The organism is Photorhabdus sp. P32 (assembly GCF_038085095.1).
GTDB classification, from domain to species: Bacteria; Pseudomonadota; Gammaproteobacteria; order Enterobacterales; family Enterobacteriaceae; genus Photorhabdus; species Photorhabdus luminescens.
The window spans coordinates 115,344-156,479 of record NZ_JAZGJN010000293.1; the positions used below are offsets into that span (position 1 = coordinate 115,344).

Annotated in this window: 33 protein-coding genes and 3 pseudogenes (1 of these 36 cut by a window edge); 15 read left to right on the plus strand and 21 right to left on the minus strand. The window is 39.6% G+C overall.

Annotated elements, in window-relative coordinates:
- Both V2H77_RS22700 and bioH read right to left on the minus strand, forming a co-directional pair.
- On the minus strand, positions 1-580 hold the beginning of the coding sequence (locus tag V2H77_RS22700) for an MFS transporter (protein ID WP_341500579.1). Its footprint begins 599 nt before the window's first position; the window shows 580 of its 1,179 coding nt (coding positions 1-580); it begins with the start codon at positions 578-580; its stop codon lies off the left edge, out of view.
- A gap of 264 nt (positions 581-844) precedes the next feature.
- Positions 845-1,621, minus strand: coding sequence for a pimeloyl-ACP methyl ester esterase BioH (gene bioH, locus V2H77_RS22705; protein WP_341500580.1), 777 nt, complete (start codon positions 1,619-1,621; stop codon positions 845-847).
- Positions 1,622-1,660: 39 nt separating this feature from the next.
- Between bioH and gntX the strand changes: the two genes are divergently transcribed.
- From gntX to V2H77_RS22740, 7 genes are all read left to right on the plus strand, one after another.
- Complete coding sequence (gntX, locus tag V2H77_RS22710; protein WP_265377740.1) at positions 1,661-2,344, plus strand: DNA utilization protein GntX; 684 nt, start codon at positions 1,661-1,663, stop codon at positions 2,342-2,344.
- Positions 2,345-2,403: 59 nt separating this feature from the next.
- Positions 2,404-2,979 (plus strand): Fe-S biogenesis protein NfuA, encoded by a 576-nt coding sequence (gene nfuA, locus V2H77_RS22715; protein WP_065390949.1) that lies wholly within the window; start codon positions 2,404-2,406, stop codon positions 2,977-2,979.
- Between the two features lie 127 nt (positions 2,980-3,106).
- Positions 3,107-3,442: a thiosulfate sulfurtransferase GlpE gene (glpE, locus tag V2H77_RS22720; protein ID WP_341500581.1), complete on the plus strand. Its 336-nt coding sequence runs from the start codon at positions 3,107-3,109 to the stop codon at positions 3,440-3,442.
- A gap of 8 nt (positions 3,443-3,450) precedes the next feature.
- On the plus strand, positions 3,451-4,299 hold the full coding sequence (gene glpG / locus V2H77_RS22725) for a rhomboid family intramembrane serine protease GlpG (protein WP_341500582.1): 849 nt from the start codon (positions 3,451-3,453) through the stop codon (positions 4,297-4,299).
- Positions 4,300-4,316: 17 nt separating this feature from the next.
- Positions 4,317-5,075, plus strand: coding sequence for a DeoR/GlpR family transcriptional regulator (locus V2H77_RS22730; RefSeq protein WP_341500583.1), 759 nt, complete (start codon positions 4,317-4,319; stop codon positions 5,073-5,075).
- A 242-nt stretch (positions 5,076-5,317) separates the two neighbouring features.
- Positions 5,318-6,820 (plus strand): glycerol-3-phosphate dehydrogenase, encoded by a 1,503-nt coding sequence (gene glpD, locus V2H77_RS22735; RefSeq protein WP_341500584.1) that lies wholly within the window; start codon positions 5,318-5,320, stop codon positions 6,818-6,820.
- A gap of 331 nt (positions 6,821-7,151) precedes the next feature.
- Positions 7,152-7,631 (plus strand): Hcp family type VI secretion system effector, encoded by a 480-nt coding sequence (locus V2H77_RS22740; RefSeq protein ID WP_112878447.1) that lies wholly within the window; start codon positions 7,152-7,154, stop codon positions 7,629-7,631.
- Between the two features lie 244 nt (positions 7,632-7,875).
- Here the strand turns inward: V2H77_RS22740 and V2H77_RS22745 are convergent, their stop codons facing one another.
- Positions 7,876-8,571 carry a hypothetical protein gene (locus V2H77_RS22745; protein ID WP_341500585.1) on the minus strand — a complete coding sequence of 232 codons (696 nt, stop codon included), beginning with the start codon at positions 8,569-8,571 and terminating at the stop codon, positions 7,876-7,878.
- Between the two features lie 273 nt (positions 8,572-8,844).
- Complete coding sequence (locus V2H77_RS22750; protein ID WP_112878480.1) at positions 8,845-9,069, minus strand: ribbon-helix-helix protein, CopG family; 225 nt, start codon at positions 9,067-9,069, stop codon at positions 8,845-8,847.
- Between the two features lie 377 nt (positions 9,070-9,446).
- Between V2H77_RS22750 and V2H77_RS22755 the strand changes: the two genes are divergently transcribed.
- The 3 genes from V2H77_RS22755 (at position 9,447) to V2H77_RS22765 (ending at position 11,363) form a co-directional block, all read left to right on the plus strand.
- Entirely contained in the window at positions 9,447-10,322 is an 876-nt protein-coding gene (locus tag V2H77_RS22755) for a hypothetical protein (RefSeq protein WP_341500586.1), read from the plus strand.
- Between the two features lie 289 nt (positions 10,323-10,611).
- Complete coding sequence (locus tag V2H77_RS22760) at positions 10,612-10,884, plus strand: type II toxin-antitoxin system TacA family antitoxin (RefSeq protein ID WP_046396352.1); 273 nt, start codon at positions 10,612-10,614, stop codon at positions 10,882-10,884.
- Positions 10,875-11,363 carry a GNAT family N-acetyltransferase gene (locus tag V2H77_RS22765; protein ID WP_036815118.1) on the plus strand — a complete coding sequence of 163 codons (489 nt, stop codon included), beginning with the start codon at positions 10,875-10,877 and terminating at the stop codon, positions 11,361-11,363. Before V2H77_RS22760 ends, V2H77_RS22765 begins: the two co-directional genes overlap by 10 nt.
- 215 nt (positions 11,364-11,578) lie before the next feature.
- On the opposite strand, the gene V2H77_RS22770 is transcribed toward V2H77_RS22765, so the two are convergent.
- From V2H77_RS22770 to V2H77_RS22795, 6 genes are read right to left on the minus strand one after another with little or no spacing between them, the layout of a single operon-like run.
- Positions 11,579-12,208, minus strand: a complete 630-nt coding sequence (locus V2H77_RS22770; RefSeq protein WP_341500587.1) for a bifunctional 4-hydroxy-2-oxoglutarate aldolase/2-dehydro-3-deoxy-phosphogluconate aldolase — start codon at positions 12,206-12,208, stop codon at positions 11,579-11,581.
- A gap of 17 nt (positions 12,209-12,225) precedes the next feature.
- Positions 12,226-13,170 (minus strand): sugar kinase, encoded by a 945-nt coding sequence (locus tag V2H77_RS22775; RefSeq protein WP_341500588.1) that lies wholly within the window; start codon positions 13,168-13,170, stop codon positions 12,226-12,228.
- Positions 13,167-14,591, minus strand: coding sequence for a glucuronate isomerase (uxaC, locus tag V2H77_RS22780; protein ID WP_341500589.1), 1,425 nt, complete (start codon positions 14,589-14,591; stop codon positions 13,167-13,169). Before uxaC ends, V2H77_RS22775 begins: the two co-directional genes overlap by 4 nt.
- A gap of 22 nt (positions 14,592-14,613) precedes the next feature.
- Positions 14,614-16,071: a fructuronate reductase gene (locus V2H77_RS22785; RefSeq protein ID WP_341500590.1), complete on the minus strand. Its 1,458-nt coding sequence runs from the start codon at positions 16,069-16,071 to the stop codon at positions 14,614-14,616.
- 39 nt (positions 16,072-16,110) lie between these two features.
- Positions 16,111-17,412, minus strand: coding sequence for a TRAP transporter large permease (locus V2H77_RS22790; protein WP_341500591.1), 1,302 nt, complete (start codon positions 17,410-17,412; stop codon positions 16,111-16,113).
- Between the two features lie 27 nt (positions 17,413-17,439).
- Positions 17,440-17,946: a TRAP transporter small permease gene (locus V2H77_RS22795; RefSeq protein WP_341500592.1), complete on the minus strand. Its 507-nt coding sequence runs from the start codon at positions 17,944-17,946 to the stop codon at positions 17,440-17,442.
- A 298-nt stretch (positions 17,947-18,244) separates the two neighbouring features.
- Between V2H77_RS22795 and V2H77_RS22800 the strand changes: the two are divergent.
- The 3 genes and pseudogenes from V2H77_RS22800 (at position 18,245) to uxuA (ending at position 21,408) form a co-directional block, all read left to right on the plus strand.
- A pseudogene (locus V2H77_RS22800) lies at positions 18,245-19,224 on the plus strand (TRAP transporter substrate-binding protein).
- A gap of 116 nt (positions 19,225-19,340) precedes the next feature.
- Positions 19,341-20,102: an FCD domain-containing protein gene (locus tag V2H77_RS22805; protein WP_341500593.1), complete on the plus strand. Its 762-nt coding sequence runs from the start codon at positions 19,341-19,343 to the stop codon at positions 20,100-20,102.
- A gap of 118 nt (positions 20,103-20,220) precedes the next feature.
- Complete coding sequence (gene uxuA / locus V2H77_RS22810) at positions 20,221-21,408, plus strand: mannonate dehydratase (protein WP_341500594.1); 1,188 nt, start codon at positions 20,221-20,223, stop codon at positions 21,406-21,408.
- Positions 21,409-21,746: 338 nt separating this feature from the next.
- Here the strand turns inward: uxuA and V2H77_RS22815 are convergent, their stop codons facing one another.
- From V2H77_RS22815 to V2H77_RS22850, 8 genes are all read right to left on the minus strand, one after another.
- A complete protein-coding gene (locus V2H77_RS22815; protein ID WP_341500595.1) occupies positions 21,747-21,929 on the minus strand; it encodes a hypothetical protein in 183 nt (60 codons plus the stop codon).
- A complete protein-coding gene (locus V2H77_RS22820) occupies positions 21,926-23,425 on the minus strand; it encodes an anti-phage dCTP deaminase (RefSeq protein WP_341500596.1) in 1,500 nt (499 codons plus the stop codon). Before V2H77_RS22820 ends, V2H77_RS22815 begins: the two co-directional genes overlap by 4 nt.
- A gap of 487 nt (positions 23,426-23,912) precedes the next feature.
- Positions 23,913-25,502, minus strand: coding sequence for a serine hydrolase domain-containing protein (locus V2H77_RS22825; protein ID WP_341500597.1), 1,590 nt, complete (start codon positions 25,500-25,502; stop codon positions 23,913-23,915).
- A gap of 306 nt (positions 25,503-25,808) precedes the next feature.
- On the minus strand, positions 25,809-27,401 hold the full coding sequence (locus tag V2H77_RS22830) for a serine hydrolase domain-containing protein (RefSeq protein WP_341500598.1): 1,593 nt from the start codon (positions 27,399-27,401) through the stop codon (positions 25,809-25,811).
- A gap of 185 nt (positions 27,402-27,586) precedes the next feature.
- A complete protein-coding gene (locus V2H77_RS22835) occupies positions 27,587-29,179 on the minus strand; it encodes a serine hydrolase domain-containing protein (RefSeq protein ID WP_341500599.1) in 1,593 nt (530 codons plus the stop codon).
- Positions 29,180-29,467: 288 nt separating this feature from the next.
- Positions 29,468-31,060, minus strand: a complete 1,593-nt coding sequence (locus V2H77_RS22840) for a serine hydrolase domain-containing protein (RefSeq protein ID WP_341500600.1) — start codon at positions 31,058-31,060, stop codon at positions 29,468-29,470.
- A 13-nt stretch (positions 31,061-31,073) separates the two neighbouring features.
- On the minus strand, positions 31,074-32,669 hold the full coding sequence (locus tag V2H77_RS22845) for a serine hydrolase domain-containing protein (RefSeq protein ID WP_341500601.1): 1,596 nt from the start codon (positions 32,667-32,669) through the stop codon (positions 31,074-31,076).
- 370 nt (positions 32,670-33,039) lie between these two features.
- Positions 33,040-34,632 (minus strand): serine hydrolase domain-containing protein, encoded by a 1,593-nt coding sequence (locus V2H77_RS22850; protein WP_341500602.1) that lies wholly within the window; start codon positions 34,630-34,632, stop codon positions 33,040-33,042.
- Positions 34,633-34,766: 134 nt separating this feature from the next.
- On the opposite strand from V2H77_RS22850, the pseudogene V2H77_RS22855 reads away from it, so the two are divergent.
- Positions 34,767-35,310 (plus strand): annotated as a pseudogene (locus tag V2H77_RS22855) (transposase); the annotation flags it as partial.
- Positions 35,311-35,428: 118 nt separating this feature from the next.
- A pseudogene (locus V2H77_RS22860) lies at positions 35,429-35,604 on the plus strand (IS982 family transposase); the annotation flags it as partial.
- Positions 35,605-35,740: 136 nt separating this feature from the next.
- Here V2H77_RS22860 and V2H77_RS22865 read toward each other — a convergent pair.
- The 3 genes from V2H77_RS22865 to V2H77_RS22875 form a co-directional block, all read right to left on the minus strand.
- Positions 35,741-37,333 carry a serine hydrolase domain-containing protein gene (locus V2H77_RS22865; protein WP_341500603.1) on the minus strand — a complete coding sequence of 531 codons (1,593 nt, stop codon included), beginning with the start codon at positions 37,331-37,333 and terminating at the stop codon, positions 35,741-35,743.
- Positions 37,334-37,699: 366 nt separating this feature from the next.
- Entirely contained in the window at positions 37,700-39,292 is a 1,593-nt protein-coding gene (locus tag V2H77_RS22870) for a serine hydrolase domain-containing protein (protein WP_341500604.1), read from the minus strand.
- Positions 39,293-39,848: 556 nt separating this feature from the next.
- Positions 39,849-40,949, minus strand: coding sequence for an amidinotransferase (locus tag V2H77_RS22875; RefSeq protein ID WP_341500605.1), 1,101 nt, complete (start codon positions 40,947-40,949; stop codon positions 39,849-39,851).
- Between the last annotated feature and the right edge of the window lie 187 nt (positions 40,950-41,136).

The window sequence follows — 41,136 nt, forward strand, 5'->3', positions numbered from 1 at the left end:
GCTGTACGAATGAGAAACGTTCTACAACAGTAACATTTATACTTTTATTTACATCAAGCCGAGAAGTATTATCAAAGTACGATGTCAACATGCCGACCAGATTAAATGCCATTGATAATAACAGGACAAACCATAACCCATAGTTTGTGTTTAGATATACAACAAGCAAGGGAATAACTATTCTGCTAAAGTTGGTAATATATCCATAAATCTCATAAAATCTTTGAGATTCATTATCATCTACATTCAATTTTGTGCTTGATATTCCAAGCCCACACCGACAGGCTGTCTTGATTAATGTAATGACATAAAGAAATATAATTGGATCAGCTACAGATAGAAAAGGCATGGTAATGCCATTAATAAAGAACAGCAATGTCCTCCAATTTAATACATTTCCGTTGTCAAACAGCTTGCCGAATAATCCACTTGCCGCCAGAAATGGAGCAGCAAAGCAAGCACCCAATATCCCCATTTCGGATGGAGTAGCATGCAAGCTATATATAGCTATGATGCTTAAAATAGCGTAATCAAGATAAGTATCAAGTTCGTGGACACCTATACTAATGTACTTTTTCATCAGTTATCACCCAAGTGAGGATAGGTATAAATAAATATTTATACCCGTCATCTTTCAAGTTGCCTCTTTGTTGGCTGCACTCACTCACCCCGGTCACATAGTTCTCTATGCTCCCGGGGATTCGCTCCCTTGCCGTCGCGATGCATCTTGAAATCCATTGGGTATATATTTATTTGACTATGAATTAATTGAGCCGCCGCATTCACGCGGCGGACGCTTTACTTTTCCAAACCACGCCAATAAAAATCTGTTATCTCATCGACCTTACAATCCTTCTCTACTAACAAATTCAATCAACAATCCAACAAACTCATCTGGATGAGAAATAAAAGGCGCATGAGCGGCATGACGCATCATGGCTGAAACTGAACTCGGCCATTTTTCATCAAGAATGTTAATAATTTTCCTTGGCGCCAACCCATCAAGATAACCGTAAATCCGCAGGAATGGGATGGTAAGCTCAGCCAAAGGCTCCCTTAAATCTTCGGTACGCAAAATTTCCAGACCAACATGCAGCACTTCAACAGAAGGCATCGGCTGCGCCAGCACAACAGATTTCAACAATCGCGCATCTTGACGGGCGCTGTCAGTGCCTAATGTCTGTAAAGCAAGAAAACGTTCAACTGTGCGCTGGAAATCTTCACTAAGCTGATGTTCGAAATCGCGCAAAACTTCCGGCTTAATCCCCGGCCAGTCACTTTCTGCGCTGAAATGCGGTGAAGATGCCACGGTAATTAATCCGGCAACCTTATCCTGATGGTCAAGCGCAATCCGGCTGGCAACTAATCCTCCCAACGACCAACCTAGCCATAGCGCATTCTCAGGCGCATATCGCCAAACTTCATCCGCCATGTCGGCAAGATTCATCGGACCATATTTCTGGCTACGGCCATAACCCGGTAAATCCACCAGATGTAAACGAAAATGCGGAGCGCATCGCATTTCAATGGAACGCCAAACTTCTGCATTCAGCCCCCATCCGTGCAGCAACACAAGATCACGCGAATCTCCCGCAGAAGTCTGCCAAAATAGATCAGCCATTGTTATTCTCAACTTTATTTGCCATCAAGGAAGAAGTCTATGCTAACAATGGTTGGGTACTGTTGGCTATGCCATCAGCCTCTTTGGTTGCCACATCATGGAATATGCAGCTTTTGCAACAAACGGTTGAAACGTTTGACAAACATGTGCCCGTGCTGCGCTCTCCCCTCAGAACTTCCTTCACTGCCTTGTGGACGCTGCCTCAAAAAACCGCCTCTATGGGAGAATATGATAGCGATTACCGACTATTGCCCGCCCTTGAGCGGCTTGATTCGTCGCTATAAATATCACAGCACCCCACAACTTGCGTCAGTTCTGGCGCGTCTGTTTCTGCTGCACTGGCAACAGGGCTATCGTGATGGACGATGGTATAAACCCAACATTCTGCTCAGTGTGCCGCTGCATCGACACCGGCGTTGGAAACGGGGATTTGATCAAAGTGTATTAATGGCAAAGCAGTTATCAGAATGGCTACAATGCGATTACCAGCAAAGCTTTCTACAGCGGACGCATGCTACACTACCACAAAGAAATTTATCGGCAGCACGGCGTAAGATTAATCTCAGGAAAGCATTTCAGCTTTGCGGCCCAGTCGCGGGACAACATGTCGCCATACTTGATGATGTGATTACCACCGGTTCGACCATGACTGAAATTTCCCGTTTGTTAATTCGTGCTGGCGCCCGTTCAGTGCAGGTCTGGGCGATTTGTCGAACCTTGTAGTCAATACGAAAATGGGCGTATTATAACCAACTATAGCAGTCAACTATTGAGCAAATGATATGATTAATATTACTGAAGCAGCGCAAGCTCATTTTGCCAAATTACTGGCAAACCAAGAACCAGGTACACAAATTCGCGTATTTGTCATCAATCCAGGCACCCCTACCGCTGAGTGCGGCGTATCTTACTGCCCGCCTGATGCTGTTGAAGCGACAGATACTGAACTGAAATTTGATCAACTGTCAGCCTACGTCGACGAACTGAGCGCTCCTTTCCTTGAAGAAGCTGAAATTGATTTTGTCACCGATCAGTTAGGTTCTCAGCTAACATTAAAAGCCCCTAACGCCAAAATGCGTAAAGTTTCTGACGACGCCCCACTTGTCGAACGTGTGGAATACGTTTTGCAGTCACAAATTAATCCACAATTGGCCGGTCACGGCGGCCGTGTCAGCCTAATGGAAATCACTAATGATGGTTTTGCTATCCTGCAATTCGGCGGCGGTTGTAATGGCTGTTCAATGGTTGATGTCACTCTGAAAGAAGGGATTGAAAAAGAGTTGCTGAACATGTTCCCAGAACTAAAAGGAGTAAAAGACTTAACTGAACACCAACGCGGTGAACACTCTTATTACTGAGAATGTATTACTAATAACGTATTACTGATAACAAATTTTCCCGTTCGGGTAATCGTCGGGAAAACATTATTACAATAATAACCTAACGAGATAATCTCTAAGTCTTTAAGAGCAAGTCAAAATATATATGGAACATTTTCAAACCATCAGCCCTGAGCAGGCTTATCAATACTGGCAGGATAAATCCGCCATCATGGTGGATATCCGCGATCCGCAGAGTTTCCGGGCAGGTCATGCATGCGACGCTTTTCATTTAACCAATGACACACTGAATGAATTTATGTTACAGGCCAATTTCGATCAGCCGGTTATGGTCATGTGTTATCACGGCCATAGCAGCCAGAACGCCGCTCAGTATTTATTAAACATCGGTTTTGAAACTGTCTACAGCATTAATGGCGGCTTTGAAGCCTGGCGCAGAGACTATCCTCACGCTGTTGACTCCTTACATAATCCGGCATAACACACCAAATGATCCGCGTAATCGCTATTTCAAACCCGCGTCTAGCGCAAGCCTTTATCGATTATATGGCAACCCATCAGGTCCATCTCACTATGCGTCCCGGTCACGATGGGCAACACGTCGAACTGTGGCTAGAAGATGACACGAAACTTACTATGGTTCAGCAAGAACTGGAGCAATTTACCCGCGATCCGCTAAATGAACGTTATCAAGCAGCTAGTTGGCAATCTGGTGATGTGAATCACCCATTGAAGTACCACAATAGTCTGAATTGGCAATATTTAAGTCGTCAGGCCGGCCCATTGACCATTACGGTTTTACTCCTAAATATCGCCGTTTATCTCTGGATGCAATTTGCCGGGGATTATCAGGTGATGTCTTGGCTGGCCTGGCCTGACGATAGCCAACATATGGAGCTATGGCGTTGGATCTCCCACGGCTTACTTCACTTCTCACTACTGCATATCATCTTTAATCTCATGTGGTGGTGGTATCTTGGCGGGCAAACAGAAAAGCATCTCGGTACAGGAAAACTGTTTGTGATTATGATTGTTTCCGCTGTTTTTAGCGGCTGGGGACAATCATTATTCAGTGGTTCTCATTTTGGCGGTCTTTCTGGGGTTGTTTACGCTTTAATTGGCTATGTCTGGCTAACCGGTGAACGCGCACCCGAACGTAATATTGGCGTTCCCCGTGGTTTGATGGCTTTTTCGATCTTCTGGTTGATTGTTGGACACTTCGATGCATTTGGGCTATCCATTGCCAACGCCGCCCATTTCTCTGGTTTAACTATCGGCTTACTGATGGCGTTATGGGATAACCGTCACACATTTAAAAATAATAACCGGCATTTTTAGAAACTTAGAGGACTATCGTGAAGCAAACTCAACGGCATGATGCAATAGTTGAGCTGGTGCGCCTTCAGGGCTACGTCAGCACTGAAGAGTTGGTTGCACACTTTGATGTCAGCCCCCAGACTATCCGCCGTGATTTGAACGATTTGGCAGATAAAAACAAAATACAGCGGCATCACGGCGGCGCCGCATTGCCATCAAGTTCAGTTAATACTGCTTATCACGACCGCAAGATCATGTGGTCGGAAGAGAAAGCACGTATTGCGCAACGTGTTGCCAGCCATATCCCGGATGGCGCAACCCTGTTTATTGATATTGGCACGACACCAGAAGCTGTCGCCCACGCATTGTTAAATCATAAAGGTCTGCGAATTGTCACTAACAACCTCAACGTCGCTACTCTGTTGATGACAAAAGAGGACTTCCGTTTAATCTTGGCGGGAGGGGAGATTCGTTCCCGTGATGGCGGGATTATCGGTGAAGCCACACTGGATTTTATTTCTCAGTTTCGGCTTGATTACGGCATTCTCGGCATCAGTGGCATTGACATGGATGGCTCATTACTGGAATTTGATTACCATGAAGTACGCATTAAACGCGCAATTATCGAAAACTCCCGTTGCGTTATGCTAGTTACTGACCATTCTAAATTTGGCCGCAATGCTATGGTTAATCTGGGTAATATGAACCTCATTGATCACCTATTTACTGACCAACTTCCCCCGCCAAGCATCCAGCAAGTGATTGAACAATATAACGTGCAGCTCGAACTCTGCTGACAGTTTTCTCTACATTTGGGGATAGCGCTATCCCCTATCTTCCCTTGTCGCTCCACCGTTAAGCCATCTTTTAACTTCTCTAATTAATTCCATGTAAATTATATGGATATGACAATATTTGTTATCTATATCACGTGAACATGTTTTTTCTTAACAAATAGTTGGCTATTGATCGATTTGTGATTACAATCATGAGCGAAAACGAGCATTAAAGAACTGTTTCGAACATTTTAGGGGGATGCATGGAAACTAAAGACTTGATTGTAATCGGTGGCGGGATCAACGGCGCCGGGATTGCGGCAGATGCTGCTGGCCGGGGGCTCTCTGTTCTGTTGCTGGAAGCACAAGATTTAGCCAAAGCCACGTCATCCGCCAGTTCAAAACTTATCCACGGTGGTTTACGCTATCTGGAACATTACGAATTCCGTCTAGTCGGCGAAGCGCTGGCAGAACGTGAAGTTTTACTGAATCTTGCACCACATATCGCTTTTCCGATGCGTTTCCGCCTGCCGCACCAGCCACACCTGCGCCCAGCATGGATGATCCGTATCGGCCTGTTCCTTTATGACAATTTAGGCAAACGTGTCAGCCTGCCTCGCAGTAAAGGATTGAAATTCAGCGCCAATTCTGTTCTGAAACCAGAATTGATCCGCGGTTTTGAATATTCTGACTGCTGGGTTGATGATGCTCGTTTAGTTGTCCTTAACGCTCAGGAAGTTAAAAAACATGGCGGGGAAGTCCGTACCCGAACAAAAGTGACCCGTGCATGGCGCGAACAAGAAGGTTGGATGGTTGAAGCTGAAGATCTGCGTACAGGTAAGACCTACACTTGGCGTGCAAAAGGTCTGGTTAATGCTACCGGCCCTTGGGTTAAAGAATTCTTTGACGATGGTCTGAAATTGAAATCACCTTATGGTATTCGCTTGATCAAAGGCAGCCATATTGTGGTGCCAAGAGTGCATGATGAGCCGCAAGCTTATATTCTACAAAACGAAGATCATCGTATCGTATTTGTTATTCCTTGGATGGATGAATTCTCCATTATCGGAACCACCGATGTGGAATATCAAGGTGATCCAAAAGAGGCGAAGATTGACGATCAGGAGATTAATTATCTGCTGAGAGTTTATAACGACCACTTTAAGAAACAACTTAGCCGTGACGATATCGTCTGGACCTATTCTGGCGTCCGTCCACTATGCGATGATGAATCCGATTCGCCTCAGGCCATTACACGCGACTATACCCTTGATATTCATGATGAACACGGCAAAGCACCATTACTATCTGTGTTTGGTGGTAAGTTAACCACTTACCGTAAGCTGGCAGAGCACGCAACCGAGAAGCTCATGCAATACTATCCCAATGCCGGAAAAGCCTGGACCAAAAATGGTCAGTTACCGGGGGGTAATCTGGAAGGATGCGATCGTGATGGTTATGCCCGTTTACTACGTAAACGCTACAACTGGTTACCGGAAGGTGTTGCTGTACGTTATGCACGTACTTACGGCAGTCACAGCGAACTGATTCTACAAAATGCTAATAATCTGGCAGAACTGGGGGAATCCTTCGGTCACGGACTGTATGAAGCAGAGCTTCGTTATCTGGTTGATAATGAGTGGGTTGTTGAGCTGGATGACGCAATTTGGCGCCGTACCAAACTGGGTATGTGGCTGAATGAAGAACAGAAGCAGCGCGTTGCAGCATGGTTGGCGGAGAATGCTAAACCTCGTAGCGAGATTTGATTTTTCTTCACAGAAAATCATTGATCTTCCAGTTTAGGAAACTCAATTACCGCGAGAATGTTAAAAACTTTCTCGCGGTTTTTATTACGTTGAACTTATGCCCTATTTTTCTTTTGAACGTTATATCAATCTTTCCAATTCCGGATTGATACATAAATTGGCCAAATATTATATATAATCAGTGTAAAATACTGTCCTCTGCTCCATGTTGGAGCAATTAACAACGAATATTTTAAGATTCTTATATAAATAATACTTTTGATTCTTTTATATTATGGAGATAATATAGACACTTCTATTAACTGTTATGGGATTAATATAGGATGTTTATATGAGCTTTTCTATTTACTTAAAACTAACTGGCCGCAAACAAGGGTTAATATCATCAGGGTGTTCAACATCTGACTCCATAGGAAATAGATATCAAATTGGACATGAAGATGAAATTCAAGTTTTATCTTTCGTTCATAGTCTAACTAGAGAACAAAATTCTGATCATCACCCAGTAGATTTCATAAAAATAATAGATAAATCATCTCCTCTACTTGGCATAGCTATTTCTAATAATGAAGTTTTAAATGCTTTTTTTGATTTTTACAGAATTAATTCTTTTGGTGTTATGGAAAAGTTCTACACCGTTGAGTTAAGAGATGCTTCTATTGTTGATATATGTGCTAATTATCCTCACAGTATAGATAGTTCAAATGCAATACCATTTGAAACTATTTCTCTAGCATATAAAAGCATAACATGGAAACACCACATAGCTGGAACTTCAGGCTATAGCATCTGGGATGATAGAGTGTACTAACACGTTATTAATCAATGCTATACCTTATTGTTGAAGTTATTTTAACTTCAACAGTTTTTTCTTTACTTTTATTGTAACAAAATACGACGCTATAAGAATAATTATCCCTCCAATTATACCAAATCCTTCTGGGGTAATTACAAACCATGCTAAACAAAGAGCAAATGTTATGAAAATTCCAACAAGATCTATTACAAAAGATTTAATCAAGTCCATTTTTCTTCACCAATTATCTCATGTTAAGTTAAAGGTAAATTAGTCTTTCTATTTCATCTAAAAGTAATTTTTCATCTTCTAAGGTCATGATATTTTTTCTATAAATATTTATTAATTTCGCCATGTATGGTTCAACCAAAAAATAAAGCATTTCTAACCCCTTTTTCTTTAAGGCTAAATATGTCACAGGGGATTCTATTTTTAATTTCCGTGCAGATCTAGCTGCTTTTTCAAAGATTCCATAAATAGCAAGGGAGTTTATTGATATGTTTAAAAATGTTGCTATTTTTGCTTTTACAGATGGAACTGCATTTATCTTAACCGATATTAAACTTGTTATTGCAGTAGCTACACTAATCTTTGTTGCTGTTTGAACGCCATATGTTGCTACTACTAAATTAAATTTCTCAGATATAATTCTTTGTGTTCTCTCAGGAATAAAATCATACATTGTATTTATGATTGTAAACACAATATCATAAATGACATCTCCTTTTTTAAAAATCGTCTTAATAGCTGCATCAATCATTCTCTGGTCTTCATTGGATATCTGCTTACCATAAATATCTTTATACAAAAAAGCTTGAGAGTTTCTTAATCTAACTAAACCTAAATAAATATCCTCCATAGTTGAATATACAATTGGTGCAGATTTTCTTGTTACATTATCTATGTTTTTTGCTATAACATGATCAGCCTGTTTTTTGTATGACAGATAATCCATAATAGAACTCCTTAGCCACCTATAGAATAGTCATTACGACATAGACATTTTCATTAATATAACTAATATGTCAATAGAAAAAGATAATAGATGTCACAGTTTCTCATAGATAGTAAGTGCAACATAATTACGCTACGAGCAAATAGGCCCGTATTCCTTTAAGCCATTCATAATCTCATTGGCATGATCTTTAAACCTTATGTTATGCAATACTTGCAATCATACCGTCAATATCCTATAAATATTTAGTATCAAATAACGACTTCATAGCAATCATTGCCATTCCTTACGTAAATTATTTTGATATTCCAATCCATCTGATTTTTTGTCCCCCCACAAACCGAAAGCACTATTATTCTGTTCTGAAATATTAGCATCAAGATAAGCATCTATTGCTTTTCGGATCTGTGCAGCACGTGACTTATCAGGAGAGCGTTCCTTCAAAATCTCAAGCTTCCTAATCGTTTCTTCCGGTAAATCTATATTAATTCTTACCATAGCAACCACATTTATTTCCTCTTATCAGATATCAGGTGTATGTATCATATACCTCATTAGTTCGACTGTCTATTTTTTGGTCAAGAAAATTATTTTGATAACTAATCAACAAATTTTACTCTGAAAATAGCGATTGATCATGTAAACAAAACATTTAAAACATGCGACTTTTCCATTTGCAATAATACCTAAAATAGCTTATAAATAAAGCTATTACATACATATCGATACGGCTTTTTTAATTCTATCTTTGATTAACTAAAAATTCAAATAAAAACAAATTCTTAATCTATTTTTAGGGAATAAAATTAACAAACGACTTGGTAGCAATAAATACCCCCAAATTATAACTAGCGAGATATTACATGATTATAGATATGAATATTAATGAATTATTGACAGCCGAAGCCTCATTTATGCTGGGAACCCTGACGTTAGAATCTAACATTATCGGGGTTATGAAATACGAAGATGGCGCCATTTTGATAACCCAAGATAGTCCATTCTACCCGAAGAACTATAAGTGGCCAGACCAACTACATGATCATGGAATAATCTCAATAGACGATAAAGAACTCGCTGTAACAAAAGTTTATACCGCTGGCCTTATCAATGGTCATTTGTATATAGATCAGGAAATAACGAAACAATCAATGTCGCCAGGTAAAATTATGCCAGCACATTACTTACCTGATTTACAGGGAATTTCAGAAAGAGATCTCATAGGGAAAACAGTAACTCTATCTGTGAACGACGAAACAAGATATAGGGTAAGCGCCGCACACTCGATGGCTCACTTTATGTCTCTTGCTTTAAATAAAGCAACTAATCATATATGGTCTAAAGTATACGACACCGACGATTTAGGAAATTATAATTTAGATAAAGCCGCCATTTACCAATCTTCTATCACAGAACTTCAATCCGTTGATATTTATCGTTTTGGTAAATCGATCAAAAAGAAAGGATTTGATAAAAATATATTAATTGAAAATCTAGATAAAATTAATAGAGAAGTTAATAACACACTCAATAATTGGCTAACCCAAGGAGCAGAAATCACTGTCGAATATAAATCGAAAGAGATCAGTGATACCAGATTATGGAAATCGACTATTGACTCCACAGTAGTCACTATCCCATGTGGAGGCACTCATATAAATAATATTAATGAGGTTAAAAGCGTAAATGTTGAAATAAAGATAGGTGAATCTGTTGATTTTATTCAAATAACCACTCATTGCAAAATATAGAGCCTCGATTTTATTTATTTTTATATTATTTTTATCTTATATACCCTATGAATTTCAAGATGCATCGCGACGGCAAGGGGGCGAATCCCCGGGAGCATAGATAACTATGTGACCGGGGTGAGTGAGTGCAGCCAACAAAGAGGCAGCTTGAAAGATAACGGGTATATATATTTTGGGTAACCCAGCATGCTTACGTTTCATAATATTTCAAATGGAGACGCTAAATGTATATCTATTAATTACACAACTGCTACAATGACTGTCTACCAATTTGCTACACAGGTGATTTATGAGAACACAACCTAAAGAAACCCCGATCAACATCCGGGCGAAAGCTTTCCAGCGGGAGCTTATTGACCATGCAGCAAACCTGCTCTCAAAGACCCGAACTGATTTCATCTTGGATGCTGCCTGCCGCGCAGCCGAAGATGCCATACTCGATCAGCGCCACTTTTTCGTTAACGACGAAAAATACCATGTGTTCATGCAGATGCTGGAGCAACCGCTTTCTGATAATGAAGGTTTTAAAAAACTGATGGGATATAAAGCTCCGTGGGAATAAGCACACCTGAAATATTAACGGCTGAACATAATATAAATGATTTTTATTGCCAGCATGAAACATTAAACGAATGGCTTTCACGCCGGGCTTTAAAAAATAATAAGCTCGGCGCGAGCCGCACATTTGTTATTTGCAAGGAAGGCACAAAAGACGTTATCGGTTATTATTGTCTAAGCGCCGGTTCAATTAATCATATTGAATCTACACCATCGCTTAAACGCAATATGCCAGATCCTATCCCTGTAGTGCTTCTCGGCCGTCTGGCTGTCGATGTGGAATATCAGGGGAAGAAGCTCGGGGCATTGCTTCTCCAAGATGCTTGGAAGCGTGTCGCCAGCACGGCAGAACAGGTGGGCATTTCGGCTATAATCGTCCACGCACTTGATGAGAGCGCTCGAACGTTCTATACGCGTCTTGGCTTCGCCCAGTCACCGCTGGAGCCATACACGCTGATGCTTCCATTAGGCAAACAGAAGTGACTGCTCCCCGCCGTAAAAACGGCGAGTTTGCTTGCTCTGTTTCTAACCGCTTAAGCTTACCAGATAATTAAATAACAGGTCATTAGAAGTTCGAATATCACCATTTAACAAAATTGAAAATTATTAAATACCAAAAAGAATTTTTGCTAAATCCTTTCTTCTCTTTGGTATATTATCGGAATAATATTTTATTCCAATGCAAGAATAACTATTCCTTAAGTATTAACCAACTCCACCGCTTCACGAGTCAAGCGACCAATTTCCTGCCAATTTCGATTATCCACCAGCTCTTGACTGACCATCCATGAACCACCACACGCCACAATACGCGGTACAGCAAGATAATCTCGGATATTGTCTGGTCCAATTCCCCCAGTCGGCATAATTTGCAGTTCAGTATAAGGCGCTAATATCGCTTTAATCATTGGCAAACCGCCGGAAGGTTCTGCCGGAAAGAATTTCAGCAGTTTTAGCCCCAATTCCATTGCGCTTTCAATCGCACTTGGATTATTCACGCCCGGAATAATAGGAATATTCAATTGCTGACAGGCTTTGACCGTATTTGGATTAAAACCCGGAGAAACCATAAAATCAGCGCCAGCCTGTTTCGCAGCAACCACCTGATCACGATTCAGAACAGTACCCGCGCCAATCAGCATATTCGGCTGAGCCTCTTTCAGTAGACGAATAGCTTCTGCCGCTACTGAGGAACGAAAAGTAATTTCCGCTACCGGCAAACCATTATCAGCTAATACCTTACCTAGCGGAATAATATCTTCCGCACGCTCAACAGTAATCACAGGTACAATTTTTAACTGGCGCAACTGCTCAATCATCTGTCTCATCGATTTTTCCCCTACTGTTAAAAGAAACTGTCAGTCACTGCTTTGGTGGCGCTAATTGGAATAATCGCCCCTTTATGCTGAATAACTGTACCAGCCAGACGATGCCCCATGATTGCCGCTTGTTGTATCGGGCAACCTGCTAAAAATCCTGCCAAAAACCCAGCATTAAAGGCGTCTCCCGCCGCCGTAGTATCGGCCACGTTAACAACCGGCGCCGTTGGGATCAGCTCAATTGGCGTGTTTTGTATCAAATGCTGATAATAACAACCAGTAGCCCCCGCTTTAACAATGGCTTCTTTAACTCCCGCTTGTTTAAGACGAATCATAGTTGCGGTAACCGATTTATCGCCCCACAGCTTGCATTCATCGTCATCTGTCACCAGTGCCAGCGAGGTAAAGGCGAGTAATTTCTGATAACAAACTTGGGTTTCTTCCACACTTTCCCACAATGCCGGACGGTAATTACTGTCGAAAACGATGATTTTTCCTTGCGCCGCCAGTTCAGCCAGCAAGTTTAGTAACTTTTCACGATCATCAACAGGCAAGATAGCCAAGCTGATGCCACTGAGATAAACAGCATCCATCTGCTGTAATGCTTGCATAACCGAAGAGAAATCAGGATGGCGCACCATATAACGAGCAGCGGAATCATTACGCCAGTACAGAAAGGTCCGTTCTCCCTGTTGATCAAGTTGAATCAAATACAATCCCGGTTGATGAGCCGGATCACGCAAAACCAGATGGGTATGAATACCCTCGTTTTGCCAACATCTAATCATTCCTTCACTAAGGGAATCCATGCCTAACGCAGTCACAAAATGAACGGCAATCTTTTGTTGGCTTGCTCGTGCTAAATAAACCGCGCTGTTCAGAGCATCGCCACCAAAAGTCTGATGCATGGTAGCGAAAGGGGCGCCATTAAGTTCAATCATACATTCACCAAGGAATGCAATCTGCTTCATAAATTTTCTCCCGGCAAGGCAAAATAACGGCGGGCGTTATTAAAGCAAATATCCTCAACCATCTGCCCTAACATGGCTTTGTTGTTAGGAATTTCGCCCTTTTCTGCCCATTGCCCTAACAAATTACACAGAATGCGACGAAAATATTCATGCCGCGTGTATGAAAGAAAGCTACGAGAATCGGTCAACATACCAACAAATTGGCTCAGCAGCCCAAGTTGGGAAAGTTGTTCAAGCTGACGCAACATGCCATCTTTCTGGTCATTGAACCACCAGCCTGAACCAAACTGCACTTTACCGGCGATACCCCCACCCTGAAAGTTACCGGCCATCGTTGCAATCACTTCGTTATCTCGAGGATTCAGGCAGTAAAGAATCGTTTTCGGCAACTCATTCGTCACATCCATACTGTCCAGCAAACGAGATAATGGCCAAGCGATATTGTTATCACCAATGGAATCAAAGCCGCTATCCGCGCCAAGTAAGCGGAACATACGAGTATTATTGTTGCGAGCAGCGCCGATATGCATTTGCATCACCCAACCACGAGCGGCATATTGCCGGCCAAGCCATACCAGCATCGCCGTAGTGTACTGCGCAATTTCAAGCTCAGAGAGAGTGCATCCTGCCAACCGTTTTTGCAGGATGCTATCTAATACCCCTTCATTAGGCACAGGAGCATAGCGCAGATTTTCTATGCCGTGATCAGCAACCCGGCAGCCATGAGCAGCAAAATGCTCAAGGCGACGCTCCAACGCGTTCAACACATCAGCAAAAGTAGCGATCGATACATCAGCCACGGCCTCAAGCTGTTTGATATAGTCAACGAACCCCACCAGCTCAATTTTAAATACCCGATCAGGACGCCAGCTTGGCAATACTTCAATATCGAAACTCTCATCTGTTGCGATTTGGCGGTGATATTGCAGAGAATCCACCGGATCATCCGTGGTTCCAACCATACGCACATTCATTTGCTGCATAATGCCACGAGCTGAAAATTCCGGTGTTGCCAGTTTTTCGTTGCATTGATGCCAGATTTCATCCGCGGTTTGCGGCCCAAACAATTTCCCGGTAATACCAAATGGACGACGTAATTCTAGATGTGTCCAGTGATAAAGCGGATTGCCTAATGTTAACGGCACTGTTTTTGCCCATGCCTGATATTTTTCATAATCGCAGGCTTGCTTACCTGTAATCAACGATTCATCAATACCCGCACAGCGCATAGCCCGCCATTTATAATGATCCCCTGCTAACCAAATCTGACCAAGGTTATCAAACTGGCGATTTTCAGCAATTTCTCGCGGATTAAGATGACAGTGATAATCATAAATCGGCATATCTGCGGCATGTTCATGATATAGCTGACGGGCAGTTTCATTGTTCAGAAGAAAATCTTCACACATAAAATTTTTCATATCTCTATTCCTGTCAGCCAAATCAAAGTGTCGCGACTGCGTGGCAGGCGCCGCAATCCAATAATAATTGATAAGCTTCGGTAACTGCCCGGACAAGATGCGGATCAGCTAATAATGGGTTGCCGAAAATTGCCAACAATGCAGGCACGACATCAATGGATAATCCATATTGCTGGTAAATAGACTTAAATTGCTCCACGAGCGGATCACGCACATCAATTAATTTGCCTTGTTCATCTTTACCACTGACATAACGCATCCATCCGGCGATACCCAAGGCCAAATGACGATAATCGCTGCCGTTTGCCAAATGATAAGTGACAGAATCAAACATACGCTGTGGCAGTTTCTGGCTGCCATCCATTGCTATCTGCCAGGTTTGATGCTTAAGGTTGGGGTTACTAAAACGCTCAATCAACAGATGAGCATACTGGAAGAGATCGGTTCCTGCCGGCATCGTCAAGGTTGGCGCTTGTTCTTTCAGCATCAGATTCAAGGCAGCTTGCCGGTAATCGGGGTTCGCCATAGCGTCAGCAATATGCGTATATCCCGCCAAATAGCCCAGATAAGCTAAGAATGAGTGGCTGCCGTTTAACATCCGCAATTTCATGGTTTCAAAAGGCATCACATCTTTAACGAACTGCGCCCCTGCCACATCCCAGTTTGGACGGCCATTGGCAAAGTTATCCTCAATCACCCACTGACGGAAAGGTTCACAGGTGATTGCGCAGGGATCGGATACACCTAACTGTTCGGCTATCTCCGCCAGCGATTCTGGCGTGGCCGCAGGCACAATACGGTCAACCATTGTGCATGGGAAAGTCACATTTTGTTCAATCCATTGCGCCAGTTTTTCATCACGTAAACGGGCAAAACCTACCACCGCTTCGCGGGCAACTTTGCCATTTTCTCTGACATTATCACAGGACATCACCGTCAATGGCGGCAAGTTACGTTCATAACGTAGACGGAGCGCCTCGACAATATAGCCAATAGCGGATGTTGGTTCGGTTGGGTTAGCTAAGTCCCGTTGAATTAACGCATTATTCACATCCAACTTGCCGCTGGTTGCATCAATGCAATACCCTTTCTCGGTAATCGTCAGAGAAATAATCGCCACTTGCGGTTGCGCTATGGTTTCCAGAATACCTTGCTGACCGACAAACTCAGGGTGCAAAGCACCAATCATAGCGCCGATAATTTTCAGCTCGGTTTTTTCTGTTCCTTTCTCCGCAATGGTACACAAGCAATCTTGCTCTTTAAGTTGTTGAATCAGCTTATGACCAGAAAACAAACTGACTTCACAAATTCCCCAGTCACTGCCTGTTTTTTCCAACATGTGATGAGTAAAAATAGCCTGATGTGCCCGGTGAAAAGCGCCGCATCCCAGATGAACAATGCGAGTAACCAATTTTTGGCGATCATAAGAAGGCAGAGAAATAGCAGGTTTGATTTTGCTGTTGGCTATATTACGGATCATAGAACAATTCCTGTTTAATGACGCGGATTACCTGAATAATTAGTAATTCAGTAACATCTGAGGCAACCACAAGCTCAGTTGCGGTATAAAGGTCACCAACATCAACGCGATAACCAAAGCGCAATACATAGGCACCAAAGGTTTCAATACCTTATCAATGCTGACTTCACCGATAGAGCAACCCACAAACAGCGCACTCCCTACCGGCGGTGTACAGATACCAATAGCCAGGTTGAAGGTCATAATGATACCGAAGTGGACAGGGTCAACGCCCATATTCTGCGCTACTGGCAGGAAAATCGGCGTAAAAATCAGAATCGCCGGGGTCATATCCATAAAAGTCCCGACTAGCAATAGAATGAGATTAATGACCAGCAGAATAACCAATGGGTTTTCAGATACTTCCATAAGCGCATCAGCAATCAAATAGGGCAGATCCGCATTCGCCATTGCCCAAGACATACCCATTGACGCACCAACCAGCAGCAAAACAATGGAAGTGGTCACCGCAGAATCGAGAATGATTTTTGGTAGTTTGGCGATACTGACTTCACGATAAATCAACACTGCCAACACAAAGCTGTATAACACAGCAATCGCCGAAGCTTCTGTGGCGGTAAAAATACCGGCAATGATCCCTCCCATAATAACCACAACCAGCATCAGAGAAGGCAATGCACGAATCAATGTGGTGAAAAACTCGCGCCATGTCGGCTTGGGCGATACCGGATAACCACGGCGTTTAGCAATGATTGCCGCCACCATCATCAAGGATACGCCCATCAAAATGCCGGGAATATAACCCGCCAAAAACAGCGCGGCAATTGATGTGCCGCCAGAAACCAGTGAGTAAACAATCAAGGTGTTACTTGGCGGGATCAACAAACCGGCAGGGCAGGAAGCAATGTTTACCGCCGCAGAATATTCCGGCTCATAACCCTCTTTTTTCTGCATTGGCGCCATCGTTCCGCCGACCGCCGCAGCCGATGCCACCGCTGAGCCCGAAATCGCACCGAAAAACATATTCGCCATAATATTGACGTGCACTAAAGAACCGGGCAAACGGCCGCCCATGACTTTCGCCAGATTAATTAGACGGGCTGCGATTCCCCCTTGATTCATAATATTTCCCGCCAGAATAAAGAACGGGATAGCGAGTAAAGAGAAGTTATCAACGCCGGCAGCCATACGCTGCGCAACCACGGTAATCGCCGCTTCCATTGGCAAAGTCATCATAATTGCCAATAATGATGACAAACCAATCGCAAAGGATACCGGTACCCCCAATGCCAGCAGCACGGCAAAACTACCGAACAACGCTAAAACCACTTGCCAATCCATAAGCCCATCCTCTTCTGACTGGTGACTTTAATGATTTTCAGAAATAACCACGTCTTTAGCTGAAAAATTCCGAATAAGAGCAACAATGTCTACCAGCACATAACAAATCATCAAAACACCGCTGATTGGCAGACATAAATAGACATATCCCATCGGTAGTCCTAGCGCGGGAGTGATTTGTCCGGTTTCAAGGGTTGAGATCACCAATATCGATCCGCCGTACACCAACACGATTGCAGCAAACAACGCAATCGCGGCTTGGATAACCAAACTCACACTATTTTTGCCTATTCCCTTAAGTTTCATCGTTAACAGGTCGATAGCTAAATGGCGATGTTGACCTGTGGTATATGCCGCGCCAATCATGGCAACCCACATAAACAGATAACGGGCGAGTTCATCCGTTACTGTACTCGGCGTACCAAACACATAACGGGAAACCACCTGCCATGTGACGCAAAACACCAAAAAAACGGAAAGGCTGACGGTAAAAAATGCCAAACCTTTATTGAGGCAATACACAAGGTTTTTCACGGGGCTTTATCCTTATTGGCCTCAACGGATACCCTATCTGGTCAACCAAATAGCGGAAAACTTTCAGACCAAAATCAGTAAAGGGAACTTTACGTTGCTTGGATTATAAGATCCAGGTCAAAAAAACATCCAGTGAGCGGGATCACAAACTGACTGGTTCACCAGTTGGCCCGATTATTTTGTGATATTGGTCAACCAAATTGCTTTTACTTTTTGACGAAATCCAAAGTGATGCTTATGGTTTGACCGTCAGTTCAGTTGTGCCCGTAACCTATTTACAACAATTGGAGAACGAACAATGAGCAATTCTAAGCGTATTTTATCTACTGTAATCGGTGCGATATTTGCCTTAGGCGCGTCACACGTTATGGCAGTAACCACATTAAAACTCAGCCATAACCATAACCGCGACCATGCAGTGCACAAGGCAATGACTCAGTTTGCGGATGAAGTTCGCCAAAAAACGAATGGCGATGTTCGTATTCGAATCTATCCAGACGCACAATTGGGAACCAACGGGAATCGATGGAACTGATGCAAAATGGCGCTTTGGATTTAGTTAAATCTAACGCCGCAGAATTGGAAGCTTTTTCGCCCGCTTATTCCGCTTTTAACTTACCTTATCTGTTCCGCGATAAAGCCCATTACGAAAAAATTAAAAACGGCGAAATTGGTAAAGAGATTCTGACATCCAGCAAAAACCGTGGCTTTATTGGCATAACCTACTATGAAGCAGGCGCTCGCAGCTTCTACGCCAAAAAACCTATCCGCACGCCTGAGGATCTAAAAGGTATGAAAATTCGGGTCCAGCCTAGCCCAACCGCCATTTCGATGGTGAAAAACTTAGGCGGTAACCCAACACCGCTGGCCTACGGCGAACTGTATACTGCTCTACAACAGGGTGTGGTAGATGCCGCAGAAAATAATATTCCCTCTTTTAGCCTGAGCCGTCACAGTGAAGTTGCTAGATATTTCTCACTGGATAAGCATACAATGGTGCCAGACGTCTTGGTTATTTCTAATAAATCGTTAAATAAGCTGTCATCAGAACAACAAAAAATTCTCATCAATGCTGCCATTAACTCCTCTCAATATATGACGAAATTGTGGGAAAAATCAGAAGAGAAAGAGCGTCAGAACGCAGAAAAAATTGGGGTCCAGTTTGTCGATGTTGATAAAAAATCGTTTGAAGAGGCTGTCAAACCGATGTACGACGACATAAAGAAAAACGACCCAACGCTTTACCGTATGGTAGAACGCATTCGCGCAGTCAGATAATCATCGGTGAAGGCCAAACGGCCTTCGCTTTTAAGCAGCATTTTGGTTGACCAACTTTTGTTTTTGACTATTATCTACACAATATCATCAATAATCATGACAACAATAGTGACACAATGAAGCATTTATTTGAGCCAAAACGTCCTTATCAAGAAGTCGGCATCTCGTTAAGAGAGATGATTGCCAACCAAAAATATCGTATCGGGGATCGCTTACCTCCAGAACGAGAACTTGCTGAATTATTAAAAGTTTCCAGAACGGTTGTGCGTGAAGCATTAATTATGCTCGAACTAGAAAACCTGATTGAAGTCCGCAAAGGTTCCGGCATCTATATTATTAACCGCCCTCACCTGCCGACTTCCTCTTCATGCTCCGTTAACGCAGCGGGACCTTTTGAGTTATTACAAGCCCGCCAATTACTGGAAAGTAATATTGCCGAATTTGCCGCCATGCAAGTGACGCCAAATAACATTGCTAATATGCGTCGGGCATTGCAAAAGGAATCCGAAGATTTGGCCTCCGGTGAAGATGAATCCGGTGACAGAGAATTCCATCTGGCGATTGCGGAAGCCACCCATAACAGTATGTTAGTTGAACTGCTTAAACAATCTTGGGCATGGCGGGAAAATAACCCCATGTGGCAGAAACTGCACACACGAATTACCGATAAAGATTATCGTAAAGAATGGCGGGATGATCATCAGATCATTTTATCCGCCATGATCAAGAAAGATCCGACGGCAGCCAAACAAGCCATGTGGCAACATTTGGAGAATGTGAAATTACGTTTGCTGGAATTATCTGATGTTGATGATCCCTATTTCGATGGTTATCTCTTTAATTCCTATCCCTACGAAATAGCAAAGAAACGTAATTAATTTACGGAATAATTAATAAATAAGTTTTTATATCCTGTTGTTCTGGTGAATATTGTTCTAGTGACTATTATTCTGGTGACTGTTTTTCATTCTGGCGTTTGCACAAAGGTAAATAACAATGGAACAAACCTGGCGTTGGTTCGGCCCAAATGATCCTGTTTCTTTAGATGATATCCGTCAGGCTGGCGCAACCGGCATCGTTACCGCATTACACCATATTCCTAACGGACATGTTTGGAACAAAGACGAAATCCTGGCCCGTAAAACCCTCATCGAAAATAAAGGGCTTATCTGGTCAGTTGTGGAAAGTGTGCCCGTCCATGAAGAAATTAAAACCCAGACCGGTCACTATCAGCAATGGATTAATAACTACAAAACTTCACTGAAAAACTTGGCGGAATGTGGCATTGATACCGTCTGCTATAACTTTATGCCTGTGCTGGACTGGACACGCACCGATCTTGAATACACACTCCCCGATGGTTCTAAAGCCCTGCGTTTTGATCAAATTGCCTTTGCCGCATTTGAAATCTATATCCTTAAACGTCCAAGTGCAGAAGCTGATTACACTGTCGAAGAACAAGCTCAGGCAAAAATCTATTACGACAACATGTCTGCTGCTGATATTAAGAAACTCACCACTAATATCATTGCCGGTCTGCCGGGGGCCGAAGAGGGCTATACGTTAGCAGAATTTCAGGCGCAATTAGATCGCTACAAAGATATTACCCGCGATAAACTGCGTGAACATTTGGCTTATTTCCTACACCAGATTGTTCCTGTATGTGAAGAATATGGTTTACGTCTGGCAATACACCCGGATGATCCGCCGCGTCCTATTTTGGGCTTACCACGTATTATTTCCACTATTGAAGATATTGAATGGCTAACAACCATTGAACCAAACCCGATTAATGGCATTACCATGTGTACCGGCTCCTATGGCGTCCGTGGGGATAATGATTTGGTCGAGATGATTAAACGCTATGGCAACCGAATCTATTTCACTCACCTACGTTCCACCCAACGGGAAGAAAACAGTAAAACTTTCCATGAAGCCGCTCATCTGGCAGGCGATGTGGATATGTATAACGTAGTGATGGAAATCCTGCGTGAAGAATATCGCCGCAAGGCGGCTGGAGATAATCGTTTGATTCCAATGCGCCCTGATCACGGCCATCAAATAATTGATGACCTGAAAAAACAGACTAATCCCGGCTATTCCTGTATTGGTCGATTAAAAGGTTTGGCAGAAATTCGCGGTCTGGAATTAGGTTTAAGGCGAGCGTTTTTTGAAAATAAATAATGGGTTTGAATAATTAACTGTATTTATTAGTAACCCTATAAAGGGTTACTTTATTTATATGGAGTTACATTAAAGTAATTGACTACAACTTTATACCCGTTATCTTTCAAGTTGCCTCTTTATTGGCTGCACTCACTCACCCCGGTCACATAGTTATCTATGCTCCCGGGGATTCGCTCCCTTGCCGTCACGATGCATATTGAAATCCATTGGGTATATATACAGGCTCATTTTAAGCTAAAATTTTAATTTATTATTTTAGTTGATTTATTAATATATAAATTTGGAGTGAAAAAAATTCTTATCGGGCCACATATTTTCCAATAGATAATAATAGGTTATGCCAACTTATTTTCAGCTTCATCTGTCGTATAACCCTCAGGATTAGGAGCAATATTATCTCTACGGAACATATACGGGTTACGAGGAGTCCTCAGTCCAACTTTTTTCCAATCTGGCCATTGCTCAACTATTTTTTTCATTTCGGCTACATAAGCTAAAAACTCTTCTTTCTCAGTCATTTTTTTAACTCCTCTATTAAGTTATCCACGTTAATTAATGATTGCGCCTCTCTTTCCATATAGGATAATGGTAGCATCTGCATTCTGAGTTTTCCATTTTTTCTATGCCATTTAACAGCCTTACCATCTTGGTCTTTCCTCTTAATTTTATAACCTACCCCTAAATTTGTAGAGAACAAATTGAAGAAACATCGAGGTCCAACACCCACAAATGGTTCAAAAATCACTTTACTATTAGAAATCTCTTCTTCAGGTATTGAAATAGAATCAGGGTGAAAATCAAAAGCTTTACTTTTAGGATAAGGCTCAATATACACAACTCGTTTTATACCACTAGCAACGATATGTTTTGCGCAATTATGACAAGGGAATGTAGTACAATATAATATCCCATTATGAGTGCTAATATTACTTCTTGCACATGCTAAGATTGCCTCCATTTCAGCATGAACAACTCTGCCATATTCGGTAATATCCTTTATCTTGCTTTGTAGGAGATACTCCTTAAATACTTCCTTTTGTTCATCTAAAATATCTTTAAGTATATCTTCAATAATTAATCTTTTCTGTTTCGTGTTTGAATCTTCGCCTATTTTATAATCTCTACCATTTTCAGCATCTTCGATTACATCTCCCACATAATCAGGCCAATATAATCCCCCGCCGAATCGTGGCACATCATTAGCTCCAGTTGAGATTATGTTCTTATCTTTCGTTAATACAGCACCAACTTGACGGGAAAGATCTCCAGATCGTAACGAAGCAGAAAAAGCCATAAACATAGCATACTCGTCAAAGGTTGGAGTAACATATGGATTACCAAAAATAAGATCTAATATTCTCCATATATTATTGTCGGTCCTATTTTTATTTCCATCATAACTTACAAAAAAATCAGATAACTCATAAGTATCTCTGGTACGCTGCCCCCATTTATTTCCCTCGTTAGAATCACGATTAATTAACTCTTTAACTTTTACTTCATCAATACACTTATCGACGGTAAGATTTTTTATCCTATGAGACTCATTCGTATATACACCTATCAGAAAAAATCCATTTGCATAAATATCCCTTAACGCATTGACTTCATCCGGATGTTTAAGAGAATTTATAATATATGCTTTCCTGACCGATGGTATTGGTAAAGCATTTTTCTTTCCTCTTCCTTTATTTATCTTTGCTGCCGCAGCTAATGCCAATATAGAATTATCCTGACTAATCTCCCGTAAGTAATTACCTTCTGACATTAATCGACTTATTTTTTCATAATTATCCTTTGTTGAGGGAATATCTCTTAATACTGAAATGATTTCAGAAGATATTCTTACTTCCTGTACATCATACCTGAACGCATTAAGTTTCTGTGTCATAGAATCTTTAATTATTTCCAGATCCGTTCCTACGGCACCGACTAACCCAATAACGACCTCAGAATCAAAATCACAAGATATCTGATCATTCCCAGATAGATATATTTTATTTATAGTAACCATGTTAAATATTTATGCCTATTATCGTTCTGCTCTATTTAAAATAGCCGTTAATTACATTTATAAAAATGGACAATAACATTCAAACAAATATAATTTCGTAGCTAAATATAGATTTTTCATTTACTATACACTGTACATTCTGATTTAAACTATTCTTCTAACACTAGGTTAGGAAATATGAGCTAACATCACATAATTTACCCTTTTCCATAAATTTACCTCCCTTCTATTATAATAAAAACTAAATTGTATCTCTAATTAGAGGGAAAGTGTATCCTTAACCTATCAAGGACGATGAGAATATAATCCAAAAACAATCTATTAAGCAATTAAAATATCAAAATCATATCGAACAGGCAGAATATCGTCATAATAGTTCTGCCTGTAAATAAATAGATTAGATAGAAAATATCTTTATGATCTCAATCTAATCTTCTCATCCTTGCAGAAAAACACCACTCTTAACTTATATTTACAACCCTATCAATTAAACCGGAATAAATTCTATCTTCCAGCAACGTGAATCATTGAGATAGAGGCGAGGTTTATCCGTATCAGAATTCCATTCGAAATCAACAATAAGTTGAGTACTGGGATGGAAATAACTATTCTCGTAAACCCACTGTAAGACCTCTTTTTCTCCTGGCAAGATAACCGCTTCAATATAAAGATCATGATTAAATGCTTCAATATTGACAATTGATTCTGTTTCGTGATTATAATAGCGACCTGATAATCGCTTAATATCAATATCACCTTTATCAGTCATTTTTTTCAAATAATAAACATTACCATTTTCATCAATCTGCTCCAATGCGATAACACTGCCATTTTCAATGACAGGTCTGAATCGAATTTCTCCTCCCTTCTCTTGGAATGTTCCATCAGCGTTAAAAATAATCGGATTACCTTTCTCGAATAAATTACCTAATAAATAGCAATCTTCCTTGGTAATAATATAGGGATAGGGATCTGCCCCTTTGAACATACCAGTGATATCAATATTACTGGTTAGGCAATGCTCTGGCTCAGTCATATCAGTATTAAATAATACATTAAGACATTGATTAGTAAATTCAACGGTATTAATACCTGTTGCAACAGTAATTGCGATACCTAATTTAACATCAGGTAAAATACAAACTTCAGCTTTAAAACCACCATAGGAACCATCGTGCCGTATTATCTTTTGCCCTTCACGTTGGCTAAGCATCAAACCGTAAGCATAATTGTTACGATTGCCATTGGTTAAATTCGGTGTACGGGACAATTGCGGCAACATATCCCGAACAATTGATGGTGAATAAAACGCTTTCATCCAGCGACATAAATCACTGACTGTAGAACGCAGCCCCGCACTCCCTATAGTTGAATCGTTGTGATCCGATCTTATCCATTGATTTGCATCTTCGTTATAGACATAACCTATCGCCCGGTCAGAGATAACTTCAGTCACATCATCATAGAAAGAGGTATTATTCATCTTTAATGGAATAAAAATATTTTCTTTCGCATATTCTCTTAACGATTTACCTGAAACCACTTTGATAATGTCCGCCAACAAATTATAACCCGTATTGGTATAGCTAAAATATCCTCCAGGAGTAAAATTAAGCTTTTGTTGCCGTTGAATCAGTTTTCTCAATAAATCTATATTGCGGTAGTCAAAATCTGAGTTTTTACCTGCCAAGCCATAAGGAACATATTTATCCCGTAACCCACTGGTATGATGAATAAGATGCTCAATGGTAATACCAGAGAAATGTGCCGGGAAATAATCCACATATTTTTCAACTTTATCCTTGACGTTGAGCTTTCCTTCTTTTTCCAGCAAAGCAATACAAAAAGCGGTGAACTGTTTTGAGACACTCGCCATATAGAATTTCGTATTTGGGGTTACAGCAGCAGAATGTTCAATGCTGGCTTGCCCGATATAGCGCTTATAAATGGTCTCATTTCCGTGGGTAACAGCAACCGCGAGAGCACCGCCATTTTTCTTATTTTCAATATTAACTAATTCATCTATTTTCTTGAGAAGCAACTTAATTTTATTTGTAGATATAGTAGATTCCATCATTAATTTCCTTATTTTAAGGTTATAAAACAGAATATATATATACGACCTGATAGCAATACATATACGGGCAATACTGTAAGACGTAAACAGGAAATATCCAAGTGATAATGGTTATCATTTAATATACGAAGGGCAATATAAAGTGACTACGGGAGCTAATGTTTGCAAAAACAGACAGAACATAAATATAATCGTTCTGCCTGGAACAAAGTATATCTAATAAGAAATATCTTTAGGTCCTCAATAGTATTAATCCCATCCGGCTATAACAACGCTATTCTTTATTCTGATTTATCACTTCATAAATTAAACTGCGACAAACTCTACCCTCCAGCAACCCCCATCATTGATATAAAGATGAGGTTTATTCGTATCAGAGTCCAATTCAAAATCGATAATAAATTCAGTGCCCGGGGAGAAATAACTATTACCGTAAACCCGCCGTAAAACATCTTTGTTCCCAGGGTAAGTAATCCCATCAATATAAATTCCATCGCCAGAAACAGAAATAGTTATCGTTGATTCTATTTCATAACTATAATAATTACCTGACAATATCTGAATATCGATAACACCGTCATCAATCATCTTTTTAAAATAAAAAATATTGTCATTTTCATCAATCTGTTCCAGTGCGATAACACTGTCATTTTCAATGATCGGTTTGAATCGGGTTTTACTTCCTTGCTGTTGGAATGAACCATCAGGGTTAAAAGTAATCGAGTCGCCTTTCCCGAATAAATTACCCAATAAATAGCAATCTTCCTTAGTAATAATATAAGGATAAGGTTCTGCCCCTCGGAAAATACCGGTAATATCGATATCACCGGTTAGACAATGTGGTTTTTCCGGTTCAATTATATTCGTGTTAAACAACACATCAAGACACTGTTCAATCCATTGAACGACATTAGTATTTATTGCAGAGGTAATAGCGACACCTAATTTAGCATCCGGTAAAATACAAACATCAGATTTAAAACCAGCATAGGAACCATCATGTTGTATTATTTTTTGCCCTTCTCGTTGGCTGATAATCAAGCCGTAAGCATAGTTATTGCGATTGCCATTGGTTAAATCTGGTGTACGAGATAATTGAGACAACAGTTCCTGAACAATGGATGGTGAATAAAATGCTCTGATCCAGCGACATAAATCATTCACCGTAGAATAAACCCCTGTACCACCTACCAAGGAACCATTGAGATCATACCTTGCCCACCGGTGCGGTTTCTCGTTATAAGTGTAACCCATCGCCCGATCAGAAATAATCTCGGTGACATCATCATAGAAAGCAGTATCTTTCATCTTTAATGGGGCAAAAATATTTTCTTCTGCATATTCTCTCAATGATTTACCTGAAACCACACTGACTATTTCCGCCAGCAAATGATAGCCCGTATTGCTATAAACATAATATTCACCAGGTGTAAAATTAAGTGCTCGTTGCCGCTGCATCAGTTTTCTTATTAAATCAATATGATGGCAATCAAAACGCGAGTTTTTACCTGCCAGGCGATAAAGTAAAGATTCATCACGTAATCCACTAGTATGATGAATAAGATGTTCAATCGTAATATCAGAAAATTCTACGGGGAAATAATCCAAATATTGCCCAACTTTATCTTTCACACTGAGCTTTCCTTCTTTCTCCAATAACGCAATGCAAAAAGCCGTGAATTGCTTTGAAACACTCGCCAAATAGAATTTAGTATTAGACTGTATAGCAACAGCATGTTCAATATTAGCCTTTCCTATATGGCGCTGGTAAATGGTTTTATTACCGTGGGTCACAGCAACAGCAAGAGCGCCACCCTTTTTCTTATTTTCAACATCAACTAAATTGTCTATTTTCTTGATAAGCAAATTAATATTATCTTTAGATATCGTCGATTTCATTATTATTTTCCTTATTTAATTTTATACAAATAGATATATAAAGTCAGCCCTGTAAGGCAGAACATGAATATGGACGTTCTGCCTAGAAAAAGTCCGTCTGGTAGAAAATATCTCGGGGATCTCAATAGAATCCGCCATCCCGCTAGAACAACACTGTTATCAATGTGTGTTTATTGCCATCTCAATCAAAACGCGACAAATTCTATATTCCAGCAACGACCATTACTGAGATAAAGGTAAGGTTTATTCGTGTCAGGGTCCAATTCAAAATCAATAATAAGCTCTGTGCTAGGAGAAAAATAACTATTCCCATAAACCCGATGTAAGACTTCTTTTCTTTCAGGAGAGATAATTGCATCGATATAAAGCACATCACCAGAGGCTGCAACAGTGAGCACAGCTTCTGTTTCGTGGTTATAATAATATCCTAACAGTAGCTGAATATCGGTACCACCATCGTCAATCATCTTATCTAAATAAAAAATGTTGCCATTTTCATTAATTTTCTCCAATGCAATAACACTGTCATTTTCAATAACAGGTCTGAACCGAATTTTCCCATCCTCCTCTTGGAATGTTCCATCTGCATTAAAGATAATCGGGTTACCTTTCTCGAATAAATTACCTAATAAATAGCAATCTTCTTTAGTAATAATATAAGGATAAGGTTCTATTCCTTTGAAAATACCCGTAATATCAATATCACTAGTCTGACAAGGCTGTTTTTCTAGTTTAATACCATTGGAATTAAACAATACATCAATACATTGTCGAACAAACTTGGAGGCATTAGTATTCATTGCGGAAGTAACAGCAATACCTAATTCAGCATCAGGCAAAATACAAACTTCTGATTTAAAGCCGCCATAGCCACCATCATGTCGTATTATCTTTTGCCCTTCACGTTGGCTAATCGCAAAACCATAAGCATAATCGTTACGATTGCCATTAGTTAAATCTGGCGTGCGAGATAATTGAGGCAATAGATCCTGAACAATCGATGGCGAATAAAACGCTCTCATCCAGCGACACAAATCATTCACTGTAGAATACAGGCCCGAACCTCCTACCACCGCATCATTGAGATCTTCTCTCATCCATCGGTTCGAGTCCTCGTTATAGGAGTACCCCATTGCCCGGTCAAAAATAATCTCGGTAACATCATCATAGAAAAAGGTATCTTTCATCTTTAATGGGACGAAAACATTTTCTTCTGCATATTTTCTCAGCGACTGACCTGAAATCACTCTGACTATTTCCGCCAGTAAATTATAGCCGGTGTTGCTATAGAGATAATATTCTCCAGGCGTAAAATTCAGCGCTTGTTGCCGTTGCGTCAGTTTTCTCACCAAATCAATATGACGGTGGTCAAAGCCTGAATTTTTACCTGCCAGGCTATAAAGTAAAAATTGATCACGTAATCCACTGGTATGGTGAATAAGATGCTCAATAGTAATATCAGAGAATTCTGCGGGGAAATAATCTAAATATTGTCCAACTTTATCCTTAACGCTGAGCTTTCCTTCTTTCTCTAATAAGGCTATGCAAAAAGCCGTGAATTGTTTTGAGACACTTGCCAAATAGAATTTAGTATTAGGTTGTATAGCAACAGCGTGTTCAATATTGGCTTTTCCGATATAGCGCTGATAAATCGTTTTATTGCCGTGGATAACAGCAACAGCGAGAGCGCCACCCTTTTTTTTCCTTTCAATATTAACCAGTTTGTCTATTTTCTTGAGAAATAATTCAATTTTATCAGTAGATATCTTTGATTCCATCACTAATTTCCTTATTTTAAGGTTATAAAACAGAACATATATATATGGACAATACTGTAAGACGTAAACAGGAAACATCCAAGTGATAATGGTTATCATTTAATATATGAAGGACAATATAAAGTAATTACAGGAGCTGATATTTGCAAAAAACAGACAGAACATAAATATAGTAGTTCTGCCTGGAAAAAAGTGCATCTAATAGGGAATATCTTTAGGACCTTAATAGCATTAATTTCATCCTGCTATAATCATGCCATTCTTCATTCTGACTTATCACTTTATAAATTAAACTGCAACGAATTCTATCTTCCAACAACGTGAATTACTGATATAGAAATGAGGTTTATTGGTATCAGGATCTAATTCAAAATCAATAATCACATCAGTACTGGGCGATAAATAACTATTCCCATAAATCCGCCGTAAGGCTTCCTTTTTACCCGGATATACAACCCCATCAAAACCAATCCCATCGCCAGAAGCGAAAACCGTAATCGTTGCTTCTGTTTCATGACTATAATAACGCCCTGACAATCGCTGAATATCGATACCCCCGTTATCAACCCTCTTTTTGAAATAAAAAACATTGCTATTTTCATCAATCTGTTTCAATGCAATAACAGTGTCATTTTCAATGATAGGTCTGAACCGGATTTTACCGCCTTTCTCTTGGAATGTACCATCAGCGTTAAAAATAATCGGATTACCTTTTTCGAATACATTACCTAACAAATAAGTCTCTTCCTTGGTAATAATATAAGGATAAGGCTCTGCTCCTCGGAAAATACCGGTAATATCGATATCACTGGTTAGGCAATGCGGTTCTTCTGGCTTAATCTCAGTGTTAAACAAAATATCAATATGCCGCTCCACCCATTCAGTAACCTCAGCACCTGTTGCCGCGGTAATCGCGATACCAAATTTAGCATCCGGTAAAACACAAACATGAGATTTAAAACCGGTATAGGAGCCACCGTGTTGTATTATCTTTTGTCCTTCTCGTTGGCTGATCATCAAACCGTAAGCATAGTTATTGTGATTGCCATTGGTTAAATCTGGTGTACGAGATAATTGAGGCAACAAATCTTGAACAATGGAGGGTGAATAAAATGCTCTGATCCACCGACACAAATCATTCATCGTAGAATAAAGCCCTGCGCCACCAACTGCCACATCGTTGAGATCATCTCTTACCCACTGGCGCAACTCCTCGTTATAAGCGTAACCCATTGCCCGATCAGGAATAATCTCGGTTATATCATCATAGAAAAAGGTATCTTTCATCTTTAATGGGACAAAAACTTTTTCTTCTGCATATTCTTTTAACGATTTACCTGAAACCACTCTGACTATTTCTGCCAGCAAATAATAACCTGTATTGTTATAAAGATAATATTCCCCTGGCGTAAAGTTAAGTACTTGTTGCCGTTGGGTCAGTTTTCTCACCAAATCAATATGGCGGTGGTCAAAGTCTGAATGTTTACCCGCCAGGCTATAAAGTACAAATGCATCCCGTAATCCACTGGTATGGTGAATAAGATGCTCAATGGTAATATCAGAGAATTCTGCGGGGAAATAATCCAAATATTGTCCAACTTTATCCTTGACGCAAAGCTTCCCTGCTTTTTCTAGCAAAGCAATACAAAAAGCCGCGAATTGTTTTGAAACACTCGCCAAATAGAATTTGGTATTAGGTTTTACCGCCACAGCATGTTCAATGCTAGCTTGTCCAATATGACGCTGATAAATAATTTTATTGCCGTGGATAACCGCAACAGCAAATGCGCCTCCTTTTTTTTTATTCTCAACATTAACTAATTCATCTACTTTCTTGAGAAACAACTTAATCTTATCTGTAGATATAGTAAATTCCATCATTAACCTCCTTATTTTATTTAAGATTATAAAATTCTATCTTCCAACAACGTGAATTACTGATATAGAGATGAGGTTTGTCGGTATCAGGATCTAATTCAAAATCAATAATCAATCCAGTACTGGGAGAAAAATAACTCTTCCCGTAAATCCGCCGTAAGACTTCCTTTTTACCAGGATAGATAATCCCATCAATACCAATCCCATCGCCAACGGGCATAACAGAAATGACTGCCTCTGTTTCATGGCTATAATAATGCCCTGACAATCGTTGAATATCGACACCACCGTCATCAATCCTCTTTTTAAGATAAAAAACATTACCATTCTCATTAATCTGTTCCAGAGAGATAACATTGTCATTTTCAATGATGGGCCTGAATCGGATTTTTCCGCCTTCCTCTTGGAATGTACCGTCAGAGTTAAAAGTAATCGGATTGCCTTTTTCAAATAAATTACCCAATAAATAACAATCCTCTTTGGTGATAATATAAGGATAAGGCTCTGCTCCTCGGAAAATACCGGTAATATCGATATCACTGGTTAGGCAATGCGGTTTTTCCTGTTCAATATGAGTGTTAAACAAGATATCAATATATTTATCCACCCATTTAGTCACCTCGACACCTGTTGCCGCGGTAATCGCGATACCTAATTTAACATCCGGTAAAATATAAACGTGAGACCTGAAACCAGCATAAGCACCACTGTGTTGTATTATCTTTTGCCCTTCGCGTTGGCTGATAATCAAACCGTAAGCATAATTATTGCGATTACCATTGGTTAAATCGGGTGTACGGGATAATTGAGGCAGCAGATCCTGAACAACTGATGGTGAATAAAATGCTCTAATCCAACGACACAAATCGTTCACGGTGGAGTAGACCCCACCACCCCCCACAGCAGTATTGTTGATATCATCTCTTACCCACTGGTGCGGTTTTTCGTTATAAGCATAACCCATCGCCCGATCAGAAATAATCTCAGTTACATCATCATAGAAAAAGGTATCTTTCATCTTTAATGGGACAAAAATATTTTCTTCCGCATATTTCCTCAACGATTTACCCGAAATTACGCTAACGATTTCCGCCAATAAACTATAGCCTGTGTTGCAATAGAGATAATATTCTCCAGACGTGAAGTTAAGCGCCTGTTGCCGTTGAGTCAGTTTTCTCACCAAATCAATATGGCGGTGATCAAAATCTGAATTTTTGCCTGCCAGGCGATAAAGTAAAAATTCATCCCGTAACCCGCTGGTATGGTGAATAAGATGCTCAATGGTAATGTCAGAGAATTCTGCGGGGAAATAATCCAAATATTGTCCGACTTTATCCTTAACGCTGAGCTTTCCTTCTTTCTCTAATAAGGCTATGCAAAAAGCCGTGAATTGTTTTGAAACACTCGCCAAATAGAATTTAGTATTAGGCTTTACAGTTACAGCATGTTCAATGCTAGCTTGCCCAATATAACGCTGATAAATGGTTTTATTGCCGTGGGTTACAGCAACAGCAAGAGCGCCACCCTTTTTTTTATTTTCAATATTAACTAATTCATTTATTTTCTTGAGAAATAATTCAATATTATCTGTAGATAATGTCAGTTCCACCATTAATTTCCTAATATTTAAAGTTATACAAGTAGGGCACATATATGCAATTTAGTAATACCACATATGCGGGTAGTACTATAAGGCGTAAACAACAAACATCCAAGTGATAATGATTATCATTTAATATGTAAATGACAATATAAAGTAACTGCGGATGAAAATAAAAATTAGCTAAACTTTACAAACAATTATTTTCTTACAGAAATCATTTTGAATCTAATACTTACAAAAACAGGCAGAACATAAATATAACTGTTCTGCCCAGGATGAAGTTTGTCTAGTAGAAAATATCCCCAGGTTCTCACAATAGCATCAATCCTATCCTTGTTAACGAAATACTGTTCTAAATTTGCATTTACTAACCTGAAAATTAAACTTCGATGAATTCCAAATTCAAACAACGTGAATTACTGACATAGAGACGACATCTATTTTTATCAGGATAAAACTCAAAATCAATAATAAGCTTAGTTCTTGTAGACAAATAACTATTCCCATAAATATGACGTAAAGCCTCCTTTTTTATAGGATGGACAATCCCATCAATATAAATATTTTCACCAGACGACATAACATTAACTATTGCCTCTGTTTCGTCACTATAATAGCGCCCTGACAATAGCTGAATATCGACACTATCTTCATCATTCATTTTTTTAAAATAAAAAATATTGCCATTTTCATCAATCTGTTCCAATGCGATAACATTGTCATTTTCAATTATCGGTCTGAATCGGGTTCTACCTCCTTGCTCCTGGAATGTACCGTCAGAGTTAAAAGTAATCGGGTTACCTTTTTCGAATAAATTACCTAAAAAATAAACATCTTCTTTAGTAATAACATAAGGATAAGACTCTATCCCCCGGAAAATACCGGTGATATCAATATTATCGGTTCGGTAATACGGTTTTTCTGGCCCAATATCGGTGTTAAGCAATATATCAATATACCGATCTACCCATTTAGCAACATCAACACCTGTTGCAGCCGTTATCACGATACCTAACTTAGTATCAGGTAAAATACAAATATTAGCTCTGAAGCCAGCATAAGCACCGCTGTGTTGTATTATCGTTTGCCCCTCTCGTTGGCTGATAATCAAACCGTAAGCATAATTGTTATGATTGCCATTGGTTAAATCTGGTGTACGGGATAATTGAGGCAACAGATCCTGAACAATCGATGGCGAATAAAACGCTCTCATCCAGCGACACAAATCTCTCACGGTGGAGTGAACCCCTGCGCTACCCACCACGGAATTGTTGATATCGCTTCTTATCCACCGTTGCGAATCCTCATTATAAGTGTAACCCATCGCTCTGTTGGGGATAATCTCGGTTACATCATCGCAGATAAAAGTCTCTTTCATCTTTAATGGAGCGAAAATATTTTCTTCTGCATATTTTTTCAACGACCGGCCTGAAACCACACTGACGATTTCCCCCAGTAAATGATAGCCCGTGTTGCTATAAAGATAATATTCCCCTGTAGGGGCGTTAAGTGCTTGTTGTCGTTGGATCAGTTTTCTGACTAAATCAACATGGCAGTAATCAAAATCTGAATTCTTACCTGCCAGACCGTAAAGTAAAAATATATCCCGTAACCCGCTAGTATGATGAATAAGATGTTCAATAGTAATATCAGAGAAATGAGCGGGTAAATAATCCAAATATTGTCTGACCTTATCCTTGACGTTGAGCTTTCCTTCTTTCTCCAGTAAAACTATGCAAAAAGCCGTGAATTGCTTTGAAACACTCGCTAAATAGAATTTAGTATTAGGTTTTATAGCCACAGCATGTTCCATGCTAGCTTTCCCGATATGACGTTGATAAATGGTTTTATTACCGTGAGTAACCGCAACAGCGAGAGCGCCGCCCTTTTTTTTATTCTCAATATTAACTAATTCGTCTATTTTCTTGATAAATAATTTAATATTATCTGTAGATATTGTCAGTTTCATCATTAATCTCCTAACATTTATAAAAAACAGACAAAACATAAATAGAATCCGAATTCTGGATAAGATATTGAACTAAACGCCAGTTCCAAGATCAGAATTTTAGACTAATAAAAAACTGCTCTAGGAAAGAACAGGCTATGGACAAGTTAGTTGAAATTTTCTGTGATGTCGATGATTTCTGCTGCTTTTTCATTCCTCAGTGGGAACGATTTTGTATCGAAAAGGGGTATCGCCAGTGTGTGGGCCCGCTAAATAATGACCATTTTGATCTTTTTTCACATGTCACATTATCGCAACTTGAAGGCTTTTTACCTGAAGTGTATCTGGCGATATCATCACAACGATTTTCCAACTTTACTCAGTTATACGCGTTTTATCGGTGTTGCTGCTTCTATTTTAGTGCTTGCATAATCGGGGCGTCCATATATGGTTTTACAGATCCAAGTTACATTTGATTGTTAACCATCAGGGCAAAATTGTGGCGGCTACAGTGACCGCAGGCAACGTGGATGAAAGAACTCGTTCATTAACTCATAGAAGGACATCAAAGGATATTTGAGCCAGGAACTCAGGAGAAGCTAGCAGAAACCGGCATCATCTTTATCACTAAAAAGCGACATAATATGAAAGCAGATGCGCTGGCAGAGTGGGATAAGATAATGTTATTAAAAGGTATATACCCGTCATCTTTCAAGTTGCCTCTTTGTTGGCTGCGCTCACTCACCCCGGTCACATAGTTCGCTATGCTCCCGGGGATTCGCTCCCTTGCCGTCGCGATGCATCTTGAAATCCATAGGGTATAGAAGCGCTCCATGAGCAGTTAAAAACGATTTCTCAGATAGAACATTCACGCTACCGGAGTATAAAAGGATTTCTGTTGACAGTTTTGAGTGGATCATTGCTTACTGTTTTAAGTTGAAAAAACCGTCCCCAGATATTTTCTATTCGGAAGAAGATAGCATAGTGACGGCTTAAACAAAATTCAGGTTAAATATAATAGTTCTGTCTGGAACAAAGTGTATCTAATAGAAAATATCTTTAGTCCCTCAACAATATTAATTCTATCCTGCTAACGAAACTCTGTTCTAAACTTGTATTTACTAACCTGTAATTAAATTGCAACGAACTCCACATTCAAGCAACGTGAATTACCGATATAAAGACGATACTTATTAGTATCAAGATCAAATTCAAAATCAATAACAAATTCAGTACTAGGTGAGAAATAACTATTGCCATAAATATGTCGCAAAACCTCTTTTTTTACAGGATGGACAATCCCATCAATATAAATCTCATCACCAGAAGATATAATATTAATTATTGCTTCTGTTTCGTGACTATAATAGCGACCAGACAATAGCTTAATATCGGTACTATATTCATCATCCATCTTTTTCAAATAAAAAACATTACCATTTTCATCAATATGTTCTAGTGCGATAACACGGTCATTTTCAATAACAGGTCTAAACCGAATTTTACTTCCTTGCTCCTGAAATGAACCGTCAGAGTTAAAAATAATCGGGTCACCTTTTTTAAATAAATTACCTAAAAAATAAACATCTTCTTTGGTAATAATATAAGGATAAGGCTCTATCCCGCGGAAAATACCAGTGATATCAATATCACTGGTTGGGAAATGTGGTTTTTCTGGTTCAGTATGAGTGTTAAACAAGATATCCATATAATTATCCGTCCATTCACCAACATCAACATTGCTTGCAGCAGTCATCGCCATACCTAATTTAGCATCCGGTAAAATACAAATATTCGCTTGGAAGCCAGCAAAGGTACCATTGTGTTGTATTATCCTTTGCCCTTCACGTTGGTCGATAATCAAACCGTAAGCATAATTGTTACGATTGCCATTGTTTAAATCTGGTGTACGGGATAATTGAGGCAGTAGATCCTGAACAATAGATGGCGAATAAAACGCTCTAGCCCAACGACATAAATCATTCACGGTGGAATGAACCGCAGCACTACCCATCACAGAATTATTGATATCGCTTCTTGCCCACTGTTGCGAATTCTCATTATAAGTGTAACCCATCGCCCGATTAGAGATAATCTCGGTTACATCATCACAAATAATGGTATCTTTCATCTTTAATGGCGCGAAAATATTTTCTTCTGCATATTCTCTTAACGACTTACCTGAAGCCACGTTGACGATTTCCCCCAACAAATAATAGCCCGTATTACTATAAATATAATATTCCCCAACGGGGGCGTTCAATGTCTGTTGTCGTTGGACCAGTTTTTCCATCAAATCAGCATTGCAGTAGTCAAAACTCGAGTTTTTACCTGCCAGACTATAAAGTAAAAATACATCCCGTAATCCGCTGGTGTGATGAATAAGATGCTCAATGGTAATATCCGAGAAATGTTCGGGTAAATACTCCAAATATTGTCTGATTTTATCCTTAACGTTGAGCTTTCCTTCTTTCTCCAGCAAAGCTATGCAAAAAGCCGTGAATTGTTTTGAAGCACTCGCTAAATAGAATTTAGTATTAGGCTGTATAGCAACAGCATGTTCCATGCTAGCTTGCCCGATATGACGCTGATAAATTATCTTATCATCATGGATAATAGCAACTGCGAGAGCGCCGCCTTTTTTTTCATTTTCAATATTAACCAGCTCATCTATTTTATTGATATACAACTGAATATTATCTTTAGATATCATCGATTCCACCATGAATTTCCCTATTTAAGATTGAAAAACAGAACATATATATACGACTTGATAGCAATACATATATGGGCAGTACTGTAAGACGTAAAAAAGAAATATCCAAGTAATCATGACCATCATTTAATGTATGAATGACAATATAAAGTAACTGCGGATGAAAATTAAAATTAGCTAAATTTTATAAACATTATTTTCTTTCATAAATAATTTTAGGATCTAATGTTTACAAAAAAACAGACAGAACATAAATATAATTGTTCTGCCTGGAACAAAGTGTATCTAATAGAAAATATCTTTAGGCCCTCAATAGCATTAATTCCATCCTGCTAGATGAACGCTATTTCAAATTTGTATTTATTCACTAGTCAATTAAACTGTAACGAATTCTACATTCAAGCAACGTGCATTACCGATATAAAGACGAGGTTTATTGGTATCAGGATCAAGTTCAAAATCAATAACAAACTCAGCACTGGAAGAGAAATAACTATTGCCATAAATATGTCGCAAAGCCTCTTTCTTTACAGGATGGATAATTCCATCAATATAAAGATCATCACCAGAAGATATAATATTAATTATCGCCTCGGTTTCGTGACTATAATAGCGCCCTGATAATAGTTTAATATCGATACTATCTTCATAGTCCATCTTTTTCAAATAAAAAACATTACCATTTTCATCAATATGTTCCAGTGCGATAACACTGTCATTTTCAATGACGGGTCTGAACTTAATTTTACCTCCTTCCTCCTGGAATGAACCGTCAGAGTTAAAAACAATCGGGTTACCTTTTTTAAATAAATCACCTAAAAAATAAACATCTTCTTTGGTAATAATATAAGGATAAGGCTCTATCCCGCGGAAAATACCGGTGATATCAATATCATTAGTTAAGCAATGTGGTTTTTCTGGCTCAACATGGGTATTAAACAATATATCAATATACTTATCCGTCCATTCACCAACATTAACATCGCTTGCAGCAGTCATCGCCATACCTAATTTAGCATCTGGTAAAATATAAATATTAGCTCTGAAGCCAGCATAGGTACCACTATGTTGTATTACCCTTTGCCCTTCACGTTGCTCCACAATCAAACCATAAGCATAATTGTTACGATTGCCATTGGTTAAATCTGGTGTACGGGATAATTGAGGCAGTAGATCCTGAACAATAGATGGCGAATAAAACGCTCTAGCCCAACGACATAAATCATTCACGGTGGAATGAACGGCGGCACTACCCATCACAGAATTATTGATATCGCTTCTTACCCACTGTTGCGAATTCTGATTATAAGTGTAACCCATCGCCCGATTAGAGATAATCTCGGTTATATCATCACAGATAATAGTATCTTTCATCTCTAATGGAGCGAAAACATTTTCTTCTGCATATTCTTTCAACGACTTGCCTGAAACTACATTGATAATTTCTCCCAACAAATAATAGCCTGTGTTGCTATAAATATAATATTCCCCAGTGGGGGTGTTAAATGTCTGTTGTCGTTGGATAAGTTTTTCCACTAAATCAGCATTGCAGTGGTCAAAACTCGAGTTTTTACCTGCCAGACTATAAAGTAAAAATACATCCCGTAATCCACTGGTATGATGAATAAGATGCTCAATAGTAATATCACAGAAACGCGCGGGTAAATAATCCAAATATTGTCCGATTTTATCCTTGACGTTGAGCTTTCCTTCTTTCTCCAACAAGGCTATGCAGAAAGCCGTGAATTGTTTTGAAGCACTCGCTAAATAGAATTTAGTATTAGGCTGTATAGCAACAGCATGTTCCATGCTAGCTTGCCCGATATGACGCTGATAAATTATCTTATCATCATGGATAATAGCGACTGCGAGAGCGCCGCCTTTTTTTTCATTTTCAATATTAACCAGATCATCTATTTTATTGATAAACAACTGAATATTATTTTTAGATATCATCGATTCCATCATTAATTTCCTTATATTATGTTATAAAACAAGACATATATATGCAGTCTGATAGCAATATATATGTGGGCAGTACTGTAAGACGGAAATAACCAACATCCAAGTAATAACTATTATCATTTAATATATAAAGAGAAACAGAAAGTGACTGCGGCCATTCATCGGAATAGGTGAATTCATGCTAGCAGTGATTCTCTACCAGCAATCATTTCAGAACTCATATTTAAATACAGAATTAAATAACCTGTTACTATTCACAATTATAGAAATGATGGGGAGAAAGGGGGGAATACAAACAAGATGCATGCACACACTGTGATTAATGTTAACCTAAAAGTAACTGTGTGCATGCAGGTATTTATCTCTAGCATTTACATCCGTCGTATATAAATGTAGAGGCATATTTAGCATGGTCAAATATTGGGAGAACTTTCAATCCTATAATCACTTTTATACCCCAATACACAACTCGCATAAAAGTGGCTATCATATGCAAGATATTTAATGCAAACATGACTGCATCCCAAAGGGAATATCTCCAGATAGCCATCATTATTTCCTAGTCAAGATAAGACTGTAAAGTTCCGCGCCGTCTTACATCCACGGTTGCACAATGGAAGGAACCGCCGAACGTATTAAAATTCCTGAAATTACATGGAATCGGCGTAAAGCCCCAACGTTTCATTGCAGCGATCATTGGCTCATCCTGCCTTTCAACAATCACCCGCTGCTCATCCAACATCAGAATATTCATGTTAATCCATTTACTGGTCGTATACAGAGGATGGTCATCAGGAATAACCGGATGAGGCGCATGTAATACATCCCATTTCCTAAACAGTTCAGGAACTTTTAACACCTTTTCTGGGTTAATCAACAGTTTTCCTGGCGCCATAGGAACAAAGGTGGCATCAATGTGCATAGGGCTATCATCGTTAAACTCAAAAACATGAATACGATATTCATCACCTATATGACGACGAAGCCATTCAATACCAAATTCATTTGTGACATGGCTCTTTTGAGCAATGATGTCTCGCCCACATCGGATAAAATCCGCAGCATCAAAAGTCGGTTCAAACTCAGTTATAGCAAGGGGAACACGCTCCTTGCCATTAGGCTGATGCCATTCGAAATTATATTGTTCCTCGATCAACTGTGGCTTTGGCCCGGCGCTCCATTTCGCACCTTTCTTAAAGTAATCTTTAAGTAAAGTCTTATATGCCGCCGTCTCAAAATAACGAGAACGCCATGCTAGCGGGCATTCAATAATATCATTTCCAATAACTAACAGCACATCGCGAGGCATTGCACAATAAAACCCTGTACTACTCCAGCCTGGTGCGCCAAATACCTGAGATTGGTCTTGCGGATCTGGGCGACGTACTGTCACACCTTCACCTCTAAGAATATGGACAAACTCTTCTAATTCTCTAGATGCTGCATCAATTTGCTCTTGCGGAAATGACCGACCTGCATACCGATGAAAATTTTCAATCTGATTCGATGGTAGTATCGGTTCTATCGCCATATGCCAGCCGGGAAATCTGGCGCCATCAACTACACCGACAATAACCTCCTCAAGTGGGTCCCATTCATTAAAAGAACAAACGGGGGAAGAAACCTTACAATTACTATCTGTTACATTTGAATCAAGCATGTCGTCTCCTGATATTATAAATATTATGTCGCTTTAAAACCATAACAATTGTATTAATCGCGACCCTATTCCCATCAATATAAACCTCTTAGAAAAAATTCGATTTAAATATGTCATCATACATAATATTATGGATTTACATCTCTTTCTGTTAAAAAAATCAAATTAACTATAATTTTTTTAGATC

Excerpts from the sequence above, each read along its gene's own strand:
- bioH (WP_341500580.1), bottom strand. The coding sequence starts at position 1,621 with ATGGCTGATCTATTTTGGCAGACTTCTGCGGGAGATTCGCGTGATCTT.
- gntX (WP_265377740.1), top strand. The coding sequence starts at position 1,661 with ATGCTAACAATGGTTGGGTACTGTTGGCTATGCCATCAGCCTCTTTGG.
- nfuA (WP_065390949.1), top strand. The coding sequence starts at position 2,404 with ATGATTAATATTACTGAAGCAGCGCAAGCTCATTTTGCCAAATTACTG.
- glpE (WP_341500581.1), top strand. The coding sequence starts at position 3,107 with ATGGAACATTTTCAAACCATCAGCCCTGAGCAGGCTTATCAATACTGG.
- glpG (WP_341500582.1), top strand. The coding sequence starts at position 3,451 with ATGATCCGCGTAATCGCTATTTCAAACCCGCGTCTAGCGCAAGCCTTT.
- glpD (WP_341500584.1), top strand. The coding sequence starts at position 5,318 with ATGGAAACTAAAGACTTGATTGTAATCGGTGGCGGGATCAACGGCGCC.
- V2H77_RS22740 (WP_112878447.1), top strand. The coding sequence starts at position 7,152 with ATGAGCTTTTCTATTTACTTAAAACTAACTGGCCGCAAACAAGGGTTA.
- V2H77_RS22745 (WP_341500585.1), bottom strand. The coding sequence starts at position 8,571 with ATGGATTATCTGTCATACAAAAAACAGGCTGATCATGTTATAGCAAAA.
- V2H77_RS22750 (WP_112878480.1), bottom strand. The coding sequence starts at position 9,069 with ATGGTAAGAATTAATATAGATTTACCGGAAGAAACGATTAGGAAGCTT.
- V2H77_RS22755 (WP_341500586.1), top strand. The coding sequence starts at position 9,447 with ATGAATATTAATGAATTATTGACAGCCGAAGCCTCATTTATGCTGGGA.
- V2H77_RS22760 (WP_046396352.1), top strand. The coding sequence starts at position 10,612 with ATGAGAACACAACCTAAAGAAACCCCGATCAACATCCGGGCGAAAGCT.
- V2H77_RS22770 (WP_341500587.1), bottom strand. The coding sequence starts at position 12,208 with ATGAGACAGATGATTGAGCAGTTGCGCCAGTTAAAAATTGTACCTGTG.
- V2H77_RS22775 (WP_341500588.1), bottom strand. The coding sequence starts at position 13,170 with ATGAAGCAGATTGCATTCCTTGGTGAATGTATGATTGAACTTAATGGC.
- uxaC (WP_341500589.1), bottom strand. The coding sequence starts at position 14,591 with ATGAAAAATTTTATGTGTGAAGATTTTCTTCTGAACAATGAAACTGCC.
- V2H77_RS22785 (WP_341500590.1), bottom strand. The coding sequence starts at position 16,071 with ATGATCCGTAATATAGCCAACAGCAAAATCAAACCTGCTATTTCTCTG.
- V2H77_RS22790 (WP_341500591.1), bottom strand. The coding sequence starts at position 17,412 with ATGGATTGGCAAGTGGTTTTAGCGTTGTTCGGTAGTTTTGCCGTGCTG.
- V2H77_RS22805 (WP_341500593.1), top strand. The coding sequence starts at position 19,341 with ATGAAGCATTTATTTGAGCCAAAACGTCCTTATCAAGAAGTCGGCATC.
- uxuA (WP_341500594.1), top strand. The coding sequence starts at position 20,221 with ATGGAACAAACCTGGCGTTGGTTCGGCCCAAATGATCCTGTTTCTTTA.
- V2H77_RS22815 (WP_341500595.1), bottom strand. The coding sequence starts at position 21,929 with ATGACTGAGAAAGAAGAGTTTTTAGCTTATGTAGCCGAAATGAAAAAA.
- V2H77_RS22820 (WP_341500596.1), bottom strand. The coding sequence starts at position 23,425 with ATGGTTACTATAAATAAAATATATCTATCTGGGAATGATCAGATATCT.
- V2H77_RS22825 (WP_341500597.1), bottom strand. The coding sequence starts at position 25,502 with ATGATGGAATCTACTATATCTACAAATAAAATTAAGTTGCTTCTCAAG.
- V2H77_RS22830 (WP_341500598.1), bottom strand. The coding sequence starts at position 27,401 with ATGAAATCGACGATATCTAAAGATAATATTAATTTGCTTATCAAGAAA.
- V2H77_RS22835 (WP_341500599.1), bottom strand. The coding sequence starts at position 29,179 with ATGGAATCAAAGATATCTACTGATAAAATTGAATTATTTCTCAAGAAA.
- V2H77_RS22840 (WP_341500600.1), bottom strand. The coding sequence starts at position 31,060 with ATGATGGAATTTACTATATCTACAGATAAGATTAAGTTGTTTCTCAAG.
- V2H77_RS22845 (WP_341500601.1), bottom strand. The coding sequence starts at position 32,669 with ATGGTGGAACTGACATTATCTACAGATAATATTGAATTATTTCTCAAG.
- V2H77_RS22850 (WP_341500602.1), bottom strand. The coding sequence starts at position 34,632 with ATGATGAAACTGACAATATCTACAGATAATATTAAATTATTTATCAAG.
- V2H77_RS22865 (WP_341500603.1), bottom strand. The coding sequence starts at position 37,333 with ATGGTGGAATCGATGATATCTAAAGATAATATTCAGTTGTATATCAAT.
- V2H77_RS22870 (WP_341500604.1), bottom strand. The coding sequence starts at position 39,292 with ATGATGGAATCGATGATATCTAAAAATAATATTCAGTTGTTTATCAAT.
- V2H77_RS22875 (WP_341500605.1), bottom strand. The coding sequence starts at position 40,949 with ATGCTTGATTCAAATGTAACAGATAGTAATTGTAAGGTTTCTTCCCCC.